This is a genomic window from Streptomyces sp. NPDC102490 (assembly GCF_044765285.1).
Lineage (GTDB): Bacteria > Actinomycetota > Actinomycetes > Streptomycetales > Streptomycetaceae > Streptomyces.
The window spans coordinates 1-57,671 of record NZ_JBIWJU010000007.1; the positions used below are offsets into that span (position 1 = coordinate 1).

Sequence of the window (57,671 nt, forward strand, 5' to 3'; positions counted from 1 at the left end):
GACCAGTCCACCGCCGGCGTCGGCTCATCCACATGCAACGTCCGCGGCACCACCCCGTGCCGCATCGCCAGCACCATCTTGATGACCCCGGCCACGCCCGCCGCACCCTGCGTATGACCGATGTTCGACTTCAACGACCCCAGCAGCAGCGGTTCCTGGTCCGCGTCCTCCGAGCGCGCCTGGCCGTACGTGGCCAGCAGGGCCTGGGCCTCGATCGGGTCGCCCAGCCGCGTGCCGGTGCCGTGGCCCTCGACGACGTCGACCTCGGCCGGGGACAGCCCCGCACTGGCCAGCGCCTGCCGGATCACCCGCTGCTGCGAGGGACCGCTCGGCGCCGTCAGCCCGTTGGAGGCACCGTCGGAGTTCACCGCGCTGCCCCGGACCACGGCCAGCACCGGCAGGCCCCGCTCGCGTGCCACCGACAGCCGCGCCAGCGCGAGCATGCCCACGCCCTCGGAGAAGCCGGTGCCGTCCGCCGCCGCCGAGTAGGCCTTGCAGCGGCCGTCGCCCGCGAGGCCGCGCTGCCGGGAGAACTCCACGAACACGCTGGGGCCGGACATCACCGTGACGCCGCCCGCCAGCGCGATCTCGCACTCCCCGCCGCGCAGGGCCTGCTCCGCGAGGTGGATCGCCACCAGGGACGAGGAGCAGGCGGTGTCCAGCGTCATCGTCGGGCCCAGCAGGCCCAGCGCGTAGGAGATGCGGCCCGACGCGACACTGGTGGTGCCGCCGGTGAGGACGAAGCCCTCCAGGTCGGGTGTCTCACCCGGTCGGGGCATGTACTCCTGCGGGATCACGCCGACGAACACACCGGTGTCGCTGCCGCGCAGCGAGGCCGGGTCCAGGCGGGCGCTCTCCAGCGCCTCCCAGGAGGCCTCCAGGAGCAGCCGCTGCTGCGGGTCCATCGCCGCGGCCTCCCGCGGCGAGATGCCGAAGAACTCGGCGTCGAAGCCGGTGGCGTCGGACAGGAACCCGCCCCGGGTGAGGTAGGTGGTGCCGGGCGTGGCGGGGTCGGGGTCGCTCAGCCGGTCGATGTCCCAGCCGCGGTCGGTCGGGAAGTCGCTGAGGGCGTCCCGGCCGTCGCGGACCAGCTCCCACAGTTCGTCGGGCGTGCGGGCGTCGCCCGGGAAGCGGCCGGCCATGCCGACGATCGCGATCGGCTCCCGTGCGACGGCCTCCGCGTCGCGCAGCTTCTGCTGCGCACGCTGAAGGTCGGTCGTGACACGCCTCAGATACTCCCGAAGCTTCTGCTCATTGGACATCCCGGGGCCCCCTTTCGTTCGTACGGGCAGATCGCGCGGTCGGCTGGGATCACGCGGTGTCGAGTTCGCCGTCGATGAAGTCGAAGAGTTCGTCGTCGGACGCCGCGCTCAGGTCCCGCTCCCCGCCCTCGTCGCCGGACGGGACGAGGCGGCGCAGCACTTCCTCCAGCTGCCGGGTGAGCAGACCGCGTTCGCCGTCCTCCAGGTCGGCGACGACGAGCCGGTCCAGTTCGGCCACGACCGACCGCACGCTCGTCTCCTCGGTCGGCACCAGCAGTTCGTCCAGGTACGCGGCGAGTTCGGCCGGTGTCGGGTGGTCGAAGACGACCGTGGGCGGCAGCCGCAGCTCGGTGGCGTTGCCGAGCCGGTTGCGCAGCTCCACCGCCGTGAGCGAGTCGAATCCGAGTTCCTTGAAGGCGCTCTCCTCGTCGACGGCCGTGGCCTCGCTGTGGCCGAGGACCAGTGCCGCGGACTCCTGGACGAGGTGCAGCAGTTCCTTGCGGCGCTGCCGGGCGGGCAGTTCCACCAGGCGGGCCGCCTGGGTGGCGGTGGCACTCGCCGCCGCCGCGACCCGGCGCCGGACCGCCGGTGTGCCCGGGTCGAGCGCCGACAGCACGTCGGGCACAGGGGTGCCGCCGCGCCGCAGGCGCGCCACGTCGACCGGCACCGCCGTCACCGTCGCCCGGTGTGTGCCGAGCGCGGCGTCGAACAGGGCGAGGCCCTGCTCGTCGCCGATGGCGTCCAGGCCCATCCGGGCCAGCCGTTCCCGGTCGGTGCCGCTGAGGTGGCCGGTCATCGCGCTGACCCGCTCCCACAGGCCCCACGCGATGGACAGGGCCGGCAGCCCTTCGTCACGCCGGTGCTCGGCGAGGCCGTCGAGGTAGGCGTTGGCCGCGGCGTATCCGCCCTGGCCCGCGTTGCCCAGGACGCCCGCCGCCGAGGAGAAGAGCACGAACAGCGACAGGTCCTGGTCCCGGGTCAGTTCGTGCAGGTGCCACGCCGACCGCGCCTTGGTCCGCAGCACGGTGTCGAGGTCCTCCCGGGTCAGCGCCTCCAGCACGCCGTCGGACAGTGCTCCGGCCGCGTGCACCACCCCGGTCAGCGGCGGTGCGGCGGCGATCAGCGCGGCCAGGGCGGCGCGGTCGGTGACGTCGCACGCCTCGACCGACACCTCGGCGCCCAGGGCGCGCAGTTCCGCGGCCAGTTCGGCGGCGCCCTCGGCGGCCGGGCCGCCACGGCTGGTCAGCAGCAGCCGTCGTACGCCGTGCTCGGCGACCAGGTGCCGGGCCACGAGGCCGCCGAGCACACCGGTCCCGCCGGTGATCAGCACCGTTCCCGCGGGGTCGAGGGGCGCGGGCACCGTCAGCACGATCTTGCCGATGTGCCGGGCCTGGCTGAGGTGGCGGAACGCCTCGGGCGCGCGGTGGACGCTGTACGTGGTGAGCGGCATCGGCCGCAGCGCGCCCTGATCGAACAGGACGCGGATCTCCTCCAGTATCTCGCCGAGGCGGTCGAATCCGGCCTCCATCACGTCGAAGGCCCGGTAGCGCACCCCGGGGTGCCGCTCGGCGATCTCCTCGGGGTCGCGGATGTCGGTCTTGCCCATCTCGATGAACCGTCCGCCGCGCGGCAGCAGGGCCAGCGACTCCTCGACGTGTTCCCGGGCCAGCGAGTTGAGCACCACGTCGACGCCCCGGCCGCCGGTGGCGTTCGCGAAGTGGGCGGCGTAGCCGAGGCTGCGGGAGTCGGCGAGGTGGTCGTCGTCGAAGCCCCAGGCGCGCAGCACGTCCCGCTTTCCGGCGCTGGCGGTGCCGAACACCTCAACGCCCCAGTGCCGGGCCAGTTGCAGGGCCGCGAAGCCCATGCCGCCGGTCGCGGCGTGCAACAGCAGCGACTCGCCCGCCGTGAGCCCGCCCAGGTCGGCGAGTCCGTAGTACGCCGTCAGGTAGACCACCGGCACTCCGGCGGCCTGCGCGAACGACAGCCGCTCGGGCATCCGGACGACCAGCCTGCGGTCGGAGATGGTGACGGAGCCGAGGCCGCCGGTGAACAGGCCCATCACCCGGTCGCCCGGGGCCAGCCCGGTGACCTCCGGGCCGACGTCCAGGACGACTCCGGCGCCCTCGCCGAGGGAGGACCACTCGTCGGGTGCGACCATGCCGAGTTCCAGCAGCACCGCCTTGAAGTTCAGGCCGCCGGCGCGGACGGCGACCCGGACCTCGCCGGGTGCCAGGGGTCGCAGCACCTCGGGGCAGGCTTCGAGCGCCAGGCCGTCGAGGTCGCCGCGGTAGGTGAGGGACAGCCGCCAGGGCTGGTCGGCCGGTGCGGTCAGCGCGGGCGACGCGGCGGCGCGGGCAAGCCGCGGTACCGCGGCCAGTCCCGCCCGGACGGCCAGTTCGGGGTGGCCCGCGGCGATCGCGGCGGGCAGCGCGGCACGGGTGTCCGCGCGGTCGTCGGCGTCGATGTGGCGGATCCGGCCGGGGTGTTCGCTGCGCGCGGTGCGCAGCAGCCCGGTGACCGCGCGGTGCGTCAGCTCGTCCGCCCGGGTGAGCACGACGAGCGGGACGTCGGCCACGCTCTCGTCCGCGAGCCAGGCGCGTACGACGTCCAGCGTCCGGGCGACGACGTCCTCCAGCTCGCCGGTGGGGCAGGTCCACAGCGCGGCGCTCACCGTCCGCGGCGCGGCGGGGCGGTCGAGGCCGTCGGGCGCCAGCGTGATCCAGTCCGGCTCCGGGGGCGCCTGCGGCAGCTCGACCGGCAGCAGGTCCAGGCCGAAGAGCGCCGAGAGGTCCGTACGGGGCCGTCCGAGCGCGCCCGCGTCCACCGGCCGCAGGGCCAGTGCCCCCACCGAGGCCACGGCCTGGCCGGAGTCGTCGGCCACCAGCACGGAGACGGTGTCCGGACCGGCCGGGGACAGGCGTACCCGGACCGTCCGGGCGCCGGTGGCGTGCAGCCGTACGTCGGTCCAGCCGAACGGTATGCGCAGGCCGTCCGGCCCGGTGAGACCGGCCGCGTGCAGCGAGGCGTCCAGCAGCGCCGGGTGCACTCCGAAGCCGGCGACGTCCTGGCCCTCGGGCAGTTCGACCGAGGCGTAGAGCACGTCGCCGTCCTGCCAGGCGGCGCGCACGCCGCGGAAGGCGGGGCCGTAGGTGTAGCCGCGCTCGGCGAGGGACTCGTAGAACCCCTCCACCGGTACGACGACGGTGCCCGGCGGCGGCCACTCGGTGAGCGTGCCGGGGTCCTCGGACTCCTCGGCGCTCAGCAGGCCCTCGGCGTGCCGGGTCCACTCCTCCAGGCCGCTCGGGCTGGTGTACACGCTCACCGGGCGTCCGTCGGCGGTGGCCGGGCCGATCACCACCTGGAGGTCGAGGTCGCCGTCGAGGGCGACCGGTGTCTGCATGGTCAGCTCGGCGAGCCGGCCGCAGCCGACCTGGTCGCCGGCGTGCAGGGCGAGTTCGACCAGCGCGGTGCCGGGCAGGATCACCGACTCGCCGACCCCGTGGTCGGACAGCCAGGGCTGCGCGGTCCGGGAGAGCCGCCCGGTGAGCAGGAGCGTGTCCGCGTCCGCCGTGCGCACCACCGCGCCGAGCAGCGGATGGTCCGCGCTGCGCAGGCCCAGGGAGGTGGCGTCACCGGCGGGTGCGGGCTCCTGGAGCCAGTAGCGGCGACGCTGGAACGGGTGGGTGGGCAGGTCCGCCATGGCGGGCTCGACGTGCCAGTCGACGTCGACGCCGGTCACGAACGCCTTGGCCAGTGCGGTGTGCCAGCGCTCCGGGCCGCCGTCGTCGCGGCGCAGCGACTCCAGAACGACGACCTCCGTCTCCGCCTCCTCGGCCGTCGCGGCGATCGCGGTGGTGAGGACGGGGTGTGCGCTGACCTCGACGAAGGTGCGGTGGCCCTGGTCGAGCAGGCTGCGGGTGCCGTCGGCGAAGGCGACGGTCCGGCGCAGGTTGCGGACCCAGTACTCGGCGTCCAGTTCGGGACCGGCCACCAGCTCGTCGGTGACCGTCGAGTGGAAGGGGACCGTGGTGGGGCGCGGCCGGATCCCGGCCAGCGCGGTGGTGATCTCGTCCCGCAGCGCCTCGACGTGCGCCGAGTGCGAGGCGTAGTCCACCGGGATGATCCGGGCGCGGACCCCGTCCGCCTCGCAGGACGCCACGAGGTCGGCCAGGTCGGCGGGCGTGCCCGAGACGACCGTGCTGCCGGGCCCGTTGACCGCGGCGATCTCCACCGCGCCGTCGTAGCGCTCGATGCGCTGCGCGGTGCCGGCCGCGGAGAGCTGGACGGACGCCATGCCTCCGGTCCCGGCGAGCCGGGTGATGGCCTTGCTGCGCAGGGCGACGACGGCCGCGGAGTCCTCCAGGGACAGCGCGCCGGCGACGTACGCGGCGGCGATCTCGCCCTGGGAGTGGCCCAGCACCGCGTCGGGGGTCACGCCGTGGTGCTGCCACAGCGCGGCGACCGAGATCATGACGGCCCACAGGGCGGGCTGGACCACGTCGACCCGTTCGAGCGGGCCGGCGAGTTCGTCCAGGAGGTTCCAGTCGACGTGCGGGGCGAGGGCTTCGGCGCAGGCGTCCAGCTGGGCGCGGAAGACGTCCGAGTCCCGGTACAGGCCGAGGGCCATGCCGGACCACTGCGCGCCCTGGCCGGGGAACACGAACACCGTTCTGCCGCGCGGGCGGGCGACGCCGGGCAGGACCTGGGGGGCGGGCCGGCCGTCGGCGAGCGCGAGGAGTCCCGCCATGGGGTCGTCGCCGGTCACCGCGGCGCGGTGGGCCAGCTTGGGCGCGCGGGTGGCGAGCGCCGCGGCCACGGGGGCGTCGGGGTGGGCGCTCATGTGGGCGTGCAGCTGCCGCGCCCGGTCGGCGAGCGCCTCCGGGGAGGCGGCGGACAGCAGCAGCGGCACGCCGTGCGCGGCCGGTGCGGCGGGGGTCTGCTCGGCCTCGGCGGTCTGCGGCGCCTCCTCGATGATCACGTGTGCGTTGGTGCCGCTGATCCCGAAGGCGGAGACCGCGCCGCGGCGCGGGCGCTCGCTCCGGGGCCAGGCGCGCGCCTCGGTCAGCAGCTCCACGGCGCCCGACTCCCAGTCCACCGCGGGTGTCGGCTCCTCGGCGTGCAGCGTCTTGGGCAGCAGGCCGTGCCGGAGGGCCATCACCATCTTGATGACGCCGCCGGCCCCGGCGGCGGCCTGGGTGTGGCCGATGTTGGACTTCAGCGAGCCCAGCCACAGCGGCTGGTCCGCGGGCCGTTCCCGGCCGTAGGTGGCGAGCAGGGCCTGTGCCTCGATCGGGTCGCCGAGGCGGGTGCCGGTGCCGTGCGCGTCGACGACGTCCACCTCGGACGGCGCGAGCCCGGCGTCGGCCAGGGCTCGGCGGATGACGCGCTGCTGGGCGGGGCCGTTGGGCGCGGTGAGGCCGTTGGAGGCGCCGTCGGAGTTGACGGCGCTGCCGCGGATCACGGCGAGCACCGGGTGTCCGAGCCGCTGGGCGTCGGAGAGCCGCTCCAGCACCACCATGCCGGCGCCCTCGGCCCAGCCGGTGCCGTCCGCCTGGGCGGAGAACGCCTTGCAGCGGCCGTCGGCGGCGAGCCCGCGCTGGCGGGAGAACTCGATGAAGGTGTCCAGGGTGGGCATCACGGCCGCGCCGCCGGCCAGCGCCAGCGAGCACTCGCCCGCCCGCAGCGCCCGGCTCGCCAGGTGCATCGTCACCAGGGACGAGGAGCAGGCCGTGTCGACGGTGAGCGCGGGGCCCTCCAGGCCGAGCAGGTACGCGATCCGGCCGGAGGCGACGCTGGCCGCGCTGCCGGTTCCGCCGAACCCGTCGCCGCCCTGGCCGGACTCCTCGGCGCCGACGCCGTAGCGCTGGCCGCCGTGGCCCATCAGACCGACGAACACCCCGGTCTCGCTGCCCCGCAGCGACTGCGGGTCCATCCCGGTGCGCTCCAGCGCCTCCCAGGAGGTCTCCAGCAGCAGCCGCTGCTGCGGGTCCATGGCCAGCGCCTCGCGCGGTGAGATCCCGAAGAACTCGGCGTCGAACTCGGCGGCGTCGTGGAGGAATCCGCCGCCGCGGGCGTAGAAGGTGCCGGGCACCCCGGGGTTGGGGTCGTACCGGCCGTCCACGTCCCAGCCGCGGTCGGTGGGGAAGGCGCCCACCGCGTCCCGGCCGTCGGCCACCAGGTCCCACAGCCCTTCGGGCGAGACGACGCCTCCGGGGAACCGGCACGCCATGGCGACGATCGCGATCGGTTCGCTGGCCGCCCGCTCCAGCTCGTGCAGCCGCTCGCGCGTGTCCTGCAACTCACCAACGGCCTGCTTGAGGTAGTTCCGTAGCCTGCCCTCGTTCTCCATCGTCTCGTCACTCCTCGGGCCGAGTACTCAACTTGGCCAGTTAAGCGTTCATGGGTGGTGGGGAGCCGGGTCCACGAAACCCAGACCGGGCGGTGAATCTGGCCCCTCGGACCAATGGACGGGTCGAAGGTCATCCGGCCGCTTGGCACAGACTCGGCAGGTCGTGCTGCTGGGCCGCCTCGGTGAGCGGGTCGAGGGAGATCGGCTCCAGGGTCATCCGGCTGGCGTGCGACTGCCCCGCGCCCCAGCCGGGGCGCCGGCGGAACAGCTCCGGCCGGGCCGCGGCGACCACCAGCAGGGGCATCGGATCGGGCGAGTCCAGCAGGTCCTCGACCAGCTGGAGCACCGCGTTGTCGGCCAGGTGCAGGTCGTCGGCGAGCAGCACGACCGGCAGCTGACCGGTGAGATGGGCGACGCGACGCGTGGTCATCGGAGCACCGGATTCCAGGCGCACGGTCACCGCGTTCTCCACCCGGCGTTCGAATTCCGCGAGGAGGCTCGACTTGCCCGCTCCGGGGGCGCTCTGCACCACGACCAGGTGGGGTCGGGAGCGTCGGCGCACCCGCTCCAACAGGCTGTTGAGGACGCCCAGTTCGGGGTCCCGGTCGTGGGATTCCGGCCGGGCGAAGGGACCGAACACGCGCCCCTGAGCGGTCCACCGTGGCCGGAAACCGACCTCGCGGGCGTACCGGACGGTGGTGCCGGTCAGTTCCCGGGTGCGGTCGCACACCACGATCTGCGCGTCGTCGGCGATCTGCAACAGGGACTCGCAGGCGACGAGCTGGGCCCCGGCGACCGGCGGCCGCTCACGCGAGGCGTCGCCCGGGGCGGCCGGGGCGTCGCGCGTCGACACCGCCATCCGCCACCGGAGCCGTTCGCCGCCCGGTACGTCGTAGGGGATCCGGGTGCGCAGCGACAGCGCCGCGGACACCGCGCGCTCCGCGGCCCGGCCGGCGTCGCCGTGCCGGAGCGTGGCGGAGCGGAACAGGGCCAGCATGACCGAGCCGGTCGACCCGGCGATCACCCCGTCGAACCGCTCCACCTGTTCGCGCACGGTCGCCGCCGTGCGCTCCAGGGCCTCGCCCACGTCGGTGTACCGGCCGGCCGACCCGAAGTCGACGCGTACCAGCAGCGCGCTGACGCTGCTCCGGTCGCCGCCCGGAGCCGGGGACGGGCGGACCAGCTGGACCGGCCGGAGCACCGGCCGCCCGCGTTCCGGTTCCTGCCGCCCGGCCCCGGACCCGGCCTCGGACCCGCCGCCCGGTGTCAACCGTGCGGGGCCGGCGGGCGCCGCGAGCGAGGGGTCGTGCACCAGCAGCGCGTGCTGCAACTGGCGCAGCTCGCGCCCGGGTTCCAGGCCGAGCTGCTCGGCCAGCCGCACCCTCAGCCGCTGGTAGGCGGCGAGCGCGTCGGCCTGCCGGCCACTGCGGTACAGGGCGAGCATCAGCTGGTGGACGGGCCGCTCGCGCAGCGGTTCGGCCTCGGTCATGGCCTCCAGCGGGCCGAGGACGGCATGGTGGCGGCCGTTGGCCAGCTCGGCCTCGTAGTAGTCCTCCATGGCGTCCAGCCGGGCGTGCTGGAGCGCGGTCAGCTCCGCCCAGGAGTGCCCGGTCTCCACCAGGTCGGCCAGGGGCTGCCCGCGCCACAGCGCGAGGGCCTCCCGCAAGGCCGCCGCCGCGGCGGCCGGCCGGCCGGCGGCCAGCTCGGCGCGCCCGGCCTGCGCCCTGCGGTGGAAGCGGAACATGTCGACCTGCTCCGGGGCGACCTGGAGCTGGTAGCCGTGCGCGCACGTCAGCAGGGCCGGCGGGCGCGCGTCGGCACGCTGGAGTCCGGCGAACGTGACGCGCAGGGCCCGCACCGCGTTCTGCAGTATCTTGCGTGCCGTCGCGGGGGCCTCGGCGGCGCCCCACAGCCCTTCGAGCAGCTTGCTGGTCGCCACCTCCCGGTTGGCGTTGAGCAGCAGCAGTCCGAGCGTCGCACGCCGGCGGTCGCCGCCGAGTGGGATCTGCTCCTCGCCGTCCATCAGGCGCAATGGGCCCAGAATCAGGAACTCCACGACATCCCCCGTAGTCTGTCTGTGTTCGGCTTCTGTCGAACGAAGGTTTCCGCCTAGGACCACTGGGTCTGTGACCCGCCGGCGAACGGTTGGGGCGCGATGACGGTCATGGTCGCCGGGGGGTCCTGCCGGACCGGCTCCAGGTGGAGGCACTCGGTTCCCTCGGCCGGGGAGAACGCGGCGAGGCAGTCGCACTGCGCGGTGGTGAACCCCGCGAAGCGGTAGGCGACTTCCATCATCCGGTTGCGCTCCGTGCGCTTGAAGTCGGCGACCAGGTGCACCCCGGCCCGCGCCGCGGCGTCGGTGAGCCAGCGCAGCAGCACGGCTCCGGCGCCGAACGAGACGACCCGGCACGACGTCGCCAGCAGCTTGATGTGCCAGGCGCCCGGGGTCCGCTCGATCAGCATGACCCCGACCGCGCCGTGCGGTCCGAAGCGGTCGGCCATCGAGACCACGAGCACCTCGTGGTCCGGGTCGGACAGCAGGGCACGCAGCGCCGCGTCCGAGTAGTGCACCCCGGTCGCGTTCATCTGGCTGGTGCGCAGGGTGAGTTCCTCGACCCGGGTGATCTCCTCGCCCCGGGCCTTGCCGATCCGCATCTCCAGATCGAGCGAGCGCAGGAAGTCCTCGTCGGCGCCCCGGTGGCTCTCCCGTTCCCGGTCCCGCTCGAAGCCCGCCTGGTACATCTGGCGGCGCCGGGCCGCGTCGACGGTGACCACCGCCGGGCTGAACTCCGGCAGGCCGAGCAGCGCGCCGGCCTGTTCGGCCGGGTAGCACCGCACGTCCGGCAGGTGGTAGGCGACTTCGGCGCGCTCGGTCGGCAGGTCGTCGATGAACGCGATGGTCTTCAGCGAGAAGTTCAGCCGCTCGGCGATGCTGCGCACCGAGTCGGACTTCGGCCCCCAGCCGATGTGCGGCAGGACGAAGTACTCGGCCAGCCCCAGCTGCTCCAGCCGGGCCCACGCCTCGTCGTGGTCGTTGCGGCTCGACACCGACTGGAGCACGCCGCGCGCGTCCAGCTCCATGACGATCTTGCGGATCGTGTCGTCGACCTCGACGACCCCGTCCTCGACCAGGGTGCCCTTCCACAGTGTGTTGTCGAGGTCCCAGACCAGGCACTTGACGATCGGTGGCGTTTCGGACATGTCTCAACCCCCTCGGCAGAGCCGCTCAGACCGCTGTCGCGGCCGCGTGGTCGGCGAGTATCAGCTGGCAGATCTCGTTGCTGCCCTCGATGATTTCCATCAACTTCGCGTCCCGGAAGGCCCGTTCGACCACGTGGCCGCCCGAGGCCCCCGCGGAGGCGAGGACCTGTACGGCGGCGGCCGCGCCGCGGGCCGCGTTGCCCGCGGCGACGTGCTTGGCGAGCACCGACTGCGTCACCTGGTCCGGCGAACCGCTGTCCCAACTGCGGCTCGCCTGCTCGCAGGTGAGCGTCGCCGTGCGTTCCGCGGCGTACAGCTCGGCGAGGTGCCGGGCGACGAGCTGGTGCTGGAGCAGGGGCTTGCCGAACTGCTCGCGCTCGGCGGCGTGCCGGGCGACGGCCGCCAGGCAGGCCCGGAGGATGCCGACGCAGCCCCACGCCACCGACAGACGGCCGTAGGTCAGCGCGATGGTGGTCAGCATGACGATCGGCTGGCCGGCCACCGCGAGCAGGTGCTCGGCGGGCAGCCGTACCTCGTCGAGCACCACGGTCGCGTGGCCGGCGGCGCGGCAGCCGAGCGGCTCGGCCACCCGCGTCACCCGGACCCCGGGCGCCGAGGACGGGACCACCGCGACGGCGCCGCCGTCCTGGTAGCGCCCGAACACCACGATCCAGTCGGCGTAGTGGGCGACCGTGATCCACGTCTTGGTGCCGTTGACGACGATCTCGTCGCCCTCGCGCCGGATCTCGGTGGCCATCGCCGCCAGGTCGCTGCCGGCGCCCGGCTCGCTGAACGCCACCGCGGCCAGGTCGCCGCCGGTGAGCCGGCCGATGTACCGCGCCCGCTGCGCCTTGTCGCCGAATCGGCGGATGGTGTGGGCGGCCATGCCCTGCGAGGTCATCACGCTGCGCAGCGAGCTGCACAGCGCGCCGGTGTGCGCGGTCAGCGCCGCGTTGTCCAGGCCGGACAGTCCGAGACCGCCGAACTCCTCGGCCGCCTCGGCGCACAGCACGCCCTTGGCGCCGAGGCCCCGCAGGACCTCCATCGGGATCTCGCCCGCCACGTCCCACTCGCCCGCCGCGTCGCCGACCGTCTCGGTCACCAGCGCGCTCAGTGCCTCGGGCACCGTCGCCTCAGGCACCGTCACCTCCGGCGCGCAGCCGCGTCACCAGCACGGTCATGGACTTCACGGTGCGGAAGTTGTCGATGGCAAGGTCCGGGCCCTCCACCGCGACCCCGAAGGCGCCCTCCACGAACACCACCAGCTCCATCGCGAACAGGGAGGTGACCGCGCCGGAGGCGAACAGGTCGACGTCCGGCTCCCAGGTCCGCTTGGTCTTCGCCTCCAGGAACTCTCCGATGCGCTGCTCGATGGCGTCGACCGTCAGCTCGGTTGTCGAGTCCGTCATGAGAAATCCCTTCCTACTGCGCCTAGTTCTTGCGTGCCAGGGTGATGCCGTCGGCCATGACCAGCATGGAGAGCTCCACCCGGTCGTCGACGTGGAGTGCGGCGTTCAGCTCACGGATGGCTTCCGTGTCGGCGTCGTGCGCCTCGGGATCGGCGACGCGCCCGAAGTAGAGGGTGTTGTCGAGCACGACCAGGCCGCCGGGCCGCAGATGGGCCAGCGCCTGTTCGTAGTAGCGGGCGTAGCCGGTCTTGTCGGCGTCGACGAAGACCAGGTCGAAGGTCTCCGGCCCGCGGTCGGCGAGCAGGTCCCGCATGGTCTCGGCGCCGTCGCCGAGCCGCAGCTCGATCCGGTCCGACACCCCGGCCCGCTCCCAGTACCGGCGGGCGATCCGGGTCCAGCGCTCGCTGATGTCGCAGGTGACGATCTGCCCGCCGGGCGGCAGCGCCCGGGCCATGCACAGCGTGCTGTAGCCGGTGAACGTGCCGACCTCCAGCACCCGTTCGGCTCCGGTCAGCCCGACCAGCAGGGCGAGCAGCTGCCCCTCCTCGGGCATGGTCACCATGGCGTTCAGCGCGGGCATGAAGGCCGTCTCGGCGACGAGGTCACGCAGGATCTCGTCGTCGCGCAGCGACACGGAGCGCACGTAGTCCAGGACGCGCTCGTCCAGTTCCACCTGGCCGGCCATCAGCCCACCTCGTAGTCGTAGAAGCCGCGCCCGGTCTTGCGGCCGTAGTGGCCCTCGGCGACCTTGCGCAGGAGCACCTCGCTCGGGCGGCAGGACTCGTCCCCGGTGCGCTCGTGCAGCACCCGCAGGGAGTCGACAAGGTTGTCGATGCCGATGAGGTCGGCGGTCCGCAGCGGGCCCGTGGGGTGGCCGAGACAGCCCTCCATCAGGGCGTCCACGTCCTCGACGGTCGCCCGGCCCTCCCCCACGACGTTCGCCGCGTCGTTGATCATCCGGTGCAGCACCCGGCTGGTGACGAAGCCCGGGCCGTCGCCGACGACGATCCCCCTGCGGTCCAGGACGGACAGGAGGTCCTCGACCGCCGCCATCGCCCGCTCACCGGTCCGCGGTCCGCGGACCACCTCGAGCGTCTTGATGAGGTACGGCGGATTCATGAAGTGGATACCGGCCAGGTCCTCCGGGGCGGGCAGCCGGCCGGCGAGTTCGTCGACCGGGATGGACGAGGTGTTGGTGACCCGCAGCGTCCCCGGCGCGACCGCGGAGGCGATCTCCTGGTGCACCTTGGCCTTCAGTTCGGCCACCTCGGTGATCGCCTCGATCACCCAGGTGGCGTCCGCCGCGGCCGACGCCGTGTCGGCCAGTTCCAGCTCTCCGACCGGTCCGGTGCGCGGCAGGGCCCCGACCATGTGGGCCATCCTCAGCTCGTTCCGGATGCGGGCGCGTGCGGTGCCCAGCCGCTCCTGGTCCACGTCGACGAGCAGGACCGGCACCCCCCGTCCCAGGGCGAGGGTCGCGATACCGATGCCCATGACGCCGGCGCCGAAGACCGCGAGCCGCGGCGTGCCCCCGTCCCCGCTCACCGGTCGATCACTTCCGGCCGTCCGGTGTCATGAACGACAGATCCACTCATCAGAACCTCACCTCTGCAGTGACAGGCTTTCGGGAGGGAAGCAGGCGCGCACGGCAAATCCGGCCGCAGCCGCGGATGAACGCGGAGAACAGACGTCAGTCCCTTCGGGGAGTCGCCCCGGAAACCGACCGGATGTCATCATCGTCGATGACGTGAACGCGACCCGATCTCAGCAGTTAACCGTGCATGAATGCACGGGGAGGGCACTCCACACATGGGCCGTCCCACCAACACATCTCTGCACGCTCCCCCGATGTTCGGCGCAAAACCTCGTTGAACTCCGCCAACAGCCTATGAGTCTGGGCCAGAAGACGAGCGGACTCCACCCCATAACCGCTCATCAAGTTGCACTTCCACTTCATGAACCTTCCCCGACCCATACGCGGCAAGGATCGGGGAAGATTGCCAAGGGGGGCGCGGTCCTCAGTCCACCCTGTGAACACGCGGTACGATGCCGTGCGGGACGCGGGGGCCGGCCGGGCTAGGCGTCGCCGTCGAGGTTGGCTTCTTTGACCAGATAGCCGAACTGGAATCGGCTCGCCGCGCCGAACATCTGCATGACCTGACCGATGTGCTTGCGACAGGTCCGGACGGAGACGCCGAGACGGCGGGCGATCGCCTCGTCCTTGGCGCCGGAGATCAGCATTCTGACGATCTCCTTCTTCATGTCGTCGCTGATGACGTCGATTTCGGCGCGTCGGGTGTCGAACTCCTTGGCCGTCGCCCAGACGTGCTCGAAGCAGGAGTGGAGGAAGTCGACGATCGAGCGTTCCTGCACGACGACGGCGCCGTCCTCGTCGCCCTCCGCCGCCTCGCCCTCGTCCGCGCCGTCCGCCGGTATGTAGGCCGCGGTGCGGTCGAAGATCGTGATGTCGCCGAACAGCGCCCCCGCGGTGCGCACCTCGGCACCGGAGTCGATCAGGAAGGCCGCGTTCTCGCGGGTCTCCGCGTCGAACCGGGCCGCGTGCTGATAGAGGACGCGCATGCGCACGCCCCGGTCGAGCATCTGCAGGGTCCAGTTCCGGACCTCGGCCAGCCTTTCGGCCGTGCACGCGCTGCCGGGCTGCATACAGACGACTTCTTTGGCCGTGTTCGCCGCCACCTCGGACAGCATCATGCGGACCGCGTCCGGCGTCTTCACGATGCCGGAAGAATTGGTGTATCCACCACCGAACTTGCTCGACCGAAACAGCACGGAGAGCCGCTCCATGTCGTTGCGCAATCGGCTCACCGCCATTTTGCGCTCCAGGAGTTCCAGCTCTCCCAGGGTGAGCACCTGAGCGGAGGCCACCGCCGGGTCCGCCGGGACGAATGCACCCCCTCGGTCACCGCGCGGCCGGACGAGCTGGAAGTCCAGGAGCGCGGCGACTATGCGCTCGCCCTCCGCCGCCGTGAATTCCAGTTCGCGTGCGATGTCATCGACAGAGAATCCCTCCGCGCCTTTCCCTAAGCTCCATTCATAGACTTCGAAAACCCCGGGAACCGGATTGGAGAACAAAGGCACTCCAGAATTCGTCAGGAATGTGTTCAATTTTCCTCACGACGAGACCCTACCCGACCACCGGCGGATCTACCATCACGCCAATACGCGACATACCTCACTCGGCCGCCTTAAGCGATTCATTGCTCTTCGCAAGGAAAAGGCCGCATTCGCGAAAAAAGAGGCGCATTGAGCAGCATAAGAGGGAATGCACCGCTTGCCCGTGGGAGCGACACACGGGAAACGTTCCTGCGGAACGAAAGGTTCCGGCGGACCGAACCGTTCCGGTCACGCAACGGGGACGGCCCCCGGGCAGCCGAGGCCGCCACGAGGGCGCAGAAGAAGGGGAACCGGGATGCGGCTATCCGACGAGGCGGTGGGCGGCCGCCGGCGCGAGCGCGACGATGCGGTTGCCCTGCCGCGGCAGCACCCCGCCCGGCCTGAGCCGCTTCTCACCGGTCTCGGTGAACGACCCGAGCCTGCCGCGGTGGAACACCAGGGGGTCCGGCTGGTCCGGGTTCACCCGCAGCCCGGTGACACCGGCGATGAGGATCACGTGGTCGCCCGCGGCCTGCTCCGTCTCGATGGAACAGGACACCCAGGCGAGCGCGTCACTCAGCTGCGGACCGGCCGGCGAAGCGGTCCAGGAGGTCGAGGCGAACCGGTCCACGCCCTTCAGCGAGAACTGCTTGCACAACGGCCCCTGGTCCTCGCCGAGGATGTTGGCGCAGAACGTGCCGCTGCGCCGGAGATCGACCAGGGTCGACGACGTGTTCCCCGCGCAGAACATGACCAGCGGCGGCCGCAGGGACACGGACACGAAGGAGTTGCACGCCATGCCGACGGGCCGGCCGTCCTCGCCCGTGGTCGTGATGACCGTCACTCCGGTCGGCAGGTGCCCGAGGGTGCGCCGGAACTCCGTCGCGTCGAACGTGGCAGACATGACCGGCTCCTCAGTCGAGTGGTGGTCCCGCGAACGCCGGCCACTGCGGAGCAGCGCTCAGCCGTCACCACAAGCTTGCGGGACGGCGGCCCGCCCGGCGTTGGGCCCGGCCACCAAGACCGCCACCGGTCTTTGCGCCACGGACGCAGCCACCGGTCGACCACCGGCGCCGCCGGCGGCGCGCCTCACACGTTTCGGGCGGATGCGGAGGTGAAAACGTTCCTGCGCCAGGAGACCTGGTGGGGCGGGTGGGACTCGAACCCACGGCCGACGGATTATGAGTCCGCTGCTCTAACCGGCTGAGCTACCGCCCCTAGCGGCGTGTCGCGTACAGGTGTGCGCGCCGTCTGCCGCAGCATAGCCGCTCATACGATCTCCTGCCTCGGATGGTCGGCTTCCACGGCTGCCTTCATGACCTTGAAGACTCCGCAGCGTGCCGCGTGGTTCCCGGGACCTGAGAACACGTGAGGGGGACATGAAAAAGGACCCCGAAGGGTCCTCGTTCACGGTGCTCCCCCGACTGGACTCGAACCAGTAACCTGCCGGTTAACAGCCGGCTGCTCTGCCAATTGAGCTACGGAGGACCGAGCTCCCCGGACTGGACTCGAACCAGTAACCTGCCGGTTAACAGCCGGCTGCTCTGCCAATTGAGCTACCGAGGAATGTCGGTGTCGCATCGAACGCGTCTTCCTGGGTATCCGCCAGGGGGCGCGCGCTCGCTGCGACACATACATTAGCGCAAGCAGGGGGGTGCTCCGCCAATCGGTACTCGCCAGCACCCCGGAGCCAGTGAAGGGAAGGGTGGCCGCCATGCGTTACCGGCTCACGTTCGTCGTCGGACTAGCGGTGGGGTACGTGCTCGGCACGAAGGCCGGGCGGGAGCGTTACGAGCAGTTGCGGAAGTCCGCACAGCAGGTCGCGCAGAACCCGGCCGTGCGCAACACCGCGGAGTCCGCGGCCCAGCAGGGCAAGCACTTCGCCGACAAGGCGTACCACGTGGTGAGCGACAAGGTCGGTGACCGGATGCCCGACTCGGTGGCCCACCGGGTCCGCTCGCTGCGGGAACGCGGCAGCAACGGCAGCGGTCCCGACGACTGGGGCACCAGCAACACCTGAGGTCCCCGTACGGGCACCGCGGCCGGTGCGGCAGACTTTCGGGTATGGGGATAGTCGCCGGGTTGGACAGTTCGCCCGATTTCACTCGTATCGTCGTCTGTGATGCGGACACGGGTGCCGTGCTGCGCCAGGGCTACGCACGGCACCCGCTGGAGAGCCCCGAGGGCGGGGGCCGGCCCGCGGACGTCGATCCGCAGGCCTGGCTGCTGTCCCTCGGGGAGGCGGCCGGCGGCGGGCTCCTCGAGGGCGTGCAGGCCATCGGCGTCTCGGCGCAGGCCAACTCGGTCGTGCCGCTGGACGCCCAGGGCAACACCGTGCGCCCGGCCATGGTCGGCGGCGACAAGCGCACCCAGGTCGCGGCGGCCGACCTGATCGACGCGCTCGGCGGCCGTGAGGTGTGGGCACAGGCCGTGGGCTCGGTACCGCAGGCCGGGCAGCCCGTGACGAAACTGCGCTGGCTGGCGCGGAGCGAGCCGGAGGCCGCCGCGCGGACCGCCGTCCTGCTCCAGGCCCACGACTGGCTGGTGTGGCAGCTGCTCGGACGGCCGGCCCGGCGCACCACCGACCGGGGCGGGGCCTCGGGCACCGGGTACTGGTCGGCGGCGACCGGCGGTTACCGACCGGATCTGGTCGAGCTGGCGCTCGGGCACCAGGCGGTGCTGCCGGAGGTGATCGGCCCGGCCGACGCGGCCGGTACGACGCCGGAGGGGCTGCTGATCTCCGCCGGGACCGGCGAGACCCAGGCCGCCGCCTTCGGGCTCGGGATCGGCCTCGGTGACGCGGTGGTGTCGCTGGGCGCGTCCGGGTCCGTGATGGCCGTGCACACCGAGCCGCTCGTCGACCAGTCCGGGATGATCACCGCCCTGGCGGACGCCACCGGCATGCACCTGCCGGTCGTCACCACCCTGAACGCCGTACGGGCCCTGCGCGGCACCGCGGAACTGCTCGGGGTGCCGGACCTGGAGAGCCTGTCCGAGCTGGCGATGAAGTCGACGCCGGGATCGCACGGGCTGGTGCTGCTCCCCTATCTGGAGGGCGAGCGGACGCCGAACCTGCCGCACACCGCCGGGACCCTGGCCGGTCTGCGGCGTGAGTCGATGCGGCCCGAGCACCTGGCGCGGGCCGCGTTCGAGGGGATGCTGTGCGGTCTCGCCGACGCCCTGGACGTGCTGCGCGGCCGGGGCGTGGACGTGCGGCGGGTGTTCCTGCTCGGCGCGGCGGCCGAGCTGCCGGCCGTGCAGGCGGCGGCGCCGGCGCTGTTCGGGACGCAGGTCGTCGTGCCGCAGCCGGCGGACTACGCGGCGATCGGCTCGGCCCGCCAGGCGGCCTGGGCGCTGGGCGTCTCCCGGGGCACGCTGGACCCGCGCACTCCCCCGGCCTGGCAGGGCGCGGTCGCGCAGGTCCTGGAGCCGGGCGAGGAGCTGGCGGTGGGGCAGGCCGTGCGCCAGCAGTTCGTGTCGGTGCGCGAGCAGACGCACCCGGGCGCGCTGTGAAGCGGAGGCTTACCGCCCGTAGGCCGGAATTTGCCGCGCTCTTGGGTTAATCGGTTGAGGTAACGCGGGTGGAGTGTTCGACGATAGGGGCCAGGGGCAACCAACCGCGGCCCCTGTCGCCGACTCCGAGAGACCCAGTGTGCTCATACGACTGCTGCGGGCCCATCTCAGGCCCTACAAGAAACCCATCGCCCTGCTGGTGGCGCTTCAGTTCCTCCAGACCTGCGCCTCCCTGTACCTGCCCACCCTGAACGCGCACATCATCGACGAAGGCGTCGTGAAGGGTGACTCGGGCTACATCCTGAGCTACGGCGCCCTGATGATCGGCATCTCGCTGGCCCAGGTGGTCTGCAACATCGGTGCCGTCTTCTACGGCGCGCGCACCGCGTCCGCCCTCGGCCGGGACGTGCGGGGTGCCGTCTTCGACCGGGTGCAGTCCTTCTCGGCGCGCGAGGTGGGCCACTTCGGCGCGCCCTCGCTGATCACCCGGACCACCAACGACGTGCAGCAGGTCCAGATGCTGGCCCTGATGACGTTCACGCTGATGGTGTCGGCGCCCATCATGTGCGTGGGCGGCATCGTGATGGCGCTGGGCCTGGACGTGCCGCTGTCCGGGGTGCTGCTCGGAGTCGTGCCGGTGCTGGCGATCTGCGTCACGCTGATCGTGCGGAGGCTGCGCCCGCTGTTCCGGACGATGCAGGTGCGCCTGGACGCGGTGAACCGGGTGCTGCGCGAGCAGATCACCGGCAACCGCGTGATCCGCGCCTTCGTGCGCGACGAGTACGAGCAGCAGCGCTTCCGGAAGGCCAACACCGAGCTGACCGAGGTGGCCCTCGGCACCGGCAACCTGCTCGCGCTGATGTTCCCGGTGGTCATGACGGTGGTGAACCTGTCGTCGATCGCGGTGGTCTGGTTCGGCGCCCACCGGATCGACAGCGGCGGGATGCAGATCGGCGACCTGACGGCGTTCCTCGCCTACCTCATGCAGATCGTCATGTCCGTGATGATGGCCACCTTCATGTTCATGATGGTGCCGCGCGCCGAGGTGTGCGCCGAGCGCATCCAGGAGGTGCTGGAGACCGAGAGCAGCGTGGTGCCGCCGGTGGCGCCGGTCACCGCGCTGCGCCGGCACGGGCACCTGGAGATCCGGGAGGCGGGCTTCCGCTACCCCGGGGCCGAGGAGCCGGTGCTCCGGAGCATCGACCTGGTGGCCAGGCCGGGCGAGACGACCGCCGTCATCGGCTCGACCGGCAGCGGCAAGTCGACCCTGCTCGGTCTGGTCCCGCGGCTGTTCGACGCCACCGACGGCCAGGTGCTGGTCGACGGGGTGGACGTGCGGACCGTCGACCCGAAGACCCTGGCCAAGGTGGTGAGCCTGGTGCCGCAGAAGCCGTACCTCTTCGCCGGCACCGTGGCGACCAATCTGCGCTACGGCAATCCGGACGCCACGGACGAGGAGCTGTGGCACGCGCTGAAGGTGGCGCAGGCCAAGGACTTCGTCTCCGAGCTGGAGGGCGGGCTCGACGCGCCGATCGCGCAGGGCGGCACCAACGTGTCCGGCGGTCAGCGCCAGCGCCTGGCCATCGCCCGGACGCTGGTCCAGCGCCCGGAGATCTACCTCTTCGACGACTCCTTCTCCGCCCTCGACTACGCCACCGACGCGGCGCTGCGGGCCGAGCTGAGCCGGGAGACCGCCGAGGCGACCGTGGTGATCGTGGCGCAGCGGGTGGCGACCATCCGGGACGCGGACCGGATCGTCGTACTGGACGAGGGGCGGGTGGTCGGCATGGGCCGGCACCACGAGCTGATGGCGGACAACGAGACCTACCGGGAGATCGTGCTCTCCCAGCTGACGGAAGCGGAGGCTGCCTGATGGCCGGGCCTGCGGGTCGCATGATGGCCGGGGGCGGCCCCGACCAGCGTTCGATGGACTTCAAGGGGTCGAGCAAACGGCTCGTCGCCCAGTTCCGGCCGGAGCGGGCGACGCTGTTCACGCTGCTGGCGTGCGTGGTCGTCAGCGTCGGCCTCAACGTGGTCGGGCCGAAGATCCTCGGCCAGGCCACCGACCTGGTCTTCGCGGGCATCGTCGGGCGGGACATGCCGTCCGGGGCCACGAAGGAGCAGGTGCTGGCCGCCATGCGGGAGCGCGGTGACGGCAACGTCGCCGACATGCTCCGCAGCACGGACTTCACCCCGGGCCAGGGCATCGACTTCGGCGCGGTCGGCGAGGTGCTGCTGGTCGCGCTGGCGACGTTCGCGGTGGCGGGCCTGCTGATGGCGGTGGCCACGCGGCTGGTGAACCGCGCGGTGAACCGGACGATGTTCCGGCTGCGCGAGGACGTGCAGACGAAGCTGTCGCGGCTGCCGCTGTCGTACTTCGACAAGCGTCAGCGCGGCGAGGTGCTCAGCCGTGCCACCAACGACATCGACAACATCGGGCAGACGCTCCAGCAGTCGATGGGCCAGCTGATCAACTCGCTGCTCACCATCATCGGCGTGCTCGCGATGATGTTCTACGTCTCCTGGATCCTGGCGCTGGTCGCGCTGGTGACCGTGCCGCTGTCCTTCATGGTGGCCACCCGGGTGGGCAAGCGGTCGCAGCCGCAGTTCGTGCAGCAGTGGCGCTCGACGGGGCAGCTGAACGCGCACATCGAGGAGATGTACACCGGGCACGCGCTGGTGAAGGTGTTCGGGCGGCAGGAGGAGTCGGCCCAGCAGTTCGCCGAGCAGAACGACGCGCTGTACGAGGCCGGGTTCAAGGCGCAGTTCAACAGCGGGATCATGCAGCCGCTGATGATGTGCGTGTCCAACCTGAACTACGTGCTGGTCGCGGTGGTGGGCGGCCTGCGGGTGGCCTCGGGCCAGCTGTCCATCGGTGACGTGCAGGCCTTCATCCAGTACTCCCGGCAGTTCTCCTTGCCGCTGACGCAGGTCGCGTCGATGGCGAACCTGGTGCAGTCGGGCGTGGCGTCGGCGGAGCGGATCTTCGAGCTGCTGGACGCCGAGGAGCAGTCGGCGGACCCGATCCCGGGCGCCCGGCCCGAGGACCTGCGCGGCCGGGTGGCACTGGAGCACGTGTCCTTCCGCTACGACCCGGAGAAGCCGCTGATCGAGGACCTGTCGCTGACGGTGGAGCCCGGCCACACGGTCGCCATCGTCGGGCCGACGGGCGCGGGCAAGACCACGCTGGTCAACCTGCTGATGCGGTTCTACGAGGTGTCCGGCGGGCGGATCACCCTGGACGGCGTCGACATCGCGAAGATGTCCCGGGACGAGCTGCGGGCCGGGATCGGCATGGTGCTCCAGGACACCTGGCTGTTCGGCGGCACCATCGCGGAGAACATCGCGTACGGGGCGGCGCGGGAGGTCACCCGCGGGGAGATCGAGGAGGCCGCGCGGGCCGCGCACGCCGACCGGTTCGTGCGGACGCTGCCCGAGGGCTACGACACGGTGATCGACGACGAGGGCACGGGGGTGAGCGCGGGTGAGAAGCAGCTGATCACCATCGCGCGGGCGTTCCTGTCCGACCCGGTGATCCTGGTGCTCGACGAGGCGACGTCGTCCGTGGACACCCGGACGGAGGTGCTGATCCAGAAGGCGATGGCGAAGCTCGCGCACGGGCGGACGTCGTTCGTGATCGCGCACCGGCTGTCGACGATCCGGGACGCGGACACGATTCTGGTGATGGAGGACGGGGCGATCGTGGAGCAGGGGGCGCACGCGGAGCTGTTGGCCGCGGATGGCGCGTACGCGCGGTTGTACAAGGCGCAGTTCGCGGAGGCCATGGCCGAGGTGGGGTGAGGGGTTGCCCGGCGTCGGGGTGCCGCGCCCACCCGTGCCGCCATGGGGGTACCTCCCAGGCCGTTCAGGCACTGGGGGAGGCACGATTGCCCGCGGCTGCGGCGCTCAGTCCAAGTAGCCTCTCAGCTGGTCCGCGTAGGCGTGGTCGCGGAGTTTGGTGAGGGTTTTGGACTCGATCTGGCGGATGCGTTCGCGGGTGACGCCGAAGAGGCGGCCTATCTCCTCCAGGGTGCGGGGGCGGCCGTCGACCAGGCCGTAGCGGAGCTGGACGACCTTGCGTTCGCGTTCGCCGAGGGTGGAGAGCACCGCGTCCAGGTGCTGGCGCAGCAGCAGGAACGCGGCCGACTCGACGGGGCTGGCGGCGTCGCCGTCCTCGATGAGGTCGCCGAGGGCGACGTCGTCCTCCTCGCCGACCGGGGCGTACAGGGACACCGGCTCCTGGGCCAGGCGCAGCACCTCCCCGACGCGCTCCGGGGCCAGGTCCAGGTGGGCGGCGACCTCCTGCGCGGTCGGCTCGTAGCCGCGTTCCTGGAGCATCCGGCGCTGGACGCGGACGACCCGGTTGATCAGCTCCACGACGTGCACGGGGACGCGGATGGTGCGGGCCTGGTCGGCCAGGGCGCGGGACATGGCCTGGCGGATCCACCAGGTGGCGTAGGTGGAGAACTTGTAGCCCCGGGCGTAGTCGAACTTCTCGACCGCCCGGATCAGCCCCAGGTTCCCCTCCTGGACCAGGTCCAGCATGGTCAGCCCGCGGCCGACGTACCGCTTGGCCACCGACACCACGAGCCGCAGGTTGGCCTCGATCAGGCGGCGCTTGGCGACGCGGCCCAGGACGACGAGCCGGTCGAGGTCGAGGGCGAGGCGGTCGTCCAGGTCCGGGTCGCGCCGCAGCTTCTCCTCGGCGAACAGCCCGGCCTCCACCCGCCGGGCGAGGTCGACCTCCTCGGCCGCGCTGAGCAGCGGGATCCGCCCGATCTCGCGCAGGTACTGCCGGAACAGGTCGGAGGAGGGTCCGCCGGACTCCGTGCGGGTGGGCGGCGGCGGTTCCGGGGGCTCGGGCACGTCCTCGGGGGCGCCGGGGTGGTGCCCGGCCGCTCCGGCACCGGGCTGCGCGGGCACCGCGGCGAGCACACCGCGCTCCGCGTCCGGCTGCGCGCCGCCGGTACCGGTGTCGGTCTGGGTGAGGGTCCGGGTCTGCACGGGGGCGACCTCCAGGATGGACGCGGGCGGCGGGGGGTCGGCGGCGGTACGACGGGGGCGGAGCCGGCTCACTCACCGCCGTCCGCCTCGCGCGTGCCCTCGGGCACCGCCCCCAGTGTGGGGTACGACACATCGCCGCCACGAGGGGCGTGCGGTGACTTTTTGCGTCCGTGCCGTGACCGACGGGTGACCCGCGGGTGGCCCCCGGACCCGTCCTAGAGCGCGGCGGCGCCGTGCTCGCGGAGGTTCTGGTCGTACTGCTGGAGGACCCACAGCTCGTTCTGCACGGCGGCCAGTTCGGCGGGGTCGCCGTGGCCGGAGAGGCGGGTGAGGCGGCCGGTGATGTCGCGGATGCGGCGCTCGACGGCGCGGCGGCGGACCGTGACGAGCTGGGCGCCCGCGTAGATCTCGTCGACGCCCTTCACGCCGCGGTGCAGCATGATCGCCTCGACCGCGAGTTCGGTGACCATGGCGCGGACGGCGTCGTCGGGGGCGGCCTCGCGGACCCGGACCAGGTAGTCCTGCGGGTCCTGGACGCCCAGCTCGGCGCCGCCCGCCGCCATGATCGCCTCGCGTACGGCGGCGTAGGGCGGGGCGGTGAACTCGTCGACGCCGTACGCGTCGAAGGCCGGGGAGACCAGCTCGGGGCGCTGGAGGGCGAGCTTGAGCAGCTCGCGTTCGGTGGCGAAGACCGGGTTGCGGAGGTTGAGGGCGGGGCCCCGGGGGGCGGGCCGGCCGGGAGCGGCCTGCTGCTGCGGTCCGGTGCCGTGCCGGCGCTGGTCTGGGGCGGCGGGGCCCTTGCCGCCGCGGTCGCGGGCCCAGCGGGCCAGCTGGGCGATCCGCTTGACGACGAACTGGGTGTCGAGGATGCCGAGCATCCCGGCGAGCTGCACGGCGACCTCGTGCTGGGCGCCGCTGTTCTTGATCCGGGCGACGACGGGGGCGGCCTCGTCGAGGGCCGAGGCGCGGCCGGCCGGGGTGTCCAGGTCGTAGCGGGAGACGATCTGGCGCAGGGCGAACTCGAAGAGCGGGGTGCGCGGCTCGACCAGGTCGGCGACGGCGTCGTCGCCCTTGGCCAGGCGCAGGTCGCAGGGGTCCATGCCGTCGGGGGCGATGGCGATGTAGGTCTCGGCGGCGAACTTCTGGTCGTCCTCGAAGGCGCGCAGGGCGGCCTTCTGGCCGGCCGCGTCGCCGTCGAAGGTGAAGATCACGCGGGCCGAGCCGTTGTCCATCAGCAGGCGGCGCAGGATCTTGATGTGGTCGCCGCCGAAGGCGGTGCCGCAGGTGGCGATGGCGGTGGTGACCCCGGCGAGGTGGCAGGCCATGACGTCGGTGTAGCCCTCGACGACCACGGCGCGGGACGCCTTCGCGATGTCCTTCTTGGCGAGGTCGATGCCGTAGAGGACCTGGGACTTCCGGTAGATCGCCGTGTCGGGGGTGTTCAGGTACTTCGGGCCGTTGTCCGACTCGTAGAGCTTGCGGGCGCCGAAGCCGACGACGTCGCCGCCGATGTCGCGGATGGGCCACATCAGGCGGCCGCGGAAGCGGTCGATGGGGCCGCGGCGGCCCTCCTGGGCGAGGCCGGAGAGCAGCAGCTCCTTGTCGCTGAAGCCCTTGCCGCGCAGGTAGCGGGTGAGGTGGTCCCAGCCCTGGGGGCTGTAGCCGACGCCGAAGTGCTCGGCGGCGGCCTGGTCGAAACCGCGGTCGGCGAGGAAGGCGCGGCCGGTGTCCGCCTCGGGGCCGGTCGCCAGCTGCTCCGCGTACCACTGCGCGGCGATCTTGTGGGCCTCGACCAGGCGGATGCGCTCACCGCGCTGGTGGGAGGGGTTGTACCCGCCCTCCTCGTAGCGCAGGGTGATGCCGGCCTGGCCGGCCAGGCGCTCGACCGCCTCCGAGAAGGTGAGGTGGTCGATCTTCATCACGAACGTGATGGTGTCGCCGCCCTCCTGGCAGCCGAAGCAGTGGAAGAACCCCTTGCTCGGACTGACCTGGAAGGACGGCGACTTCTCGTCGTGGAACGGGCACAGCCCCTTCAGGTTGCCGCCGCCCGCGTTGCGCAGCTGGAGGTACTCCGAGACGACGGCGTCGATCGGGACCGCGTCCCGTACCGCCTTCACGTCCTCGTCGTTGATCCGTCCTGCCACGCGTGAAGTCTACGGCGACGGTACGACAGCTAGGCGACGAGGCTTTCCAGCGAGACGTGCGGGTTCGCCAGGGCCTCGGTGTCCACCGGGGTCCTGGCGCGGATCAGCTGCTGGATCGGCTCCGTGACGTCCCACACGTTGACGTTCATCCCGGCCAGCACGCGGCCCTCCTTCACCCAGAAGGCGATGAACTCCCGCTTCGCCGCGTCCCCGCGGATCACCACCTGGTCGTACGACCCGGCCGGTGCCCAGCCGGAGTACTCCATGCCCAGGTCGTACTGGTCGGTGAAGAAGTAGGGCACGCGGTCGTGGGCGGGGCCCTGGCCGAGCATCGCGCGGGCGGCGGCCGGGCCGCCGTTGAGAGCGTTGGCCCAGTGCTCCACGCGCAGGCTGGTGTCGAAGAGGGCGTGGTGGAAGGAGGCCACGTCGCCCGCCGCGTAGACGTCGGGGTCCGAGGTGCGCAGGTGGTCGTCGACGACGATGCCGCCGCCGTGGGCGCGGTCGGCGATCTCCAGTCCGGCGGCCTGGGCGAGCGCGGTGCGCGGGGCGGCGCCGATCGCGGCGAGCACGTCGTGGGCGGGGTGCTCCTCGCCGTCGTCGGTGCGGGCGGCCAGCACCATGCCGTCCTGGCCGACGATCTCGGTCAGCCGCACGCCGAAGCGGAAGCGGACGCCGTGCGCCTCGTGCAGCTCGGCGAAGACGGAGCCCAGCTCGGGCCCGAGCACGCCGTGCAGCGGGGTCGGGGCCGGTTCGATGACGGTGACCTCCGCCCCGTACTCGCGGGCCGCGGCCGCGACCTCCAGGCCGATCCAGCCCGCGCCGGCGATCACGAGGTGCCCGTTGTCCCGGCCGAGGGAGGCCAGGACGCCCTTGAGGCGCTCGGCGTGGGCCAGGCGGCGCAGGTGGTGGACGCCCGCGAGGTCGGTGCCGGGGACGTCCAGGCGGCGGGGCTCGGCGCCGGTCGCGAGGAGCAGCTTGTCGTACCTGACGTGGGTGCCGTCGTCGCCGTAGTGGACGGTCTTGGCGGCGCGGTCGATCGCGACGACGGTCTGGCCGAGGTGCAGCTCGATGTCGTGCCGCGCGTACCAGGCGGGCTCGTGCACGAAGACGCTGTCGCGCTCCTCCTTGCCCAGCAGGTAGCCCTTGGACAGCGGCGGACGCTCGTAGGGGTGGTCGCGTTCGTCGCAGACGAGGATCACCCGGCCGGTGAAGCCCTCCGCGCGGAGTGTCTCGGCCGCCTTCGCGCCCGCCAGGCCGCCTCCGACGATGACGAATGTCTGATCCGCGTCGACCACTTGTTTGCCTCCTCGTCAGGGTGCCGCCACATGCGAGCGTCCCGCACGCGGCGTGGTGCGGGAAGGGGCAGTGACCCGATCAGGCCACGAAGTGCCGCGATTCGGGCACCCGGGGCCCGCCGGGTCACGCCGGTCCCGCCGCCAGTCTCACGGATGCCCCGTCAGGCGGGCGTGAAGCGAGCGGGCCGAGGCGTCGGTGAGGGAGGCGATCTGGTCGACGATCACCCGTTTGCGGGCCCGGTCGTCGGCGGCCGCGTCGAACAGGGCGCGGAACTGGGGGTCGAGCCCGTCGGGGGCGCGGGCGGTCAGCGCCTCGGCCAGCTCCGCGACGACGATCCGCTGGTCGGCGCGGAGCCGCTCCTGCTCGGTGCGCTGCATGACGTAGCGGACGGCGACCGCCTTGAGGACGGCACACTCCATGCGGGTCGCGCGGGGCACGACCAGCTCGGCGGTGTACCGGGTGAGCCGGCCGCCGCCGTACGCCGCCCGGGTGGCGGCCTCGGCGGACAGGCAGAAGCGGCCGATGAGCTGGCTGGTGGCGTCCTTCAGCCGGGCCTGGGCGGTGGCCGAGCCGTCGTAGCCGTGCGGCCACCAGTCCTGGGCGAGGAGCCGGTCGAGGGCGGCGGCGAGTTCGGCGTGGTCGGTGCCGGCCGGGACGTAGCGGCCGACGGCGACCTCGAAGACGGCCTCGCGCTCGGGGTCGGCGAGCAGGCAGTTCGGGTCGATGTGCCCGGCGTGCAGGCCGTCCTCGACGTCGTGCACGGAGTACGCCACGTCGTCGGCCCAGTCCATGACCTGGGCCTCGAAGCAGGTGCGGGCGCCGGGGGCGTCCTCGCGGAGCCACTCGAAGACGGGCCGGTCGTCGTCGTAGACCCCGAACTTCGGCGAGCGGGGGTCGCGGGGGTGGGCGCCGCGCGGCCACGGGTACTTGGTGGCGGCGTCGAGCGTGGCGCGGGTGAGGTTGAGCCCGACGGAGCCGTCCTCGGTGAACCGCTTGGGCTCGATGCGGGTGAGGAGCCTGAGCGACTGGGCGTTGCCCTCGAAGCCGCCGCAGTCCTCGGCGAAGGCGTTGAGGGCCTGTTCGCCGTTGTGCCCGAAGGGCGGGTGGCCCAGGTCGTGCGCGAGGCAGGCCGCCTCCACGAGGTCCGGGTCGCAGCCGAGGGCGGCGCCCAGCTCCCGGCCGACCTGGGCGCACTCCAGGGAGTGCGTGAGGCGGGTGCGGGGGCTGGCGTCCCAGACGGGGCTGCCCTCCCCCGGCGCGACGACCTGTGTCTTCCCGGCGAGGCGGCGCAGCGCGGCGGAGTGCAGGATGCGGGCGCGGTCGCGCTGGAAGGCGGTGCGGCCGGGGCGTTTGTCGGGTTCGGGGGCGTAGCGGGCCACTGACGCGGGGTCGTACGGGGTGGGGGGTGCGGTGCCTTCCATGTCATGAACAGTAAGGGGAAGGTGTGACAGGGGGCGCCACTCGTCCGCCTGGTGCGGTTATCCGGCGAGTGCGGGGTGCGGGGTGGCCGGTCGCGCGGTTCCCCGCGTCCCGTTACCGGCGTTGCTCGCACGGCCGCTGCCCCGGGCACGGTCGTAGCGGTGCAGGAGCAGGCGGGCCATCGCCGGGTGGGTGCCCAGGGGCGCGGAGGCGATCCAGGGGGCCGCCGCCGAGCACTCGGTCGCGAAGCGGCCCGGGGCCGTGAAGCAGGAGGCGACGGCCACCCGGCGGTAGCCGCGGGCCGTCAGGGCGCGTACCGCGTCCGGGACCGTCGGGGCCGCCGCCGAGGCGTACCCGGGGACGACCGGGACGCCCAGGCGGGCGGCGAGGAGCGCTGCCGTACGGGCCGTGTCCGCGCGGGAGGCCGGGGCGCGGGAGCCCGCGGAGGCGAGGACCACGGCGTGGTCCGGGCCCGCGTGGGCGGGCCAGCCGGCCTCGGTGAGGCGGTCGTGCAGGGCGTCCACGAGGAGGGGATGCGGGCCCAGCGGGGCGGCGACACGGGTGCGGGCCGGGGCGGCGGCGGCCATGTCGGGGATGTCGCGTTCGACGTGGTGGCCGCGGCTGAGGAGGAGGGGGACGAGGACCGCCTCCGCGTCGCCGAGGGCGGCCAGGGTGTCGGGGAGGAGCGGGGCGTTCAGTTCTATGTGGCCCAGGTGCACCGGCAGCGCGGGGCGCAGCGCGCGGACCCGGTCGAGGAGGGCCCGTACGGTGCCGAGCGCGCGCGGGTCGCGGCTGCCGTGGGCGACGACGACCAGGGCGGGGGTGCCGCCGGTGGCCGCTGTGGTCCTGTTGCTCGTCACTGTCATCGCCGTCATGCACCGAGGGTGGCCGCCGGACGTTGCCGTCCCGTTGCGTGGGTGTCACGGGGATTTTCCGTCGGTTCACACGGCGCCGTCCCCCGCGTGTGAGCGGTGCCGGGTGAACCGGACGGCCCGCCGGGGCGTCCCTGGTGGCAGGGACCGACCGGGGAGGGGACCGTCCGATGCGCCGCCCGAGACTTCGCAGACCGCGCCTGCCGCGTACCCGGAAGGGGCGGCGGCTGGTCCGGGCGGTGATGGCCGGGTGCGTGCTGGCGCTGCTGCCCGCCGCGTGGCTGCACGTCGTGACGGACGACCGGCTGCGCACCACCGCCGACGTGCCGCGCACCGGGGTCGCGGTCGTCTTCGGGGCCGGGCTGTGGGACGGCGAGCCGTCGCCGTACCTCGCGCACCGGCTGGACGCGGCGGCGGAGCTGTACCGGGCGGGGCGGATCGAGGTGGTGCTGGTGAGCGGGGACAACAGCCGCGAGGAGTACGACGAGCCGGACGCCATGCGCGCCTACCTGGTCCGGCACGGGGTGCCCGACGGGCGGATCGTCAGCGACTACGCGGGCTTCGACACCTGGGACTCCTGCGTCCGGGCGAAGCGGATCTTCGGCGTCGACCGGGCCGTGCTGATCAGCCAGGGCTTCCACATCCGGCGGGCGGTCGCCCTGTGCCAGGAGGCGGGGGTGGTCTCGTACGGCGTCGGGGTCGACGACGCGCACGACGCGACCTGGTACTACGGGGGCGCCCGGGAGATCCTCGCGGCGGGCAAGGCGGCGTGGGACGCGGTCTTCGAACCGGACCCGCACTTCCTCGGCCCGAGGGAGCCCGGGGTGGCGCGGGCCCTGGCCGGCGCCGGGTGACGCGACCCTCACCGTGCCCGCGCGGCGGCGGGGAGGTCGCCGTCCCCGCGGCGTAACAGGGCGCCGCCCGGTCGCGTAACACGGAAGCCGCAGGCTGGGCGGCATGCAGAACACCGGCCCGCACCGCACCGCCGCCCCGGGCACCGCCACGCCCACGCCCACGCACTGCCCGTACTGCGCCCTGCAGTGCGGGATGAATCTGACGCCCGTCGAGGGCGGGACCGTCGCGGTGTCCGAGCGGGCGGACTTCCCGGTGAACCGGGGCGCGCTGTGCGGCAAGGGGCGTACGGCGCCTGAGGTGCTCGCGCCGGGCGCGCGGCTGACCTCGCCGCTGGTGCGGTCGGACGACGGCGCGCTGGTGCCGGCCGGCTGGGACGAGGCGCTGGACCGGATCGCCGGGAACCTGGAGCGCACCCGGGCGCGGTACGGCGCGGACGCGCTCGGGGTGTTCGGCGGGGGCGGGCTGACCAACGAGAAGGCGTACGCGCTGGGGAAGTTCGCCCGGGTGGTGCTGGGCACCTCGCAGATCGACTACAACGGGCGGTTCTGCATGTCGTCGGCCGCGGCGGCCGGGACCCGGGCCTTCGGGCTCGACCGGGGCTTGCCGTTCCCGCTGGAGGACATCCCGCGGACCGGGTGCGTGATCCTCGTCGGGTCGAACCCGGCGGAGACGATGCCGCCCGCCCTGCGGTACTTCACCGAACTGCGGGAGAACGGCGGCACCCTGATCGTCGTCGACCCGCGCCGGACGAAGACCGCCGAGCAGGCCGACCTGCACCTCGCGCCCCGGCCCGGCACCGACCTCGCCCTCGCGCTGGGCATGCTGCACCTGGTCGTCGCCGAGGGCCGGGTCGACGAGCCCTACGTCGAGGAGCGCACCTCGGGCTGGGAGGAGGCGCGGGCGGCGGCGATGGCGCACTGGCCGGAGCACGTGGAGCGGATCACGGGGGTGTCCGTTCCCGAACTGCGGGAGGCGGTACGGCTGTTCTGCGCGCCCGAGGCGGCGATGGTGCTCACCGCGCGCGGGCCCGAGCAGCAGGCCAAGGGCACGGACACGGTGGGCGCGTGGATCAACCTGTGCCTGGCGACCGGGCGGGCCGGGCGGCCGCTGTCCGGGTACGGCTGCCTGACCGGGCAGGGCAACGGGCAGGGCGGGCGCGAACACGGCCAGAAGGCCGACCAGTTGCCGGGCTACCGCAAGCTGACCGACCCGGCGGCGCGGCGGCACGTCGCCGAGGTGTGGGGCGTGGACCCCGACGCGCTGCCGGGGCCGGGGCGCAGCGCCTACGAGCTGCTGGACGCGCTGGGCACGGACGTCAGGTCGCTGCTGGTGATGGGCTCCAACCCGGTGGTGTCGGCGCCCCGCGCCGCGCACATCGAGGGGCGGCTGCGGTCGCTGGACTTCCTCGCCGTCTGCGACGTGGTGCTCTCCGAGACGGCCGAACTGGCGGACGTGGTGCTGCCGGTGACGCAGTGGGCGGAGGAGACGGGGACCATGACGAGCCTGGAGGGGCGGGTGCTGCTGCGGCGGCGCGCGATCACGCCGCCGCAGGGGGTGCGTAGCGATCTGGAGGTGCTGCACGGGCTGGCCGGGCGGCTCGGCGTGGAGAAGGGCTTCCCGACCGAGCCGGAGGAGGTCTTCGAGGAGCTGCGGCGGGCGAGCGCGGGCGGCCCGGCGGACTACTCCGGGATCGGCTACCGGCGGCTGGCCGAGGAGAACGGCGTGTTCTGGCCGTGTCCGGCGCCGCCCGCGGGTGACGACGCCGTGCCCCATCCGGGCACCCCCCGCCTGTTCCTCGACCGCTTCGCCACCGAGGACGGCCGGGCCCGTTTCGTGCCCGTGGCGCACCGGCCGAGCGCCGAGGAACCGGACGACGAGTACCCCGTGCTGCTGACCACGGGCCGGGTCGTGGCGCAGTACCAGTCCGGGGCGCAGACCAGGCGGGTGACCGAGCTGAACGCCGCCGCGCCTGGCCCCTTCGTGCAGCTGCACCCGCGGCTGGCGGCGCGGCTGGGGGCGGCCGAGGGCGACCCGCTGGCGGTCGTGTCCCGGCGGGGGCGGGCGGTGGCACCGGCCCGCATCACCACCGGCATCCGGCCCGACACCGTGTTCATGCCCTTCCACTGGCCGGGCGAGGGCCGCGCCAACACGCTGACCAACCCGGCCCTGGACCCGACCTCGCGGATGCCGGAGTTCAAGGTGTGCGCGGTGCGGGTGGAAACGGTGACGCCCTAGCGGCGTCGTCCTCTCCCCTCACGATCTCCACGTGAGCGCTGGGAACATGTCACCGAGGAGATCGTTCCCATGGCGCCTCACGCGCCGTCGTAGGGCCGCTTCTCCTTCGCCTCCCGCAGGGCCCGGCCCCACCACACGAGCTGGTCGAGCATCGTCTTGGCCGCCGCGTCCGGGCCGGACGGGTCCCTGGGCCGGCCCGCGTCGTCGAAGGACGCGCCCGCGTTGTGGAAGGAGACGGTGTCGCGGACAGTGACGGCGTGCAGTTCGGCGAAGACCTGGCGCAGGTGCTCCGCGGCCCGCAGACCGCCGGCCAGGCCGCCGTAGGAGACCAGGCCGACGGGCTTGGCCCGCCACTCGGTGAAGTGCCAGTCGATGACGTTCTTCAGCCCCGCCGGGAACGAGTGGTTGTACTCGGGGGTCAGCACGACGAACGCGTCGGCGTCCGCCAGTTTCGGGGTGATCTCCGCCAGCGCGGCGGTCGCCTCCGGGGTCGGGGCGAGGGTCGTGGGCAGGTCGGTCCCGGCGACGTCCACCACCTCGGGGACCAGGCCGTCGTGGGCCCGGAGGTGGTCCAGGAGCCAGTCGGCGACGACGGGGCCGAAGCGGCCGTGGCGGTTGCTGCCGACGAGCAGGGTGACGCGGAGCGGTGCGGTCGTTGTGTCCATGCGGGAGAGCCTGGTACCTCAAGTTTGCTCGAGGTCAAGCCCGCTCGCTCCCGGGCTCGTTCGGAGGCACCGGTCACCCGTTCACACCCGCTCGGGGGGCGGGCCGGGCCCGGTGCCACTTTCCTCGGTAGGGCAGGGCCACCGAAGAGCTCAAGGAGCACCGATGCGACGTACCGCCCGCCTGCTGACCGGTACCGCGCTCGCCGCCGCGGCCGTCGGTCTGACCACCGCGGCCCCGGTGTACGCCGGGGAGAGCGTCGCCACCGGCGGCCTGACGGTATATCCGTCCTCGGTCGTGCCGGGCGAGCGGGCCGTGGTGACGACCGCGCTGTGCGGAAAGGGCGACGCGGCGGCGGGGGACGCCAGCGCGGTCGGCGCGGGCGCGTTCCCGCTGGCCCCGGGCACGGGCGAGGCGACGGGGCACTTCGAGGTGCCGCCGAGCGCGCAGCCGGGGACGTACGAGATCGTCGCGACCTGTGGGGACGACGAGCGGCGGGTGACGGGTGACCTGGTGGTCACGCTGACCTCGGCCGCCGCGCAGGTGTACCCCAGGGGAAGCGTGAAGACGGGGGTCGGCGGCGCTCTTGGCCCCGATCCCGTGCAGACCGCGGCCGGTGTGGCGGCTCTCGCCGTCGCCGCCGCGGGCGGTACCTGGCTCCTGCATCGCCGGGCGAGAGGCGACGGGATCTGACGGGCACCCTCCGCTGTCCGTCCGCCGGTACCGCACTTCCCCACCCCCTCCGGGTCCGACGCCCCTCGCGGCCCGGAGGGGGCCGGGGTTCCCAGGGACGCGAGGGAGAGGGGTCGTCATGCGCAGGGTCAAGGACACCGCGATAGCGGCCGTCACCGCGGTCGCCCTCTGCTCGGGCGGCTGGCTGCTGCTCGGCGGCGCCCGTCCCGACGCGCCGCCGCAACCGTCGGCCGCGCAGTCCGGCGCCACCGACCGGGCCGGGCAGGCCGGCCGGGGCGCCGCCGCACCGGCGCTGCCGCCCTCCCCGCCGGACCGCGTCCGCATCCCGGCGATCGGCGTGGACGCCCCGCTGACGGGCCTGGGCCTGACCGGCACGGGCAGCCTGGACGTGCCGCCCGCCGGGAAGAAGAACCTCGCCGGCTGGTACGAGGCCGGCACCACCCCCGGCGAGACGGGCACCGCGATCGTCGCCGGCCACGTGGACAACGCCGAGGGCCCCGCCGTCTTCTACCGGCTCGGCGCCCTGGCCAAGGGCTCGACGATCGAGGTCGACCGGCGCGACGGCGGCGTCGCGGTGTTCACGGTGGACGCGGTGGAGGTCTACGCCGCCGACGCCTTCCCCGACGAGAAGGTCTACGGCGCCGCCGACCGCCCCGAACTACGCGTCATCACCTGCGGCGGCCCCTACGCACGCGGTACCGGCTACCAGGGCAACGTGGTCGTCTTCGCCCACCTGACCGGGAGCCGGTGAGCGGTTCAGCACGTGTGCCGAAGCGGCGGGGCCTAACCGACGCCGGGCATGCACAGGCGGTAGGGAGCATGCGAGTAGTTGGTGTCGCCGACTTCGATCCAACCGGAGATGTAGGCGCAGTGGGAGTTGGCGCCGGAGACGTAGATGACCCCGGCGTATTCGGTGAAGGTGCCGGTGTCGTACCAGAAGGTCGACCAGCCCTCGCGCTGAAGGCGGACGTGCATGCTGTGCGATCCGGGCATGCGGTCGAGGGTCCGCGCGCAGAAGGTGCCGGAGCCCGCGCTGTCGTAGTAGACCTCTTGCTCCGCGTCCCCGATGCCCAGCGGCTGCCGGTAGACCAGACGGCCCTTGCAGGCAGCCGTGAACGGGCCCGCGTAACCGGGCGGGGCGGCCTGCTCTCGCGTCGCCGACGCCGATGCGGTGCCAGCCCCGCTCAGAACGGTACCGGCCACCAGACCCCAGACCGCGGCGGCGGACCAGAGGCGCTTCTTCGTCCTGTCGAGCCTCGTCACTGGGAACGTCTCCTCTTCCTTGTCGGGTGGACGTCCGCGAACGGGGGTGCCTTTGAGTGCCTGGCGCTCAGTATGGCGACATGAGGGGCCGTCAGGGAAGGGCGGCGTCCGCCGGTAAGTCCGAGGGATAGAGACAGGCTCTACGCCACCCACTGTTCGTACGCCAGGTTCGCCACCAGGGCGAAGACCACCGTCAGCAGGACGACGCGGACGAAGCCGCTGCCCTTCTTGAGGGCGGTGTGGGCGCCGAACATGCCGCCGGCCAGGTTGAAGGCGGCCATCAGGACGGCCAGCTGCCACAGGACCGCGCCCTGCCAGGCGAAGGTGGCGAGGGCGCCCGCGTTGGTGCAGCAGTTGACGATCTTGGCGGTGGCGGACGCCGTCACCAGGTCCAGGTGAAGCAGCGCGGTGAGGGCCAGGACCAGGAAGGTCCCCGTGCCGGGGCCGATCAGGCCGTCGTAGAAGCCGATGCCGAGGCCGCCGAGGCCGATCGCGGCGAGGATCTGGCGGCGGGTGGCCGGGCCGGTGGCGGGCGCGGTGCCGAAGGCGGGGCGCAGGATCACGAAGGCCGCGACCGCGAGCAGCACCACCATGATCACCGGCTTGAGCACCTCGGTGCTCATCCCGGCCGCGAAGAACGCCCCGGCCGACGATCCGGCCAGCGCCGCCAGGCCGATGCGTACGGCGGTGCGCACGTCCACCGGCGCCTTGCGGGCGTAGGTCACCGCGGCGCCCGTGGTGCCGACGATGGCGACCGCCTTGTTGGTGCCCAGCGCGTGCGCGGCCGGGGTGCCGGCGGGCAGGCCGAGCAGCAGCGCGGGCAGCAGCAGGAGGCCACCGCCGCCGACCACGGCGTCGATCCAGCCGGCCGCGAGTGCGGCGAGGCAGAGCAGGACGACCGTGGTCAGCGCTATGTCGGGCATGATCATGACCTTATGGACGGGATAGGTGTGCCGTCCATCGAGATGAGGGACTTCTGAGGTTCCCGCCACCCCGCCCGGCCGGTCCGCCCTCACACGGACCGCCCGCCCCCGCTGAGCGCAGCGTTCCCCGCGGGAAACAGAGGGGATGCCACCGGGTAACACCCGCACCGCACGCTCGATGCCATGACCTCGAAAACGCGTGTGGTGGTGATCGGCGCCGGACTCGCGGGCGTGACGCTCGCCCGGCGGCTCGGTGAGCTGGGCACGCCCGCGCTGCTGGTCGGCGACGAGGAGCACCGCCCGTACAACCGGGTGCTGCTCGCCGAGGTGCTGGCCGGACGGTACGGCCCCGAGGTGATCGCCCTGCCGGCGCCCGCCGGGCTGCTGCGCGGCCGGGTCACCGGCGTCGACCGGGCCGGGCGGACCGTGCGGTGCGCCGACGGGTCGGTGATCGCCTACGACACGCTGGTCCTGGCCACCGGCTCCAACGCCGTGCTGCCACCCCTGCGCGGCCTGTTCACCCCGGACCACGAGCTGCCCGAGGGCGTGCACGCGTTCCGGACCATGGACGACTGCCTCGGACTGTCGAAGGCGGTGCGGCCCGGGGCACGGGCGGTCGTCATCGGCGGCGGGCTGCTCGGGGTGTCCGCCGCCCGTGCGCTGGCCGTGCGCGGCGCCCAGGTCGTCCTCGCCCAGCAGTCCGAGCGGCTGATGGAGCGGCAGCTCGACCCGGGGGCCTCCGCGCTGGTGCGGCGGCACCTGGAGGGCCTCGGCGTCGAGGTGCACACCGAGTGCCGGGTACGGGACGTGCGCAGCGTCGGCGGGGCGGTGCGGTCGGTGGAGATGGGCGACGGGTACGCCCTCGGCACCGACCTGGTCGTGCTCGCCTGCGGGGTCCGGCCGCGGATCGGGCTCGCGCGGGAGGCGGGTCTCGAGGTCGGCACGGGCGTCCTCGTCGACGACGAGCTGCGCACCTCGGACCCGCACATCCGCGCCGTCGGCGACTGCGCCGAGCACGCGGGGCGCGTGTACGGACTGGCCGCGCCCGCCCTCGAACAGGCGGACGCCCTCGCCGGGCTGCTCGCCGCGGACGGCACGGCGGGCGGCGCCGCGGCCCCCCGCTACACCGGCACCCGCTCGCTGACCCGGCTGACCCTCACCGGACCCGACGGCCCCTTCGGCGGGCCGGACGGCCCCTTCGACCTCGCCGCGTTCGGCGAGACCGACCCCCTCCCCGGCGACGACGTCGTGCAGCTCGCCGACGCCACCCGGGGCACCTACCGCAAGGTCGTCGTCCGCGACGACCGGCTGGTCGGCGGGGTCCTGGTCGGCGAACTCGGCACCGTCGGCGCGCTGGCGCGCGCCTGGGAGGGAGCAGAGCCGCTCCCCTCCGACGGCGGCCCCCTGCTCCACCTGCTCACCCAAGACGGAGGCTCCTGATGACCGCCACCCCGGGGCACACCCCCACGATCGTGCTGGTCGGCCACGGCATGGTCGGCCAGCGCTTCCTGGAGGCCCTCGCCGAGCGCGGCCTGACCGGCACGCACCGCGTGGTCGTCCTGTGCGAGGAGCCGCGCCCCGCCTACGACCGCGTCCAGCTCACCTCGTACTTCTCGGGGAAGACCCCCGAGGACCTGTCGATGACCGACCCGGCCTTCCTCGCCGAGCACGGCATCGAGCTGCGGGTCGGGGACCCGGCCGAGACCGTCGACCGGGAGGCCCGTACGGTGACCGCCCGCTCGGGGCTGGTCGTCGCGTACGACGTGCTGGTCCTGGCCACCGGCTCCTACCCCTTCGTCCCGCCGGTGCCCGGCAAGGACGCCGAGGGCTGCTTCGTCTACCGGACCATCGAGGACCTGCTCGCCATCGAGGAGTACGCGAGGAACGTGACGACCGGTGCCGTGGTCGGCGGTGGGCTGCTCGGCCTGGAGGCCGCCGGCGCGCTGAAGGGCCTCGGACTCACCTCGCACATCGTGGAGTTCGCGCCCCGTCTGATGCCGGTGCAGGTCGACGAGGGCGGCGGCGCGGCGCTGCTGCGCACCATCGAGGAGATGGGCCTGTCGGTCCACACCGGCGTCGGCACCCAGGAGATCGTGGTCGACGAGGCGGGCGCCGTCACCGGCATGAAGCTGTCCGACGGCTCCGAACTCGCCACCGACCTGGTGGTGTTCAGCGCCGGTGTCCGGCCCCGCGACCAGCTGGCCCGGGACTGCGGCCTCGCGGTCGGCGAGCGCGGCGGGATCAGCGTCGACGAGCGGTGCCGCACGGTCACCGACCCGCACGTGTTCGCGATCGGCGAGTGCGCGCTGGCCGCCGACGGCCGGGTGTACGGGCTGGTGGCGCCCGGGTACGAGCAGGCCGAGACGGCGGCGGCGACCATCGCGGCCGAGGAGGCGTCCTTCACCGGCGCCGACCTGTCCACCAAGCTGAAGCTGCTCGGCGTGGACGTGGCGTCCTTCGGCGACGCGCACGGCACCGCCGAGGACTGCCTGGACGTCGTCTACTCCGACTCCCGCGCGGGCCTGTACAAGAAGCTGGTCGTCGGCCGCGACGGCACGCTGCTCGGCGGCATCCTGGTCGGCGACGCGGAGGCGTACGGCACCCTGCGCGCCTTCACCGGCTCGGTCCCGCCGGTCTCCCCCGAGTCCCTGGTGCTGCCCGCCGGTGCCGGTGCCCCGGCCCAGCTGGGCCCCACCGCGCTGCCCGACGACGCGGTGATCTGCTCCTGCCACAACGTGACCAAGGGCTCGATCCGCGGCGCGGTCACGGAGCACTCCTGCACGACGGTGCCCGAGGTGAAGAAGTGCACCAAGGCGGGCACCGGCTGCGGCTCCTGCGTCAAGGTGCTCGGCCAGCTGGTCACCGCCGAGCTGGAGGCGAGCGGCGTCGAGGTCGACAAGGGGCTGTGCGGCTGCTTCGCGCAGACCCGCGAGGAGCTGTACGAGATCGTCCTCGCGCTGCGGATCACCTCCTACCGGGAGCTGCTCGACCGGCACGGCCGGGACGGCGCGCGGGGCGGTGAGGGCTGCGAGGTGTGCAAGCCGGCGGTCGGCTCGATCATCGCCTCCCTCGCCCCGGCGATCGGCGCGAGCGGCTACGTCCTGGAGGGCGAGCAGGCGGCGCTCCAGGACACCAACGACCACTTCCTGGCCAACCTCCAGAAGAACGGCTCGTACTCCGTCGTGCCGCGCATCCCGGGCGGCGAGATCGCGCCGGAGAAGCTCATCGTCATCGGGGAGATCGCCCGGGACTTCGGGCTCTACACGAAGATCACCGGCGGTCAGCGCATCGACATGTTCGGCGCCCGCGTCGAGCAGCTGCCGCTGATCTGGGCGCGGCTGGTGGACGCCGGCTTCGAGTCGGGGCACGCGTACGGGAAGTCGCTGCGCACGGTGAAATCCTGCGTGGGGCAGACCTGGTGCCGCTACGGCGTCCAGGACTCGGTGCGGATGGCGATCGACCTGGAGCTGCGCTACCGGGGCCTGCGGTCCCCGCACAAGCTCAAGTCGGCGGTCTCCGGCTGCGCCCGCGAGTGCGCCGAGGCCCAGTCGAAGGACTTCGGTGTGATCGCCACCTCCAATGGCTGGAACCTGTACGTCGGCGGCAACGGCGGCGCCACCCCGCGCCACGCGGACCTGCTCGCGCAGGACCTCTCCGACGCCGAACTGGTCCGCCTGATCGACCGGTTCCTGATGTTCTACATCCGCACCGCCGACAAGCTGGAGCGCACCTCCACCTGGCTGGAGCGCATCCCCGGCGGCCTGGACCACGTACGGGACGTGGTGGTGCACGACTCGCTCGGCATCTGCGACGAACTGGAGTCCCTGATGCGGGCCCACGTCGCGCACTACCGGGACGAGTGGGCCGAGACCATCAACGACCCGGAGAAGCTGGTGCGGTTCGTGTCCTTCGTGAACGCGCCCGACACCCCCGACCCGGTCGTGGGCTTCGTGCCCGAGCGCGACCAGATGAAGCCCGACCTGCCGCTGCTGGACATCGGCCTGCGGCGCCCCTCGGAAGACGACCTCCTGGAAGGAAGCACCCGGCGATGACCCTGGCACCCGAGTCCCTGGCACCCGAGACGACCGACCTGAAGGTGCGGCTGCGGCTGACCGACGACTGGTTCACGGCCTGCGACCTCGGCGTCCTGCTCCCGGGCCGGGGCGTGGCGGCCCTGCTCCCGGACGGCGGCCAGGTCGCCCTGTTCCGCGACCGGGACGGCGGGCTGTACGCCATCGACAACCGGGACCCGTTCACCGGCGCGGCCGTCCTCTCCCGCGGCCTGACCGGCACCCACCGGGGCCGCCCGTTCGTCGCCTCCCCGCTGCTCAAGCAGCGCTTCGACCTCACGACCGGCGAGTGCCTGGACGACGCGGCGATCCGGGTGGAGACGTACGAGGTGAAGGCCGCCTGAGCCGCCCTTCCTGACCGATCGTTTCTCGCCTGACCGTTTCTTGACCGATCGTTTCAGATGAGCCTAGGCTGCGGGTCGTGGCCAGGACCAAGGAGTTCGATCCGGACGCCGCGCTGCGGGCAGCCCTGGAGCTGTTCTGGCGGCGCGGCTACGAGGCGACGTCGATGTCCGACCTCGTCGAGCACCTCGGCGTCGGGCGCGCCAGCATCTACGCGACCTTCGGCAACAAGCGCGAGCTGTACCTGAAGGCGCTGGCGCACTACGAGCAGGGGTTGCTTCCGGACCTGCTGGCGGACCTGTCCCGGCCGGGCCGGGCCCTGCCGGGCGTGCGGGCCCTGGTGCGGCGCTACGCCGCCGAGGCGAGCGCCGACGACTCGCGCCTGCACGGCTGTTTCGTCACCAACACCGCCGCCGAGCTGGCCCCGCACGACGCGGTCGCCGCCCGGCGGGTCGAGCGGAACTGGGACCAGCTGGAGACCGTGCTGCACACCGCGCTGGCCCGGGCCCGTGCCGAGGGCGAACTGCCCGCCGGACGCGATCCGCTGGCGCTCGCCCGGATGCTGCTGGTGCTACTCCAGGGCATGCGGGTGGTCGGCAAGGCCTCGCCGGACCCGGCCAGGGTGCGGGACGCGGCGGAACAGGCGCTCGCGCTGCTCGACTGAGACCTGGACGCACCCCTCTTCGGAGGGGTGTTTTCAGGTCCACATACTGAACCGATCGGTCAAGAAAAAGGGGAGATTCATGACCACCCAGCGTTTCACCGACAGGACCGCCCTCGTCACCGGCGCGGGCTCCGGCATCGGGCGGGCCGTCGCCCTGGCCCTGGCCGCCGAGGGCGCGCACGTCGTCGTCGCCGGGCGCGCCCGGGGGCCGCTCGACGAGACGGCGGCCCTGATCGAGGGGGCGGGCGGCAAGGCGCTGGCCGTCACCGCCGACGTCACCCGGCCCGCCGACATGGACGCCCTGGTGGCCGCCGCGGTCGAGCACTTCGGCTCCCTCGACGTGGCCGTGAACAACGCGGGCGTCTTCCGCGGCGGGGTACCGGTCGCCGACCTGTCCGAGGAGGACTGGCGCGCGCAGCTCGACATCAACGTCACCGGCGTGTTCCTCGCGCTGCGGGCGGAGGTCCGGCAGATGCGCACCCAGCCGGGCGGCGGCACGATCGTGAACATCGCCTCCACCTTCGGGGCGCACAAACGCAGCCCGGGCGCCACCGCCTACGCGGCGACCAAGGCGGCCGTCTCCGCCCTCACCCGGGGTGCCGCCCTGGACCACGTCGGGGACGGGGTCCGCATCAACGCCGTCAGCCCCGGCGCCACCGCGACCTCCATGTCCCTGCGGCCGGGCGAGACGGAGGCCGGGCGGGCCGAGCGGATGCGGGAGGAGACGCCGCTGGGCCGGGTCTCGGGGGTGGCGGAGGTCGCGGCGGCTGTGCTGTACCTGGCGTCGGACGACGCGGCGTCGGTGGTGGGCACCGACCTGGTGGTGGACGGCGGCCAGACCGCCTGAACCCGACCGCTCAGGGCAGCAGCGGCTCGTAGACGACCCCGGTCAGCCGTTCGGAGGCGGCCCACAGCCGCTCCCCCATCGCGTCGTCGGTGGTCCAGGACGCCCGCCAGGAGGGTGCGGGCGCCCCGCGCCACATCGCGAAGGACGGGCCGGTGAAGGAGTCGGAGGGCACGCCGGGCGCGGTCGCCGCGTACAGGACGGGCAGCGCGCCGGCCTCCGGGGACTGGGCGGCGACCCGGCTCCCGAGCCGCGCCAGCCGCTCGGCGAGCCGGCGCCCCTCGGCCCGGGGCCCGGCGGCATGGAGTCCGGTCTGCGCGTACCCGGGGTGGGCGGCGACCGCGCGGACGTCCGAGGCTCCCTCCCGGGCCGCGAGCCGGCGTGCCAGTTCGTGGGTGAAGAGCAGGTTGGCGGACTTCGAGCGGGCGTAGGCGGTCCAGCGCCCGTACCGGCGCACGCTGTTGAGGTCGCGCGGGTCGATGGCGGCCAGCACGTGCAGGAAGCTGGAGACGGTCACGATCCTGGCTCCGGGCGCGGCCAGCAGGGAGGGCAGCAGCAGCCCGGTGAGGGCGAAGTGCCCCAGGTGGTTGACGCCGAACTGGGTCTCGAAGCCGTCCACCGTCGTGCTGTGCGGCAGCGCCATCACCCCGGCGTTGTTGACGAGCAGATCCACCCGCTCGTACGGCAGTCCGTAGGCGAACTCCCGGATGGAGGCGAGGTCCCCGAGGTCCAGCCGCGCCGGTTCCACGACGGCGGAGGGCACCTCGCCGAGCAGGCGCACCACGGCCGCGCTCCCCCGCTCCTGGCTGCGGCAGGCGAGCACGACGGACGCCCCCTTGCGCGCCAGCTCCCGGGCGATCACGTAGCCGAGGCCGCCGTTGGCCCCGGTCACGACGGCGACCCGCCCGTCCAGGGCGGGGATGTCGCCCGTGCTCCAGCCGGTCATCCGCGGCTCCTTCGCTGGTCCGGACCTCTCTCACCGTACGCGCCCGGCGGCCCTGAGCGGAGAGCTACCATCCAGTCACGTCACGTTCTCGTCACGAGTCCTTCATATACCCACCACATCTCGGTCACCTCAATAGCTTCGTCACCTCATACCCGCTCCTCCACACCATTCCCGGGACTCTCGATGAAGCTGCTCCGCAAGCCCGCCGCCGTGACCGTCGCCGCGCTGGCCCTGGCCGCCCTGCCGGCCGCCGCCGCCCAGGCGCACGACGGCGCCCACCCGTTCAAGAACTGCACCGAGGCGTACGACGCCGGGTACTCCAACATCCAGCAGGGCGACGAGCACTACGGCGCCCACCTGGACCGCGACAAGGACGGCGTCGGCTGCGACAAGCCGCCGGCCGGTTTCGTGCCCGCCGGCGACGAGGACAGCGACGACGCGGCGGGCTCCGGCAGCGGCAAGGACTCCGGGAGCGAGGAGGCCGCCGGGCAGCAGGGCACCGACCTGGCCGAGACCGGCGGCGACGACAGCACGCCGTACCTCGCGGCGGGCGGCGGGATCGTCGTGCTCGCGGGCGGCGGACTGCTGCTGGCCGCGCGGCGGCGCCGGGGCGACGGCGCGGCCTGACCGCGCGTGCGGCGCGCGGGGCCCCGTCGGTTCAGCGGCGGGGCTCCGGCGCCTTGAGGCTGAAGGCGGCGCTGCTCAGCCAGCGCCGTGCGGCCCGGGCCACCGGACGCTCCACGAACCGCTGCACGACGTAGGAGAGCGCGACCAGGGCGGCGACGGTGACACAGACCACGACCCACGGGTGGGCCCGGTCGCCGAAGCGGTGCAGGACGTTGACGCCGATGGCGTCGTGCAGCAGGTAGAGCGGGAAGGTCAGCGTGCCCGCGACGGTCAGCCCGCGCCAGCGGACGCGGCTGGTCCAGCCGAGCGCGACGGCGGCGATCAGCAGGAAGAACACCGTGATCACCACGACCAGCCCGGCGCGGTTCGGCTGCCAGGAGTCCCAGGCGAGGCGGCCCCCGTCGGGCGTCAGCAGGTAGTGCAGCGCCACCAGCCACGACATGGCGACGATGCCCCACAGCAGCGGGGTCGGCCGGTAGCGGTACATGAGGTAGAAGGCCATGCCCGCGATGAAGTACGGCGCGGACGGCGGGTTCGTCAGCAGCGTGAGCAGGTGGATGTCGGCGCTGGGGGCCAGCACGGCGGCGACCGTCCACAGGCCGCAGTAGATCACCACGCGCTGGTAGGTCAGGCCCTTCCACACCACGACCGCGAAGGTGAGGTAGAAGCACAGCTCGGGCCAGAGCGTCCAGTAGACGGAGTCGAGGTTCTCCACCCCGAGCGGGGTCTGGAGCATTGTCAGGTTGGCGAAGATCACGCGCGGGTGCGGCTGTCCGAACGGGTTGTCGGCGAAGTAGATCACGCAGGCCGTGATGGCGACGGCCGCCCAGTACATCGGGTACAGCCGGGTGACGCGGGAGATGAAGAAGTCGCGCGGGGTGCGGCCCCACGCGCTCATGCAGATGACGAAACCGCTGATCAGGAAGAAGAGTTCGACGCCGAGCCGGCCGAAGGCGAAGTAGCCGTGGGCTTCGGGGAAGACGGTGTCGACGGGGCGGTCCCAGATGGTCTGCATCGTGGAGGGCACCTGGCCGACGAAGTGGAAGAAGACCACGGACAGGGCGGCCAGGAAACGCAGTCCGTCCAGGGCCGCGAGCCGGTTCCGGCGGACGGGGGGCCCGGCCTCGGGGACCCTCTCCCGCGCGCCGGTGCGGGGACTGGGCACCGCGTCGGCGGTTCCGCCGCCGGCCCCTTCCCCGGTGCTCGTGCCGGCCGGTTCCCTGTGCTCCGTCTGCGTCATCCAACCACCGTTCCGGGTGTCGGCCGCTGTCCGCTGCCAGGGCCCTCCAACTCTGCTGACAGCTTGCTGCTGCTCACCTGACCGGACTTCACACCGTTGAACGCGTCACAAAAGGCGGCACCCCCGCACGGGTGCCGCCTTTTCTCGTGGACCGGAGCCGCCGCCGATCGGTGAGGGTGGTCGGGTGACAGACGGCGGCTCCGGGGCCTCAAGGCCCCTTTCGGGGACTACCGGTGGTCGCTGCCCTTCGACTGCGACGCCGCCCGGCCCGCCTCCAGGCGGGCCACCGGGATCCGGAACGGGGAGCAGGAGACGTAGTCGAGACCCACCTCGTGGAAGAAGTGCACCGACTCCGGGTCGCCGCCGTGCTCGCCGCAGACACCGAGCTTCAGGTCGGGACGCGTGGCGCGGCCGGCCTTCGCGGCGGCGGCGACCAGGGAGCCGACGCCGTCCTTGTCGATGGTCTCGAACGGGGAGACGCCGAAGATGCCCTTCTCCAGGTAGGCCGTGAAGAAGCTGGCCTCGACGTCGTCGCGGCTGAAGCCCCACACGGTCTGGGTCAGGTCGTTGGTGCCGAAGGAGAAGAACTCCGCGGCCTCGGCGATCTGGCCGGCGGTCAGCGCGGCGCGCGGCAGCTCGATCATCGTGCCGATCGACAGCTTGAGCTTGGCGCCGGTGGCCGCCTCGACCTCGGCGATGACCTGGTCGGCCTCCTCGCGGACGATCTCCAGCTCCTGGACGGTGCCGACCAGCGGGATCATGATCTCGGCGCGCGGGTCGCCCTTGCTCGCCTTGCGTTCGGCGGCGGCCTCGGCGATGGCGCGGACCTGCATGGTGAACAGGCCGGGGATGACCAGGCCGAGGCGGACGCCGCGCAGGCCCAGCATCGGGTTCTGCTCGTGCAGCCGGTGCACGGCCTGGAGCAGGCGCAGCTCGTTCTCGTGCGGCTCCTGCCGGGACTCGGCGAGCGCCACGCGCACCGACAGCTCGGTGATGTCGGGCAGGAACTCGTGCAGCGGCGGGTCGAGGAGGCGGATGGTGACCGGCAGGCCGTCCATCGCCTCGAACAGCTCGACGAAGTCCTGCTTCTGGAGCGGCAGCAGCTCCTTGAGGGACTCCTCGCGCACGGCCTCGGTGTCGGCCAGGATCAGCCGCTCCACCAGCTCGCGCCGGTCGCCGAGGAACATGTGCTCGGTGCGGCACAGGCCGATGCCCTGGGCGCCGAACCGGCGGGCGCGCAGCGCGTCCTCGGCGTTGTCGGCGTTGGCGCGCACCCGCAGCCGGCGCTTGCGGTCGGCGAAGGCCATGATCCGGTGCACGGCCTCGACCAGCTCGTCGGCGTCCTCGGCGCCCGCGTGCATACGGCCCTCGAAGTACTCGACGACCGGGGAGGGCACGACCGGGACCTCGCCGAGGTAGACCTTGCCGGAGGAGCCGTCGATGGAGACGACGTCGCCCTCCTCGACGATGTGCCCGCCGGGCACGGTCATCCGGCGGCGCTTGGTGTCGACCTCCAGCTCCTCGGCGCCGCAGACACAGGTCTTGCCCATGCCGCGCGCGACGACGGCCGCGTGGGAGGTCTTGCCGCCGCGCGAGGTCAGGATGCCCTCGGCGGCGATCATGCCGTCCAGGTCGTCGGGGTTGGTCTCGCGGCGGATCAGGATGACCTTCTCGCCGGACCGGGACCACTTGACGGCGGTGTACGAGTCGAAGACGGCCTTGCCGACCGCCGCGCCCGGCGAGGCGGCGATGCCCCGGCCGACCTGCTCGACCTTCGCCTCGTCGTCGAAGCGGGGGAACATCAGCTGGGCGAGCTGGGCGCCGTTGACCCGCTGGAGGGCCTCGGCCTCGTCGATCAGGCCCTGGTCGACGAGCTGGGTGGCGATGCGGAAGGCGGCGCCCGCGGTGCGCTTGCCGACGCGGGTCTGGAGCATCCACAGCTGGCCGCGCTCGATGGTGAACTCGATGTCGCACAGGTCCAGGTAGTGGTTCTCCAGCGTCTCCATGATCTGCATCAGCTGGTCGTACGACTTCTTGTCGATCTGCTCCAGGTCGGCCAGCGCGACGGTGTTGCGGATGCCCGCGACGACGTCCTCGCCCTGGGCGTTCTGGAGGTAGTCGCCGTAGACGCCCTGGTGGCCCGAGGCGGGGTCGCGGGTGAAGGCGACGCCGGTGCCGGAGTCGGGGCCGAGGTTGCCGAAGACCATGGAGCAGACGTTGACGGCGGTGCCGAGGTCGTGCGGGATGCGCTCCTGGCGGCGGTAGAGCTTGGCACGCTCGCCGTTCCAGGAGTCGAAGACCGCCTTGATGGCGAGGTCCATCTGCTCGCGCGGGTCCTGCGGGAAGTCCCGTCCCGCCTCGGTCTTGACGATCTTCTTGAACTTGGTGACGAGCTTCTTGAGGTCCGCGGCCTCCAGCTCGGTGTCGACCGCGACCTTCTTGGCCGCCTTGGCCGCCTCCAGCGCCTCCTCGAAGAGGTCGCCGTCGACGCCGAGGACGGTCTTGCCGAACATCTGGATCAGGCGGCGGTAGGAGTCCCACGCGAAGCGGTCGTCGCCGGCCTGCTTGGCCAGGCCCTGCACCGACTTGTCGGACAGGCCGATGTTGAGGACGGTGTCCATCATGCCGGGCATGGAGAACTTGGCCCCGGAGCGCACCGACACGAGGAGGGGGTCGTCGGCCTGGCCGAGCTTCTTGCCCATCGTGGCTTCCAGGGCGTCGAGGTGCGCACTCACCTCGTCACGCAGGGCCGCCGGCTCCTCGCCGCTGTCGAGGTAGGTCTTGCAGGCCTCGGTGGTGATCGTGAAGCCCGGGGGGACCGGGAGACCCAGGTTGGTCATCTCGGCGAGGTTGGCGCCCTTGCCGCCGAGGAGGTCCTTGAGGTCCTTGTTGCCCTCGGTGAAGTCGTAAACGAACTTCGCCGCGTTCGCTACCTGGGGTTCTTTGTTTTCCGACACGGGTCTCGACTCCTCGAGGACGCGGTGGCTGCCCTGACGGCGAGGAATGTACCCAGATCAAAGGCACCTGGGTACGTCCACGTGCGCGTCATGCGCCCGTAACCACTCGTCCGCCAGCGGATCGAAAGTCAAGGCTTGGCAAGCGACCGACCGCTTGTGTTTTCACTTCTTGAACGAATGAACTCTCGGACACCGCTCCACTCGCTCGAATGAGCGGCATTCTCCACGTTTGAGTTCGATCGATGAACGATCAAGGTGTGGCACTCAGTGCCACACCTTGGAGAAGTGGAGTCGCTCATGATCCGCTCATCTGAGCGCCACTCCTATCAGAGGTGGCGAGAATCACGCTCCCACAGGCCGCCGGATTTCACCATGCGGACCGGTGAACGGACCGCCTCCCGTGGACGTACGAGAGTCCGGCGGGTCCCGGCCCCCTCGCCGGGGCCCGCCGTCCACCGGGTTTCGCACGGAAGGACCTTCGGGTGCCCGTCATCACGCCTTTCCGCCGGCCACCGCGGCCCCACGACGACGCTCCCGACGACCCCGGCGCCCCCGCTCCGGCCCCGCTCGACGCCCGCACCTCCCTCCGGGCCCGCCTCGCCCACCGGCGCGCATGGCGGGCCCGGCATCCGCGTGCCGCCCTCGCCGTCCGCCGGGTCACCACGGCCCTTTCGGCCATTCTGGTGCTCGGGGCGCTGCTGCTGCCCAACACCCTGGTCGCCCTGGAGCCCAGCCGCTTCGCGCGGCTCCCGGGGGAGGCGGTCGTCGCGGCGGTGCTGCTGCTCTGCCTGCCCCGGGTGCCGCGCCTGGTGGCGGCGGCCCTGTTCGGGGCCGCCCTCGGGGCGCTGACCGTGCTGAACCTGCTCGACATGGGCTTCACCGCGTACCTGGGCCGGAGCTTCAACCTGGTCCTGGACTGGGGCCTGCTCGACGACGCCCAGTCCTTCGTGGCGGACGCGATGGGCGGGGCGGCGGCGGCCTGGGCCGCGGTGGGCGCCGTCGTGCTGGCCGCCTCGCTGCTGGTGCTGACGGCGCTGGCGGCGGTCCGGCTCGGCGAGCTGCTCGCCGCGCACCGGGAGCGGGCGGCGCGGGGCGCCCTGATGGCGGCGACCGTGTGGATGACCTGCGTGGCGCTGGGCGTGCAGACCTTCGGCCTGCCGGTCGCCACCACGAGCGCCTCCCGGGCGGCCGAGGCGCAGGCGCACCGGGTGGTGGACACGCTGCGGGACGAGGCGGCCTTCGCGAAGGAGGCGAAGGCGGACCGCTTCGGCGCCACGCCCGGCGCCGAGCTGGTGCCGGACCTGCGCGGCAAGGACATGGTCTTCACGTTCATCGAGAGTTACGGCCGCAGCGCGATCGAGGACCCGGTGATGGCACCGGGTGTCGGCCGGACGCTGGAGGCGAGCACCGGGGCGCTGGCGAAGGCGGGCTTCCACGCCCGCAGCGGCTGGCTGACCTCGGCGACGTACGGCGGCAGCAGCTGGCTCGGCCACTCCACCTTCCTGTCCGGCTTGTGGGTGGACAACCAGCAGCGCTACCGCACCGTGACCGCGGGCGACCACCTCACGCTCACCAAGGCGTTCGAGAAGACCGGCGACTGGGACACGGTCGGGGTCATGCCGGGCGTGCAGAAGGCCTGGCCGGAGGCGGACTGGTACGGCCTGGACAAGGTCTACGACGCGTCCGACGTGGGCTACCGGGGGCCGAAGTTCAGCTGGTCGACGATGCCCGACCAGTACGCGCTGGAGGCGTTCCAGCGCCTGGAGCACGGCCGCAAGCGCGACAGGCCGCTGATGGCGGAGGTCATCCTCACCTCCAGCCACCAGCCCTGGGCGCCCGTCCCGAGGATGGTCGGCTGGGACGAGGTCGGCGACGGCTCGGTGTACGAGGGGATCGAGGCGTCGGGTGTGAAGGCGTCCGACGTCATCACCGACTCCGCCCGCTCGAAGGAGGAGTACGGCAAGTCGATCCAGTACTCGGTCACCAGCCTCACCCAGTGGCTGGAGCGCTACGGCACCGACGACACCGTCCTCGTCTTCCTCGGCGACCACCAGCCGCTCGCCCGCGTCAGCGGCGACCACGCGAGCCGGGACGTCCCGGTGTCGATCGTCGCCAAGGACCCGAAGGTGCTCGACGCGATCGACGACTGGAACTGGACGCGGGGGCTGAAGCCTGCGAAGGACGCCCCGGTGTGGAAGATGAGTTCCTTCCGCGACCGCTTCCTGACCGCGTACGGCTCGACCCCGCACCCCACCGGCGCGGGGGACTGATCAGCCGCCGGAGGTGTCCAGCTCGGCGTCCTCGCCGACGCCCGCGCAGTCGTACGGGTCCTTCAGCCAGCCGTCGGGCAGGACCACCCGGTTGTTGCCGGAGGTGCGGCCGCGGGGGCCGTCGGCGCCGGTGGGCCAGGACTGGTCGAGGTCCAGCTCGTCGAGTCCGGCGCGCAGGGCCTCCAGCGAGGAGGTGATCGCGAGCCGCTTGCGCATCTCGGAGCCGACGGCGAAGCCCTTGAGGTACCAGGCCACGTGCTTGCGGAAGTCGATGACGCCGCGCGCCTCGTCGCCGATCCACTCACCGAGCAGCGTGGCGTGCCGGACCATCACGTCGGCGACCTCGCGCAGGGTGGGCCGTACGAAGGCGTCGGTGCGCCCCTCGAAGGCGGCGACCAGGTCAGCGAAGAGCCACGGCCGCCCCAGGCACCCGCGTCCGACCACGACGCCGTCGCAGCCGGTCTCGCGCACCATGCGCAGCGCGTCCTCGGCGGACCAGATGTCGCCGTTGCCGAGGACGGGGATCTCCGGGACGTGCTCCTTGAGGCGGGCGATGGCGTCCCAGTCGGCGGTGCCGCCGTAGTGCTGGGCGGTGGTGCGGCCGTGCAGGGCGATGGCGCTGACGCCCTCCTCGACGGCGATGCGGCCGGCGTCGAGGTAGGTGAGGTGGTCGTCGTCGATGCCCTTGCGCATCTTCATGGTGACGGGCAGGTCACCGGCGCCGGTGACGGCCTCGCGGACGATGGCGCGCAGCAGGTTCCGCTTGTACGGCAGCGCCGAGCCGCCGCCCTTGCGGGTCACCTTGGGCACCGGGCAGCCGAAGTTCAGGTCGATGTGGTCGGCGAGGTCCTCCTCCGCGATCATGCGGACGGCCTTGCCGACGGTCACCGGGTCGACGCCGTACAGCTGGATCGAGCGCGGGGTCTCGGTCGCGTCGAAGTGGATCAGCTGCATGGTCTTCTCGTTGCGCTCGACCAGCGCCCGGGTCGTGATCATCTCGCTCACGAACAGGCCCTTGCCGCCGCTGAACTCCCGGCACAGCGTGCGGAACGGTGCGTTGGTGATACCGGCCATCGGCGCCAGCACCACGGGCGGCGCGACGGTGTGCGGGCCGATCCGCAAGGGCGCGGCGGTGGTCTCGGGGGCGGGCGTGGTGAGCGTGGACATTCCCTCATTGTCCCGCACGCGGGGAGATCATGTATCAGTCATTAGTTAACCGCACTATCGAAATGGGCGTAGGGTGGAGTCCATGCCCGAGCTCTCCCCTCGCCGCCGCATGCTCGTGCTGGCCATCTGCTGCATGAGTCTGCTGATCGTGAGTATCGACAACACGATCCTCAACGTCGCCCTCCCCTCCATGCAGCGCGACCTGCACGCGAGCACGTCGGGCCTCCAGTGGGCGATCGACGCGTACACGCTGGTGCTGGCCGCGCTGCTGATGCTGTCCGGCTCCACGGCCGACCGGATCGGCCGCAAACGGGTCTTCATGACCGGCCTGGTGCTCTTCACCCTCGGCTCGCTGCTGTGCTCCCTGGCCCCGGACCTGTCCTCGCTGATCGTCTTCCGGATGATGCAGGCGGTGGGCGGTTCGATGCTCAACCCGGTCGCGATGTCGATCATCACCAACACCTTCACCGACCCGCGCGAGCGCGCCCGCGCGATCGGCGTCTGGGGCGCGGTGGTCGGCATATCCATGGCCGCGGGGCCGCTGGTGGGCGGGGTGCTCGTGGAGTCGGTCGGCTGGCGCTCGATCTTCTGGGTCAACCTGCCGGTGGGCCTGGCCGCCCTGCTCCTGACCCTCCGCTTCGTCCCCGAGTCCCGCGCGCCGAAGGCCCGCCGCCCCGACCCGCTGGGCCAGCTGATGGTGATCGTGCTGTTCGGTTCCCTGACGTACGCGATCATCGAGGCGCCGAACGCCGGGTTCACCAGCGTGCTCCCCTACGCCGTCCTGGCGCTCGCCGCGCTGGTCGGCCTGCTCGTCCACGAGCCCCGTCGCACCGACCCGCTCATCGAGCTGCGCTTCTTCCGGTCGGCGCCGTTCAGCGGGGCCACCGTGATCGCGGTCAGCGCGTTCGCCGCGCTGGGCGGCTTCCTGTTCCTGTCCACGCTCTACCTCCAGAACGTGCGCGGACTGAGCGCCCTGGAGGCCGGCCTGTGGATGCTGCCGATGGCCGTGCCGACCTTCCTGTGCGCCCCGCTCGCCGGGCGGCTGGTCGGCAGCCGGGGGCCGCGCCTGCCGCTGGTGATCGCGGGCGGCGCGCTGACCGCCAGCGGGACGCTGTTCGCCGCCTTCGAGGCCGAGACCTCCGACGTCACGCTCTTCCTCGGCTACGTCCTGTTCGGCATCGGCTTCGGCTTCGTCAACGCCCCCATCACCAACACCGCCGTCTCCGGCATGCCCCGCGCCCAGGCCGGGGTCGCGGCCGCCGTCGCCTCGACCAGCCGCCAGCTGGGCCAGACGCTCGGCGTGGCGGTGGTCGGCGCGGTGCTGGCGACGGGCGTGGGCGCGTCGTCGTACCGCGAGACCTTCGTCTCCGCGTCCCGCCCCGGCTGGTGGATCCTGGCCGCCTGCGGCCTCGCGGTCCTCGTCCTGGGCGCCGTCACCAGCGGCCGCTGGGCCCGCCGCACCGCGGAACGCACCGCCGAGCGCCTGTCGTCACCGGAGATACGGGAAACAGCCCGAACGGGGGCCTGACGACGCCTCGGCCGGTGGTCCGGGCCGTCGTGGGCGCCCGGCAGCGTCCGGATCTGGGCCGGGGAAAGCACGCACACGCCCTTCGGTCGGCGACGGCCCACCCGCGCGTCAGCCCCTCGCGCCCCGTGGCACCGCGCCCGAGGTCAGCGTAGGTAGCCGTTCCGCTGCCTTCGGCCAGTGCTTCGCGATCGCGTCCTCCACGCCCGGCAGCGCCCGCTGACCCGCGAGCGCCAGGGCGATCGCCGCGGCCACACCCGTCCAGGCCACCGGGCCCAGCGGGGTGCAGCCGAAGAGGCGGCTGGCGCCCGGGGTCTGGACCAGGGCGACCAGGGCGGCGGCGGAGCCGAGGGAGGTGACCTGGACCAGGCGGCTGTCGCGGCGGTCGGCGAGGGTCTGGGCGAGCTGGGTGCCGACGACCGCGCACAGGGCCATGGTCGTCGAGCGGCGCTGCGTGCCCGGCGTGAAGCGGCCGAGCAGCCACGCCGCGGTCGCCCCCAGCGCCGTGGTCAGCGCCCGGTGCCGGATCTGCCGGATGAGGGGCTCGCCCAGCACCGCCGTGCCGAGCGGCGCGCCCGCGTCGGCGGCCTCCTGCTCCGGGTCCCCGGTCTTCGTCACCGCGACGGCCATCGCCGGGAACAGGTCGGTGAACAGGTTGACCAGCAGCATCTGGCGGGTGGACAGCGGGGCGGCGCCGCTCAGCACCGTGCCGAGGATGCCGAAGCCGACCTCGCCCGCGTTGCCGCCGATCAGGATGGCGATGGCGTCGGCGACGCTGTGCCACAGCGCCCGGCCCTCCCGCACCGCCTCCACCAGCACCAGCAGGTCGTCGCCCGTGACGACCAGGTCGGCGGCGTTGCGGGCGGCGGCCGAGCCGCGGGCGCTGATGCCGACGCCGATGTCGGCGGCCCGGATCGCGGCGGCGTCGTTGGCGCCGTCGCCGACCATGCCGACGACCCGCCCGGCGTCCCGCAGCGACTCGACGACCAGGAGCTTCTGCTCGGGCGCCACCCGGGCCACCACGTCCGCGTCGCGCAGCATCCGGGAGCGCGCGGTGCGGTCGGCGGCGGCGAGTTCGTCACCGGTGACCACGACCGCGTCCTCGGGCCAGCCCAGGTCGACGGCGATGGCGTGGGCGGTCTGCGGATGGTCGCCGGTCAGCACCACGGGCCGTACGCCCGCCTCGCGCAGCCCGCGCACCAGCGCCGGGGAGGTCTCGCGGGGCACGTCGGCCAGCGCGAGCAGTCCGGCGAACTCCAGCTCGGACGGCTGCCGTTCGAGGACCTCGGCCGCCTTCTCGCCCCTCGCCAGCGTCCGCCGGGCCACCGCGATGATGCGCAGTCCGGCACCGGCCAGCCGCCGCGCCACCTCCGAGGTGTGCTCCGGCAGGTCGGCACAGGCGGGCAGCACCGTCTCCGGGGCGCCCTTGACCACCAGCACGGCGGGGCCCCGGCCGCCCTCGCGGCCGACGGCGGCGGCGTAGCCCCGGGAGGTCTCGAAGGGCAGGCCCTCCTCCTGCCGCCAGTCGGGGTCGTCCCCGGCCGCGTCCAGGACGGCCTCGTCGGTGGCGTGGGTGGGCCGGGCGCCGTCGCCGTTCAGCCGGGGGCAGGCGCGGGCGGCGACCCGTACGGTGTCGGCGGTCTCCGCCGCGCCCACCCGGCGGACCGTGCCGTCGGTGCCCGCGACCCGCGACAGCCGCAGCTTGTTCTCGGTGAGGGTGCCCGTCTTGTCGAAGCAGACGGTGTCCATCCGGCCGAGCGCCTCCAGGGTGCGCGGGGTGCGCACCAGGACGCCCCGGCGGCTGAGGCGGCGGGCGGCGGCGAGCTGGGCCACCGTCGCCACCAGCGGCAGCCCCTCGGGCACGGCGGCCACCGCCACCGACACGCCGCCGGCGACGGCCTGCCGGATCGGCGCCCCGCGCAGCAGCGAGAGCCCGGTCACCGCGGCCCCGCCCGCCAGGGTGAGCGGCAGCGCCTTGCGGGTCAGCTCCTGGAGCCTGGCCTGCACCCCGGCCGCCGAGGGCGTACGGGCGGCCAGCGCGACCGCCCGCGCGGCCTCGGTGTGCTCGCCGGTGTCGACGACCACGGCGCGGGCCCGCCCGGCCACCACGGTCGTGCCCTCGAAGACCATGCAGTACCGCTCCGCCACCGGGGCGCGGGGCGCCGGGTCCACGCACTTGTCCACCGGCAGCGACTCACCGGTCAGCGCGGACTCGTCCACCTCGAGCCCGTCCTCCCACAGCAGCCGGGCGTCGGCGGGCACCACGTCGTCCGCCTTCAGCTCGATCACATGGCCGGGGTGCAGCTTGGCCGCGTCCACGATCCACGGCTCACCCGTCGCCCCGAACCCCCCGCTGTCCGGGCCGAGTTGCTCCTCGGTGACCCGGGCCTTCTGCTTCTGCTCCGCCAGCAGCCCGGACAGCGCCCGCTCGGCGCGCAGCCGCTGGAAGCCGCCGACCAGCGCGTTCAGGTCGAGGGCGCCGACGACGAGCAGCGCGTCGACGACCGACCCGAGGATCGCGGAGGCCGCCGAGCCGACCGCGAGGACCGGGGTGAGCGGGTCGTCCAGCTCCCCGCGTACGGCGCGGGCCAGCTGCCACGACCAGCGGACCGGGGCCAGCACGGGCACCCGGCCGGCCCGGTCGGCGGCGGCGCGCAGCCGGGCAGTGGCCTGCTCCACGGCGGTGGGCTCGGGTTCGCGTTCCCGCTCCAGCCGGTCCCGTACGTCGCCCGGGTCCAGCGCGTGCCACGCCACCCGGGCCCGGGGGTGCGGGGCGCGGGCCATCGCCACGCCGATCGCGGCCCGCGTCCCGGACAGCAGGGCCACCGCGGCGCTCGCGTCCACCGGCGCGTGCCGCATCCCCAGCAGCGAGGACACGCCGCCCCGGCTCCTGCCGCGCGCCTCGCCGACCGCCACCAGCAGCCCGGACAGCGCGGCCCCGGACCGGGCCAGCGTCTGCGACCGGCGCCCGACGGCACGCGCGGCCGGCACCGCCCGCAGCACCCGCCACACGTCGGCGAGCCCCTGCGGTGCGAGCACGTCCGCGCCCCAGGCCACCGGGCAGTCCGCGTCGGCCAGCGCGACGGCCACGTCCCCGGCGAGCAGCCCGGCCGCGACGGAGCCGTCGTCGCCGGGCAGCGGCCGTACGACGGTGATGACGCCGCCCTCGGCGCGCAGTTCGGCCACGACGTCGGCGAGCGGGCGCCGGGCGGCGACGACCTGGTCGGCGAGGCCGGTGAAGTCGGCCAGCGCCGGGTCCTCGACCATGACCACGCGCAGCCCCGCGCGCCGCGCCGCGTCCAGCACGTCCTCGGTCCAGGGGTCGGCGCCCGCGTCCGGCACCCGCAGCGCGCTGGGGTGCAGGACGACCGTGCGGGCCATCTCCAGCTGCCGCAGCCGCCCGGGGTCGCGCACGAGCACGCCGGTGCGGGACAGCGCGGCGCTCAGGACGGCGTGGAAGGCGGCGGGCCCGTAGCGCGCGGCCTTGGGCGAACCGGCGAGCACCGCCTCCGCCGCCTCGGACACGTCGTGCTTGACCAGCAGGGTCGCGGCGGCGCCCGCCACGCTGCCCGCCGAGGCGTGGGCGGCGTAGTCCTGGGCCGGTGAGGTGCGGGGCGTCGGGCGCAGGGCGGGTGCGGCGGGCAGGCTGGCCCGGCCGGGGTCGCACAGCTGGTCGTGGACGACCTCGAAGGCGGCCCCGCGCGTCACCGCCTCCGTCAGCTGGCAGACGCGCAGCGCCCCGTCGAGCACCAGCGAGGTGGGGCTCTGCCCGGCGCCGTGGACGGCGGCGTTGGCGGCGGCCAGCGCCACGTCCATGCGGTGCTCGCCGAGCCGCTCGCCCAGCCAGGCCCGGAAGGCCGGGTTCTCGCGCAGCAGCGTCGCCACGGCGGTGACCAGGCGGGGCGTGGGCGGCAGCCGCAGCCGCGCGCCGGTCACGGCGGCGGCGATGCCCAGCACGTCGGCGCCGAGCGCGGTCGCCGCCACGCGTACGGAGGCCGGGTCGCCCGGGTGGTCCGTCTCCTCCAGCAAGTCGTCCGGGTCGGCGGGGGCGGCCTGGTCCGCCCGGGTGAGTCCGTGGCGTTCGGCGAGTTCGGCGGCGTGGTCCACGACGCGATCGGTCAGCGTGTCCTCGGTCGCGGTCACCACGAGTCTGGCGAGACCGGTGTCCCAGTAGGCGAGCAGGACGTCCGGGTGCTCGGCCAGTGCCGCCGCCACCCGCCGCGCCACGCGCTCCGTGCCGCCCGCCGCGCGTACCTCGTCCGTGGCGGCCGGCCGCAGCGCGAGGTGGGCCCGGGGTCCGGCCCGCCAGTCCGGCGATCCGCCGGGCAGCGCGGCGCGGGCCACCCGTGCCGCCCGCGCGGCGAAGTCGGCGCCGCGCACACCGGCCCGTGCGGTGCCCGCCGCCGCTCCGGCCGCGGCGCCCACGGCGGGCGCGGTACCGCGCGCGAGCAGCCGGGGTCCGGCCAGCACCAGCCCCGTGACGGCGGCCTGGGAACGCGTCAGCAGTCCACCGACCATGGCGCTCCCTCAGCCGGACGAGCGGGTGCGCGACGCGGCGGCCGTCTTGCGGCTCCGGCTCCCACGGGAGGCGGAGGGCCTGCTCGACGAGGCCTTGGCCCCGGACCGGCTCTTGGCCCGAGTGGGGGACGCGGTCTTCTTCGCGGAGGTCTTCTTCGCGGCGGTCTTCTTCGCCGCGGCCGACTTGCTCGCCGTGGACTTCTTCGCGGCGGCGGACTTGCTCGCCGTGGACGTGCCTGCCGTCGTCTTGCTCGCCGTGGACTTGCTCGCCGTGGACTTGCCCGCC

Annotated in this window: 40 protein-coding genes and 3 tRNA genes (1 of these 43 running past the window's edge); 16 read left to right on the plus strand and 27 right to left on the minus strand. The window is 73.2% G+C overall.

Going from position 1 to position 57,671, the window contains the following annotated elements; all coding sequences use genetic code 11:
• The 13 genes from ACIRGB_RS17000 to ACIRGB_RS17060 form a co-directional block, all read right to left on the minus strand.
• A partial coding sequence (locus ACIRGB_RS17000) for a beta-ketoacyl synthase N-terminal-like domain-containing protein (RefSeq protein ID WP_403864919.1) occupies window positions 1–1,262 on the minus strand: 1,262 nt, incomplete at its 3' end.
• Window positions 1,263–1,311: 49 nt separating this feature from the next.
• Window positions 1,312–7,611, minus strand: coding sequence for an SDR family NAD(P)-dependent oxidoreductase (locus ACIRGB_RS17005; protein WP_403864922.1), 6,300 nt, complete (start codon window positions 7,609–7,611; stop codon window positions 1,312–1,314).
• A 130-nt stretch (window positions 7,612–7,741) separates the two neighbouring features.
• Window positions 7,742–9,667: a BTAD domain-containing putative transcriptional regulator gene (locus tag ACIRGB_RS17010; protein ID WP_403864925.1), complete on the minus strand. Its 1,926-nt coding sequence runs from the start codon at window positions 9,665–9,667 to the stop codon at window positions 7,742–7,744.
• 53 nt (window positions 9,668–9,720) lie between these two features.
• Window positions 9,721–10,812 carry an HAD-IIIC family phosphatase gene (locus tag ACIRGB_RS17015; RefSeq protein ID WP_403864928.1) on the minus strand — a complete coding sequence of 364 codons (1,092 nt, stop codon included), beginning with the start codon at window positions 10,810–10,812 and terminating at the stop codon, window positions 9,721–9,723.
• A 25-nt stretch (window positions 10,813–10,837) separates the two neighbouring features.
• The gene (locus ACIRGB_RS17020; protein WP_403866012.1) at window positions 10,838–11,938 is read right to left on the minus strand and encodes an acyl-CoA dehydrogenase family protein; all 1,101 of its coding nucleotides are present in this window, start codon (window positions 11,936–11,938) and stop codon (window positions 10,838–10,840) included.
• Between the two features lie 7 nt (window positions 11,939–11,945).
• Window positions 11,946–12,221: an acyl carrier protein gene (locus ACIRGB_RS17025; RefSeq protein ID WP_403864931.1), complete on the minus strand. Its 276-nt coding sequence runs from the start codon at window positions 12,219–12,221 to the stop codon at window positions 11,946–11,948.
• Between the two features lie 22 nt (window positions 12,222–12,243).
• Window positions 12,244–12,906 carry an O-methyltransferase gene (locus ACIRGB_RS17030; protein ID WP_403864934.1) on the minus strand — a complete coding sequence of 221 codons (663 nt, stop codon included), beginning with the start codon at window positions 12,904–12,906 and terminating at the stop codon, window positions 12,244–12,246.
• Entirely contained in the window at window positions 12,906–13,766 is an 861-nt protein-coding gene (locus tag ACIRGB_RS17035; RefSeq protein WP_403864936.1) for a 3-hydroxyacyl-CoA dehydrogenase family protein, read from the minus strand. The genes ACIRGB_RS17030 and ACIRGB_RS17035 overlap by 1 nt, the downstream gene beginning before the upstream one ends.
• 531 nt (window positions 13,767–14,297) lie before the next feature.
• Window positions 14,298–15,314, minus strand: a complete 1,017-nt coding sequence (locus tag ACIRGB_RS17040; RefSeq protein WP_403864939.1) for a LuxR C-terminal-related transcriptional regulator — start codon at window positions 15,312–15,314, stop codon at window positions 14,298–14,300.
• A 343-nt stretch (window positions 15,315–15,657) separates the two neighbouring features.
• Complete coding sequence (locus ACIRGB_RS17045) at window positions 15,658–16,239, minus strand: flavin reductase family protein (protein WP_403864942.1); 582 nt, start codon at window positions 16,237–16,239, stop codon at window positions 15,658–15,660.
• A gap of 237 nt (window positions 16,240–16,476) precedes the next feature.
• Window positions 16,477–16,553: transfer RNA gene (locus tag ACIRGB_RS17050), tRNA-Ile, on the minus strand.
• A 197-nt stretch (window positions 16,554–16,750) separates the two neighbouring features.
• Window positions 16,751–16,823 (minus strand) — tRNA-Asn (locus tag ACIRGB_RS17055).
• A gap of 5 nt (window positions 16,824–16,828) precedes the next feature.
• A tRNA-Asn gene (locus ACIRGB_RS17060) sits at window positions 16,829–16,901 on the minus strand.
• Window positions 16,902–17,049: 148 nt separating this feature from the next.
• Between ACIRGB_RS17060 and ACIRGB_RS17065 the strand changes: the two genes are divergently transcribed.
• The 4 genes from ACIRGB_RS17065 to ACIRGB_RS17080 all read left to right on the plus strand — a co-directional run bounded on the left by ACIRGB_RS17065 (window position 17,050) and on the right by ACIRGB_RS17080 (window position 22,649).
• Entirely contained in the window at window positions 17,050–17,355 is a 306-nt protein-coding gene (locus ACIRGB_RS17065) for a YtxH domain-containing protein (RefSeq protein ID WP_403864945.1), read from the plus strand.
• A gap of 44 nt (window positions 17,356–17,399) precedes the next feature.
• Window positions 17,400–18,848: an FGGY-family carbohydrate kinase gene (locus ACIRGB_RS17070; RefSeq protein ID WP_403864948.1), complete on the plus strand. Its 1,449-nt coding sequence runs from the start codon at window positions 17,400–17,402 to the stop codon at window positions 18,846–18,848.
• A 139-nt stretch (window positions 18,849–18,987) separates the two neighbouring features.
• The gene (locus tag ACIRGB_RS17075) at window positions 18,988–20,721 is read left to right on the plus strand and encodes an ABC transporter ATP-binding protein (RefSeq protein WP_403864951.1); all 1,734 of its coding nucleotides are present in this window, start codon (window positions 18,988–18,990) and stop codon (window positions 20,719–20,721) included.
• Entirely contained in the window at window positions 20,721–22,649 is a 1,929-nt protein-coding gene (locus ACIRGB_RS17080) for an ABC transporter ATP-binding protein (protein WP_403864954.1), read from the plus strand. The genes ACIRGB_RS17075 and ACIRGB_RS17080 overlap by 1 nt, the downstream gene beginning before the upstream one ends.
• 105 nt (window positions 22,650–22,754) lie before the next feature.
• Here ACIRGB_RS17080 and ACIRGB_RS17085 read toward each other — a convergent pair whose 3' ends face one another.
• The 5 genes from ACIRGB_RS17085 to ACIRGB_RS17105 all read right to left on the minus strand — a co-directional run bounded on the left by ACIRGB_RS17085 (window position 22,755) and on the right by ACIRGB_RS17105 (window position 29,586).
• Window positions 22,755–23,924 (minus strand): RNA polymerase sigma factor, encoded by a 1,170-nt coding sequence (locus ACIRGB_RS17085; protein WP_403864957.1) that lies wholly within the window; start codon window positions 23,922–23,924, stop codon window positions 22,755–22,757.
• Window positions 23,925–24,067: 143 nt separating this feature from the next.
• Window positions 24,068–25,996, minus strand: coding sequence for a DNA primase (gene dnaG / locus ACIRGB_RS17090; protein WP_403864960.1), 1,929 nt, complete (start codon window positions 25,994–25,996; stop codon window positions 24,068–24,070).
• Between the two features lie 29 nt (window positions 25,997–26,025).
• Window positions 26,026–27,291, minus strand: a complete 1,266-nt coding sequence (locus tag ACIRGB_RS17095) for an NAD(P)/FAD-dependent oxidoreductase (protein ID WP_403864963.1) — start codon at window positions 27,289–27,291, stop codon at window positions 26,026–26,028.
• A gap of 147 nt (window positions 27,292–27,438) precedes the next feature.
• Window positions 27,439–28,713 carry a deoxyguanosinetriphosphate triphosphohydrolase gene (locus ACIRGB_RS17100; RefSeq protein ID WP_403864966.1) on the minus strand — a complete coding sequence of 425 codons (1,275 nt, stop codon included), beginning with the start codon at window positions 28,711–28,713 and terminating at the stop codon, window positions 27,439–27,441.
• 57 nt (window positions 28,714–28,770) lie between these two features.
• Entirely contained in the window at window positions 28,771–29,586 is an 816-nt protein-coding gene (locus ACIRGB_RS17105) for a sirohydrochlorin chelatase (RefSeq protein WP_403864969.1), read from the minus strand.
• 167 nt (window positions 29,587–29,753) lie between these two features.
• Here ACIRGB_RS17105 and ACIRGB_RS17110 point away from each other — a divergent pair, with 167 nt between their 5' ends.
• Both ACIRGB_RS17110 and ACIRGB_RS17115 read left to right on the plus strand, forming a co-directional pair.
• Window positions 29,754–30,437, plus strand: coding sequence for a vancomycin high temperature exclusion protein (locus ACIRGB_RS17110; protein WP_403864972.1), 684 nt, complete (start codon window positions 29,754–29,756; stop codon window positions 30,435–30,437).
• 103 nt (window positions 30,438–30,540) lie between these two features.
• Entirely contained in the window at window positions 30,541–32,673 is a 2,133-nt protein-coding gene (locus tag ACIRGB_RS17115) for a molybdopterin oxidoreductase family protein (protein WP_403864975.1), read from the plus strand.
• Between the two features lie 77 nt (window positions 32,674–32,750).
• On the opposite strand, the gene ACIRGB_RS17120 is transcribed toward ACIRGB_RS17115, so the two are convergent.
• Window positions 32,751–33,338: an NADPH-dependent FMN reductase gene (locus tag ACIRGB_RS17120; RefSeq protein WP_403864977.1), complete on the minus strand. Its 588-nt coding sequence runs from the start codon at window positions 33,336–33,338 to the stop codon at window positions 32,751–32,753.
• A 163-nt stretch (window positions 33,339–33,501) separates the two neighbouring features.
• On the opposite strand from ACIRGB_RS17120, the gene ACIRGB_RS17125 reads away from it, so the two are divergent.
• Together ACIRGB_RS17125 and ACIRGB_RS17130 are read left to right on the plus strand one after the other, a co-directional pair.
• The gene (locus tag ACIRGB_RS17125) at window positions 33,502–34,029 is read left to right on the plus strand and encodes a hypothetical protein (protein ID WP_403864980.1); all 528 of its coding nucleotides are present in this window, start codon (window positions 33,502–33,504) and stop codon (window positions 34,027–34,029) included.
• A gap of 118 nt (window positions 34,030–34,147) precedes the next feature.
• A complete protein-coding gene (locus tag ACIRGB_RS17130) occupies window positions 34,148–34,780 on the plus strand; it encodes a class F sortase (RefSeq protein ID WP_403864983.1) in 633 nt (210 codons plus the stop codon).
• 32 nt (window positions 34,781–34,812) lie between these two features.
• On the opposite strand, the gene ACIRGB_RS17135 is transcribed toward ACIRGB_RS17130, so the two are convergent.
• Window positions 34,813–35,292 carry a hypothetical protein gene (locus tag ACIRGB_RS17135; protein ID WP_403864986.1) on the minus strand — a complete coding sequence of 160 codons (480 nt, stop codon included), beginning with the start codon at window positions 35,290–35,292 and terminating at the stop codon, window positions 34,813–34,815.
• Between the two features lie 140 nt (window positions 35,293–35,432).
• Entirely contained in the window at window positions 35,433–36,215 is a 783-nt protein-coding gene (locus tag ACIRGB_RS17140; protein WP_403864989.1) for a sulfite exporter TauE/SafE family protein, read from the minus strand.
• A gap of 183 nt (window positions 36,216–36,398) precedes the next feature.
• On the opposite strand from ACIRGB_RS17140, the gene ACIRGB_RS17145 reads away from it, so the two are divergent.
• The 5 genes from ACIRGB_RS17145 to ACIRGB_RS17165 all read left to right on the plus strand — a co-directional run bounded on the left by ACIRGB_RS17145 (window position 36,399) and on the right by ACIRGB_RS17165 (window position 42,138).
• Window positions 36,399–37,655, plus strand: coding sequence for an NAD(P)/FAD-dependent oxidoreductase (locus ACIRGB_RS17145; RefSeq protein ID WP_403864991.1), 1,257 nt, complete (start codon window positions 36,399–36,401; stop codon window positions 37,653–37,655).
• Window positions 37,655–40,267: a nitrite reductase large subunit NirB gene (gene nirB / locus ACIRGB_RS17150; protein WP_403864994.1), complete on the plus strand. Its 2,613-nt coding sequence runs from the start codon at window positions 37,655–37,657 to the stop codon at window positions 40,265–40,267. Before ACIRGB_RS17145 ends, nirB begins: the two co-directional genes overlap by 1 nt.
• A complete protein-coding gene (gene nirD, locus ACIRGB_RS17155) occupies window positions 40,264–40,629 on the plus strand; it encodes a nitrite reductase small subunit NirD (RefSeq protein ID WP_403864997.1) in 366 nt (121 codons plus the stop codon). Before nirB ends, nirD begins: the two co-directional genes overlap by 4 nt.
• 77 nt (window positions 40,630–40,706) lie before the next feature.
• Complete coding sequence (locus ACIRGB_RS17160) at window positions 40,707–41,291, plus strand: TetR/AcrR family transcriptional regulator (protein ID WP_403865000.1); 585 nt, start codon at window positions 40,707–40,709, stop codon at window positions 41,289–41,291.
• A 79-nt stretch (window positions 41,292–41,370) separates the two neighbouring features.
• Complete coding sequence (locus tag ACIRGB_RS17165) at window positions 41,371–42,138, plus strand: SDR family NAD(P)-dependent oxidoreductase (protein WP_403865003.1); 768 nt, start codon at window positions 41,371–41,373, stop codon at window positions 42,136–42,138.
• A 10-nt stretch (window positions 42,139–42,148) separates the two neighbouring features.
• Here ACIRGB_RS17165 and ACIRGB_RS17170 read toward each other — a convergent pair whose 3' ends face one another.
• Window positions 42,149–43,081 (minus strand): oxidoreductase, encoded by a 933-nt coding sequence (locus tag ACIRGB_RS17170; protein WP_403865006.1) that lies wholly within the window; start codon window positions 43,079–43,081, stop codon window positions 42,149–42,151.
• Between the two features lie 183 nt (window positions 43,082–43,264).
• Between ACIRGB_RS17170 and ACIRGB_RS17175 the strand changes: the two genes are divergently transcribed.
• Window positions 43,265–43,708, plus strand: a complete 444-nt coding sequence (locus tag ACIRGB_RS17175) for an LAETG motif-containing sortase-dependent surface protein (protein WP_403865009.1) — start codon at window positions 43,265–43,267, stop codon at window positions 43,706–43,708.
• A 31-nt stretch (window positions 43,709–43,739) separates the two neighbouring features.
• Here the strand turns inward: ACIRGB_RS17175 and ACIRGB_RS17180 are convergent, their stop codons facing one another.
• On the minus strand, window positions 43,740–44,948 hold the full coding sequence (locus ACIRGB_RS17180) for an acyltransferase family protein (RefSeq protein WP_403865012.1): 1,209 nt from the start codon (window positions 44,946–44,948) through the stop codon (window positions 43,740–43,742).
• Window positions 44,949–45,175: 227 nt separating this feature from the next.
• A complete protein-coding gene (gene ppdK, locus ACIRGB_RS17185) occupies window positions 45,176–47,905 on the minus strand; it encodes a pyruvate, phosphate dikinase (RefSeq protein ID WP_403865015.1) in 2,730 nt (909 codons plus the stop codon).
• A gap of 482 nt (window positions 47,906–48,387) precedes the next feature.
• Here ppdK and ACIRGB_RS17190 point away from each other — a divergent pair, with 482 nt between their 5' ends.
• Window positions 48,388–50,175, plus strand: a complete 1,788-nt coding sequence (locus ACIRGB_RS17190) for a CDP-alcohol phosphatidyltransferase (protein WP_403865018.1) — start codon at window positions 48,388–48,390, stop codon at window positions 50,173–50,175.
• On the opposite strand, the gene dusB is transcribed toward ACIRGB_RS17190, so the two are convergent.
• The gene (dusB, locus tag ACIRGB_RS17195) at window positions 50,176–51,342 is read right to left on the minus strand and encodes a tRNA dihydrouridine synthase DusB (RefSeq protein ID WP_403865021.1); all 1,167 of its coding nucleotides are present in this window, start codon (window positions 51,340–51,342) and stop codon (window positions 50,176–50,178) included.
• Between the two features lie 82 nt (window positions 51,343–51,424).
• On the opposite strand from dusB, the gene ACIRGB_RS17200 reads away from it, so the two are divergent.
• Window positions 51,425–52,870 (plus strand): MFS transporter, encoded by a 1,446-nt coding sequence (locus ACIRGB_RS17200; protein ID WP_403865023.1) that lies wholly within the window; start codon window positions 51,425–51,427, stop codon window positions 52,868–52,870.
• Between the two features lie 108 nt (window positions 52,871–52,978).
• On the opposite strand, the gene ACIRGB_RS17205 is transcribed toward ACIRGB_RS17200, so the two are convergent.
• Both ACIRGB_RS17205 and ACIRGB_RS17210 read right to left on the minus strand, forming a co-directional pair.
• On the minus strand, window positions 52,979–57,385 hold the full coding sequence (locus ACIRGB_RS17205; protein WP_403865026.1) for an HAD-IC family P-type ATPase: 4,407 nt from the start codon (window positions 57,383–57,385) through the stop codon (window positions 52,979–52,981).
• A 9-nt stretch (window positions 57,386–57,394) separates the two neighbouring features.
• Window positions 57,395–57,671: the 3' end of a hypothetical protein gene (locus tag ACIRGB_RS17210; protein WP_403865029.1), read on the minus strand. Its footprint extends 512 nt past the window's final position; only the last 277 of its 789 coding nucleotides appear in the window; the start codon falls outside the window, past its right edge; its stop codon occupies window positions 57,395–57,397.

Coding starts and splice junctions, on each gene's coding strand:
- ACIRGB_RS17175 (WP_403865009.1), top strand. CDS start 43,265: ATGAAGCTGCTCCGCAAGCCCGCCGCCGTGACCGTCGCCGCGCTGGCC.
- ACIRGB_RS17045 (WP_403864942.1), bottom strand. CDS start 16,239: ATGTCTGCCACGTTCGACGCGACGGAGTTCCGGCGCACCCTCGGGCAC.
- ACIRGB_RS17080 (WP_403864954.1), top strand. CDS start 20,721: ATGGCCGGGCCTGCGGGTCGCATGATGGCCGGGGGCGGCCCCGACCAG.
- ACIRGB_RS17070 (WP_403864948.1), top strand. CDS start 17,400: ATGGGGATAGTCGCCGGGTTGGACAGTTCGCCCGATTTCACTCGTATC.
- ACIRGB_RS17200 (WP_403865023.1), top strand. CDS start 51,425: ATGCCCGAGCTCTCCCCTCGCCGCCGCATGCTCGTGCTGGCCATCTGC.
- ACIRGB_RS17115 (WP_403864975.1), top strand. CDS start 30,541: ATGCAGAACACCGGCCCGCACCGCACCGCCGCCCCGGGCACCGCCACG.
- ACIRGB_RS17205 (WP_403865026.1), bottom strand. CDS start 57,385: ATGGTCGGTGGACTGCTGACGCGTTCCCAGGCCGCCGTCACGGGGCTG.
- ACIRGB_RS17140 (WP_403864989.1), bottom strand. CDS start 36,215: ATGCCCGACATAGCGCTGACCACGGTCGTCCTGCTCTGCCTCGCCGCA.
- dusB (WP_403865021.1), bottom strand. CDS start 51,342: ATGTCCACGCTCACCACGCCCGCCCCCGAGACCACCGCCGCGCCCTTG.
- ACIRGB_RS17170 (WP_403865006.1), bottom strand. CDS start 43,081: ATGACCGGCTGGAGCACGGGCGACATCCCCGCCCTGGACGGGCGGGTC.
- ACIRGB_RS17065 (WP_403864945.1), top strand. CDS start 17,050: ATGCGTTACCGGCTCACGTTCGTCGTCGGACTAGCGGTGGGGTACGTG.
- nirD (WP_403864997.1), top strand. CDS start 40,264: ATGACCCTGGCACCCGAGTCCCTGGCACCCGAGACGACCGACCTGAAG.
- ACIRGB_RS17180 (WP_403865012.1), bottom strand. CDS start 44,948: ATGACGCAGACGGAGCACAGGGAACCGGCCGGCACGAGCACCGGGGAA.
- ACIRGB_RS17105 (WP_403864969.1), bottom strand. CDS start 29,586: ATGACGGCGATGACAGTGACGAGCAACAGGACCACAGCGGCCACCGGC.
- ACIRGB_RS17130 (WP_403864983.1), top strand. CDS start 34,148: ATGCGCAGGGTCAAGGACACCGCGATAGCGGCCGTCACCGCGGTCGCC.
- ACIRGB_RS17110 (WP_403864972.1), top strand. CDS start 29,754: ATGCGCCGCCCGAGACTTCGCAGACCGCGCCTGCCGCGTACCCGGAAG.
- ACIRGB_RS17165 (WP_403865003.1), top strand. CDS start 41,371: ATGACCACCCAGCGTTTCACCGACAGGACCGCCCTCGTCACCGGCGCG.
- nirB (WP_403864994.1), top strand. CDS start 37,655: ATGACCGCCACCCCGGGGCACACCCCCACGATCGTGCTGGTCGGCCAC.
- ACIRGB_RS17125 (WP_403864980.1), top strand. CDS start 33,502: ATGCGACGTACCGCCCGCCTGCTGACCGGTACCGCGCTCGCCGCCGCG.
- ACIRGB_RS17015 (WP_403864928.1), bottom strand. CDS start 10,812: ATGTCCGAAACGCCACCGATCGTCAAGTGCCTGGTCTGGGACCTCGAC.
- ACIRGB_RS17025 (WP_403864931.1), bottom strand. CDS start 12,221: ATGACGGACTCGACAACCGAGCTGACGGTCGACGCCATCGAGCAGCGC.
- ACIRGB_RS17005 (WP_403864922.1), bottom strand. CDS start 7,611: ATGGAGAACGAGGGCAGGCTACGGAACTACCTCAAGCAGGCCGTTGGT.
- ACIRGB_RS17100 (WP_403864966.1), bottom strand. CDS start 28,713: ATGGAAGGCACCGCACCCCCCACCCCGTACGACCCCGCGTCAGTGGCC.
- ACIRGB_RS17145 (WP_403864991.1), top strand. CDS start 36,399: ATGACCTCGAAAACGCGTGTGGTGGTGATCGGCGCCGGACTCGCGGGC.
- ACIRGB_RS17030 (WP_403864934.1), bottom strand. CDS start 12,906: ATGGCCGGCCAGGTGGAACTGGACGAGCGCGTCCTGGACTACGTGCGC.
- ACIRGB_RS17120 (WP_403864977.1), bottom strand. CDS start 33,338: ATGGACACAACGACCGCACCGCTCCGCGTCACCCTGCTCGTCGGCAGC.